This is a genomic window from Pseudomonas entomophila, assembly GCF_013523125.1.
GTDB classification, from domain to species: domain Bacteria; phylum Pseudomonadota; class Gammaproteobacteria; order Pseudomonadales; family Pseudomonadaceae; genus Aquipseudomonas; species Aquipseudomonas entomophila_B.
The window spans coordinates 1-57,487 of the sequence record NZ_JAAMQJ010000020.1; the positions used below are offsets into that span (position 1 = coordinate 1).

Annotated in this window: 50 protein-coding genes and 1 pseudogene (1 of these 51 cut by a window edge); 24 read left to right on the forward strand and 27 right to left on the reverse strand. The window is 65.7% G+C overall.

The genetic code is table 11. The annotated features are described in order from the left end of the window. Positions 1-177: 177 nt before the first annotated feature. From G7007_RS12245 to argE, 4 genes are read left to right on the forward strand one after another with little or no spacing between them, the layout of a single operon-like run. Complete coding sequence (locus tag G7007_RS12245) at positions 178-1,509, forward strand: flavin-containing monooxygenase (RefSeq protein ID WP_181102054.1); 1,332 nt, start codon at positions 178-180, stop codon at positions 1,507-1,509. A gap of 13 nt (positions 1,510-1,522) precedes the next feature. After that, complete coding sequence (locus G7007_RS12250) at positions 1,523-1,945, forward strand: RidA family protein (RefSeq protein WP_181102056.1); 423 nt, start codon at positions 1,523-1,525, stop codon at positions 1,943-1,945. 28 nt (positions 1,946-1,973) lie between these two features. Further along, the gene (locus G7007_RS12255) at positions 1,974-2,651 is read left to right on the forward strand and encodes a DUF1028 domain-containing protein (protein WP_181102058.1); all 678 of its coding nucleotides are present in this window, start codon (positions 1,974-1,976) and stop codon (positions 2,649-2,651) included. After that, complete coding sequence (gene argE / locus G7007_RS12260; protein ID WP_181102060.1) at positions 2,644-3,816, forward strand: acetylornithine deacetylase; 1,173 nt, start codon at positions 2,644-2,646, stop codon at positions 3,814-3,816. The genes G7007_RS12255 and argE overlap by 8 nt, the downstream gene beginning before the upstream one ends. Positions 3,817-3,856: 40 nt before the next feature. Here argE and G7007_RS12265 read toward each other — a convergent pair whose 3' ends face one another. Beyond that, on the reverse strand, positions 3,857-4,783 hold the full coding sequence (locus G7007_RS12265; RefSeq protein WP_181102062.1) for a LysR family transcriptional regulator: 927 nt from the start codon (positions 4,781-4,783) through the stop codon (positions 3,857-3,859). Positions 4,784-5,116: 333 nt separating this feature from the next. Here G7007_RS12265 and G7007_RS12270 point away from each other — a divergent pair, with 333 nt between their 5' ends. Continuing rightward, on the forward strand, positions 5,117-6,157 hold the full coding sequence (locus G7007_RS12270) for an ABC transporter substrate-binding protein (RefSeq protein WP_308852295.1): 1,041 nt from the start codon (positions 5,117-5,119) through the stop codon (positions 6,155-6,157). Positions 6,158-6,201: 44 nt separating this feature from the next. On the opposite strand, the gene G7007_RS12275 is transcribed toward G7007_RS12270, so the two are convergent. Together G7007_RS12275 and G7007_RS12280 are read right to left on the reverse strand one after the other, a co-directional pair. Next, complete coding sequence (locus tag G7007_RS12275) at positions 6,202-6,693, reverse strand: DUF1543 domain-containing protein (protein ID WP_181102066.1); 492 nt, start codon at positions 6,691-6,693, stop codon at positions 6,202-6,204. A 121-nt stretch (positions 6,694-6,814) separates the two neighbouring features. Next, positions 6,815-7,906 carry an SMP-30/gluconolactonase/LRE family protein gene (locus G7007_RS12280; protein ID WP_181102068.1) on the reverse strand — a complete coding sequence of 364 codons (1,092 nt, stop codon included), beginning with the start codon at positions 7,904-7,906 and terminating at the stop codon, positions 6,815-6,817. Positions 7,907-8,281: 375 nt separating this feature from the next. Between G7007_RS12280 and G7007_RS12285 the strand changes: the two genes are divergently transcribed. After that, complete coding sequence (locus tag G7007_RS12285) at positions 8,282-8,434, forward strand: hypothetical protein (RefSeq protein WP_181102070.1); 153 nt, start codon at positions 8,282-8,284, stop codon at positions 8,432-8,434. A gap of 169 nt (positions 8,435-8,603) precedes the next feature. Here the strand turns inward: G7007_RS12285 and ftrA are convergent, their stop codons facing one another. Further along, a complete protein-coding gene (gene ftrA, locus G7007_RS12290) occupies positions 8,604-9,560 on the reverse strand; it encodes a transcriptional regulator FtrA (RefSeq protein WP_181102072.1) in 957 nt (318 codons plus the stop codon). 98 nt (positions 9,561-9,658) lie between these two features. Here ftrA and G7007_RS12295 point away from each other — a divergent pair, with 98 nt between their 5' ends. Beyond that, positions 9,659-10,096 (forward strand): rhodanese-like domain-containing protein, encoded by a 438-nt coding sequence (locus G7007_RS12295; RefSeq protein ID WP_181102074.1) that lies wholly within the window; start codon positions 9,659-9,661, stop codon positions 10,094-10,096. 15 nt (positions 10,097-10,111) lie between these two features. On the opposite strand, the gene G7007_RS12300 is transcribed toward G7007_RS12295, so the two are convergent. Continuing rightward, the gene (locus G7007_RS12300) at positions 10,112-11,695 is read right to left on the reverse strand and encodes a rhodanese-related sulfurtransferase (protein WP_181102076.1); all 1,584 of its coding nucleotides are present in this window, start codon (positions 11,693-11,695) and stop codon (positions 10,112-10,114) included. Beyond that, positions 11,692-12,300, reverse strand: coding sequence for a cysteine dioxygenase family protein (locus G7007_RS12305; RefSeq protein ID WP_181102077.1), 609 nt, complete (start codon positions 12,298-12,300; stop codon positions 11,692-11,694). Before G7007_RS12305 ends, G7007_RS12300 begins: the two co-directional genes overlap by 4 nt. A gap of 273 nt (positions 12,301-12,573) precedes the next feature. Here G7007_RS12305 and G7007_RS12310 point away from each other — a divergent pair, with 273 nt between their 5' ends. Together G7007_RS12310 and G7007_RS12315 are read left to right on the forward strand one after the other, a co-directional pair. Continuing rightward, positions 12,574-13,524, forward strand: coding sequence for an ABC transporter substrate-binding protein (locus G7007_RS12310; protein ID WP_181102079.1), 951 nt, complete (start codon positions 12,574-12,576; stop codon positions 13,522-13,524). 31 nt (positions 13,525-13,555) lie between these two features. Next, positions 13,556-14,884 (forward strand): LLM class flavin-dependent oxidoreductase, encoded by a 1,329-nt coding sequence (locus G7007_RS12315; protein WP_181102081.1) that lies wholly within the window; start codon positions 13,556-13,558, stop codon positions 14,882-14,884. 383 nt (positions 14,885-15,267) lie between these two features. On the opposite strand, the gene G7007_RS12320 is transcribed toward G7007_RS12315, so the two are convergent. The 9 genes and pseudogenes from G7007_RS12320 to G7007_RS12360 form a co-directional block, all read right to left on the reverse strand. Next, positions 15,268-17,748, reverse strand: a complete 2,481-nt coding sequence (locus tag G7007_RS12320; protein ID WP_181102083.1) for a TonB-dependent receptor plug domain-containing protein — start codon at positions 17,746-17,748, stop codon at positions 15,268-15,270. 405 nt (positions 17,749-18,153) lie between these two features. After that, entirely contained in the window at positions 18,154-19,488 is a 1,335-nt protein-coding gene (locus G7007_RS12325) for an LLM class flavin-dependent oxidoreductase (RefSeq protein ID WP_181102182.1), read from the reverse strand. Between the two features lie 75 nt (positions 19,489-19,563). Next, positions 19,564-21,174 (reverse strand): annotated as a pseudogene (locus G7007_RS12330) (dipeptide ABC transporter ATP-binding protein); the annotation flags it as partial. After that, positions 21,171-22,085, reverse strand: a complete 915-nt coding sequence (locus G7007_RS12335) for an ABC transporter permease (RefSeq protein WP_181102085.1) — start codon at positions 22,083-22,085, stop codon at positions 21,171-21,173. The gene G7007_RS12335 and the pseudogene G7007_RS12330, both read right to left, overlap by 4 nt. Position 22,086: 1 nt before the next feature. After that, positions 22,087-23,037, reverse strand: a complete 951-nt coding sequence (locus tag G7007_RS12340) for an ABC transporter permease (protein WP_181102087.1) — start codon at positions 23,035-23,037, stop codon at positions 22,087-22,089. Continuing rightward, positions 23,034-24,653, reverse strand: coding sequence for an ABC transporter substrate-binding protein (locus tag G7007_RS12345; RefSeq protein WP_181102089.1), 1,620 nt, complete (start codon positions 24,651-24,653; stop codon positions 23,034-23,036). The genes G7007_RS12340 and G7007_RS12345 overlap by 4 nt, the downstream gene beginning before the upstream one ends. A gap of 260 nt (positions 24,654-24,913) precedes the next feature. Continuing rightward, complete coding sequence (locus G7007_RS12350; protein WP_181102184.1) at positions 24,914-25,708, reverse strand: class II aldolase/adducin family protein; 795 nt, start codon at positions 25,706-25,708, stop codon at positions 24,914-24,916. A gap of 131 nt (positions 25,709-25,839) precedes the next feature. After that, positions 25,840-26,973 carry an acyl-CoA dehydrogenase family protein gene (locus G7007_RS12355; protein ID WP_181102091.1) on the reverse strand — a complete coding sequence of 378 codons (1,134 nt, stop codon included), beginning with the start codon at positions 26,971-26,973 and terminating at the stop codon, positions 25,840-25,842. 201 nt (positions 26,974-27,174) lie between these two features. Continuing rightward, positions 27,175-28,062: a LysR family transcriptional regulator gene (locus G7007_RS12360; RefSeq protein ID WP_181102093.1), complete on the reverse strand. Its 888-nt coding sequence runs from the start codon at positions 28,060-28,062 to the stop codon at positions 27,175-27,177. Positions 28,063-28,242: 180 nt separating this feature from the next. Here G7007_RS12360 and G7007_RS12365 point away from each other — a divergent pair, with 180 nt between their 5' ends. Together G7007_RS12365 and G7007_RS12370 are read left to right on the forward strand one after the other, a co-directional pair. After that, positions 28,243-29,208: an ABC transporter substrate-binding protein gene (locus G7007_RS12365; RefSeq protein ID WP_181102095.1), complete on the forward strand. Its 966-nt coding sequence runs from the start codon at positions 28,243-28,245 to the stop codon at positions 29,206-29,208. Positions 29,209-29,224: 16 nt separating this feature from the next. Beyond that, positions 29,225-30,178, forward strand: a complete 954-nt coding sequence (locus tag G7007_RS12370; protein WP_181102097.1) for an aliphatic sulfonate ABC transporter substrate-binding protein — start codon at positions 29,225-29,227, stop codon at positions 30,176-30,178. An 8-nt stretch (positions 30,179-30,186) separates the two neighbouring features. Here G7007_RS12370 and G7007_RS12375 read toward each other — a convergent pair whose 3' ends face one another. From G7007_RS12375 to G7007_RS12390, 4 genes are all read right to left on the reverse strand, one after another. Continuing rightward, positions 30,187-30,492: an ArsR/SmtB family transcription factor gene (locus G7007_RS12375; protein WP_181102099.1), complete on the reverse strand. Its 306-nt coding sequence runs from the start codon at positions 30,490-30,492 to the stop codon at positions 30,187-30,189. Positions 30,493-30,599: 107 nt separating this feature from the next. Then, entirely contained in the window at positions 30,600-31,724 is a 1,125-nt protein-coding gene (locus G7007_RS12380) for an alkene reductase (RefSeq protein WP_181102101.1), read from the reverse strand. A gap of 233 nt (positions 31,725-31,957) precedes the next feature. Continuing rightward, positions 31,958-32,506 (reverse strand): cysteine hydrolase family protein, encoded by a 549-nt coding sequence (locus G7007_RS12385; protein WP_181102103.1) that lies wholly within the window; start codon positions 32,504-32,506, stop codon positions 31,958-31,960. Between the two features lie 238 nt (positions 32,507-32,744). Continuing rightward, positions 32,745-33,722 carry a GlxA family transcriptional regulator gene (locus G7007_RS12390; RefSeq protein WP_181102186.1) on the reverse strand — a complete coding sequence of 326 codons (978 nt, stop codon included), beginning with the start codon at positions 33,720-33,722 and terminating at the stop codon, positions 32,745-32,747. A 439-nt stretch (positions 33,723-34,161) separates the two neighbouring features. On the opposite strand from G7007_RS12390, the gene G7007_RS12395 reads away from it, so the two are divergent. Together G7007_RS12395 and gabP are read left to right on the forward strand one after the other, a co-directional pair. Further along, positions 34,162-35,064, forward strand: coding sequence for a DMT family transporter (locus G7007_RS12395; RefSeq protein ID WP_181102105.1), 903 nt, complete (start codon positions 34,162-34,164; stop codon positions 35,062-35,064). Positions 35,065-35,203: 139 nt separating this feature from the next. Further along, complete coding sequence (gene gabP / locus G7007_RS12400) at positions 35,204-36,604, forward strand: GABA permease (protein ID WP_181102107.1); 1,401 nt, start codon at positions 35,204-35,206, stop codon at positions 36,602-36,604. A 39-nt stretch (positions 36,605-36,643) separates the two neighbouring features. On the opposite strand, the gene G7007_RS12405 is transcribed toward gabP, so the two are convergent. From G7007_RS12405 to G7007_RS12425, 5 genes are all read right to left on the reverse strand, one after another. After that, positions 36,644-37,687, reverse strand: coding sequence for a GlxA family transcriptional regulator (locus tag G7007_RS12405; protein ID WP_181102110.1), 1,044 nt, complete (start codon positions 37,685-37,687; stop codon positions 36,644-36,646). 66 nt (positions 37,688-37,753) lie between these two features. Then, positions 37,754-38,605, reverse strand: coding sequence for an ABC transporter permease (locus G7007_RS12410; protein ID WP_181102112.1), 852 nt, complete (start codon positions 38,603-38,605; stop codon positions 37,754-37,756). Then, positions 38,592-39,449 (reverse strand): ABC transporter permease, encoded by an 858-nt coding sequence (locus G7007_RS12415; RefSeq protein WP_181102114.1) that lies wholly within the window; start codon positions 39,447-39,449, stop codon positions 38,592-38,594. Before G7007_RS12415 ends, G7007_RS12410 begins: the two co-directional genes overlap by 14 nt. Continuing rightward, positions 39,446-40,555: a quaternary amine ABC transporter ATP-binding protein gene (locus G7007_RS12420; RefSeq protein WP_181102116.1), complete on the reverse strand. Its 1,110-nt coding sequence runs from the start codon at positions 40,553-40,555 to the stop codon at positions 39,446-39,448. The genes G7007_RS12415 and G7007_RS12420 overlap by 4 nt, the downstream gene beginning before the upstream one ends. A gap of 73 nt (positions 40,556-40,628) precedes the next feature. Continuing rightward, positions 40,629-41,480, reverse strand: a complete 852-nt coding sequence (locus tag G7007_RS12425) for a glycine betaine ABC transporter substrate-binding protein (RefSeq protein ID WP_181102118.1) — start codon at positions 41,478-41,480, stop codon at positions 40,629-40,631. 403 nt (positions 41,481-41,883) lie between these two features. Between G7007_RS12425 and G7007_RS12430 the strand changes: the two genes are divergently transcribed. The 6 genes from G7007_RS12430 (at position 41,884) to G7007_RS12455 (ending at position 49,937) form a co-directional block, all read left to right on the forward strand. Beyond that, entirely contained in the window at positions 41,884-42,600 is a 717-nt protein-coding gene (locus G7007_RS12430; RefSeq protein ID WP_181102120.1) for a GntR family transcriptional regulator, read from the forward strand. 95 nt (positions 42,601-42,695) lie between these two features. After that, on the forward strand, positions 42,696-44,015 hold the full coding sequence (locus G7007_RS12435; protein WP_181102122.1) for an NAD(P)/FAD-dependent oxidoreductase: 1,320 nt from the start codon (positions 42,696-42,698) through the stop codon (positions 44,013-44,015). Positions 44,016-44,201: 186 nt separating this feature from the next. Next, positions 44,202-45,530, forward strand: a complete 1,329-nt coding sequence (locus G7007_RS12440) for an MFS transporter (RefSeq protein WP_181102123.1) — start codon at positions 44,202-44,204, stop codon at positions 45,528-45,530. A 65-nt stretch (positions 45,531-45,595) separates the two neighbouring features. Continuing rightward, complete coding sequence (locus G7007_RS12445) at positions 45,596-46,489, forward strand: dihydrodipicolinate synthase family protein (protein WP_181102125.1); 894 nt, start codon at positions 45,596-45,598, stop codon at positions 46,487-46,489. 12 nt (positions 46,490-46,501) lie between these two features. Beyond that, the gene (locus G7007_RS12450; RefSeq protein ID WP_181102127.1) at positions 46,502-47,992 is read left to right on the forward strand and encodes an aldehyde dehydrogenase; all 1,491 of its coding nucleotides are present in this window, start codon (positions 46,502-46,504) and stop codon (positions 47,990-47,992) included. A gap of 199 nt (positions 47,993-48,191) precedes the next feature. Next, positions 48,192-49,937: an MOSC domain-containing protein gene (locus G7007_RS12455; RefSeq protein ID WP_181102129.1), complete on the forward strand. Its 1,746-nt coding sequence runs from the start codon at positions 48,192-48,194 to the stop codon at positions 49,935-49,937. Here the strand turns inward: G7007_RS12455 and G7007_RS22530 are convergent. Genes G7007_RS22530 through G7007_RS12470 form a run of 3 tightly spaced genes read right to left on the reverse strand, consistent with a single transcriptional unit; the run spans position 49,890 to position 51,542 of the window. After that, complete coding sequence (locus G7007_RS22530; protein WP_375139493.1) at positions 49,890-50,189, reverse strand: UbiD family decarboxylase domain-containing protein; 300 nt, start codon at positions 50,187-50,189, stop codon at positions 49,890-49,892. The genes G7007_RS12455 and G7007_RS22530 overlap by 48 nt on opposite strands. 7 nt (positions 50,190-50,196) lie before the next feature. Continuing rightward, positions 50,197-50,838 carry a 3-oxoacid CoA-transferase subunit B gene (locus G7007_RS12465; RefSeq protein WP_181102133.1) on the reverse strand — a complete coding sequence of 214 codons (642 nt, stop codon included), beginning with the start codon at positions 50,836-50,838 and terminating at the stop codon, positions 50,197-50,199. 8 nt (positions 50,839-50,846) lie between these two features. After that, complete coding sequence (locus G7007_RS12470; RefSeq protein ID WP_181102135.1) at positions 50,847-51,542, reverse strand: 3-oxoacid CoA-transferase subunit A; 696 nt, start codon at positions 51,540-51,542, stop codon at positions 50,847-50,849. 253 nt (positions 51,543-51,795) lie between these two features. Between G7007_RS12470 and G7007_RS12475 the strand changes: the two genes are divergently transcribed. From G7007_RS12475 to G7007_RS12495, 5 genes are all read left to right on the forward strand, one after another. After that, complete coding sequence (locus tag G7007_RS12475) at positions 51,796-52,518, forward strand: response regulator transcription factor (protein ID WP_181102137.1); 723 nt, start codon at positions 51,796-51,798, stop codon at positions 52,516-52,518. Next, the gene (locus G7007_RS12480; RefSeq protein ID WP_181102139.1) at positions 52,515-53,852 is read left to right on the forward strand and encodes a sensor histidine kinase; all 1,338 of its coding nucleotides are present in this window, start codon (positions 52,515-52,517) and stop codon (positions 53,850-53,852) included. Before G7007_RS12475 ends, G7007_RS12480 begins: the two co-directional genes overlap by 4 nt. A gap of 138 nt (positions 53,853-53,990) precedes the next feature. Further along, the gene (locus G7007_RS12485) at positions 53,991-56,216 is read left to right on the forward strand and encodes a TonB-dependent siderophore receptor (RefSeq protein ID WP_181102141.1); all 2,226 of its coding nucleotides are present in this window, start codon (positions 53,991-53,993) and stop codon (positions 56,214-56,216) included. Positions 56,217-56,305: 89 nt separating this feature from the next. Continuing rightward, entirely contained in the window at positions 56,306-56,593 is a 288-nt protein-coding gene (locus tag G7007_RS12490; RefSeq protein ID WP_181102143.1) for a DUF3649 domain-containing protein, read from the forward strand. Next, positions 56,590-57,487 carry the 5' portion of a PepSY-associated TM helix domain-containing protein gene (locus G7007_RS12495; RefSeq protein WP_181102145.1) on the forward strand. 668 nt of this gene lie beyond the right edge of the window, so only the first 898 of its 1,566 coding nucleotides appear in the window; it begins with the start codon at positions 56,590-56,592; its stop codon lies beyond the right edge, outside the window. The genes G7007_RS12490 and G7007_RS12495 overlap by 4 nt, the downstream gene beginning before the upstream one ends.

Here is a 57,487-nt window from a genome sequence, read left to right on the forward strand (position 1 = left end):
GCCATCCTCCCCCCACCAACCGCCCCAGCAACATTTTCCTCGTCAACCACCACAAAAATCCTCGTTTCGCCCCAGCGCCTCACTGCACAGAATGGACTCCAGCCCCCGACCGAGGGCATACCCGACAGTGACGCCCCGGCCGACCTGTCCTCCATTCGACGCTCGAAGGATGCCGACATGCCCGAACTTCCCCCACACATCGACACGCTCGTCATCGGTGCAGGCCAGGCCGGCATCGCGGCGAGCGAGCACCTAAGCAGCCTGGGTGTGCCACACCTGATCCTGGAGCGTGCCCGCATCGCCGAGGCCTGGCGCACCGGGCGCTGGGATTCGCTGGTGGCCAACGGGCCGGCCTGGCACGACCGCTTCCCAGGCCTGGCCTTCGACCTGGACCCGGACGCCTTCGCCTCCAAGGACCAGGTCGCCGCCTACCTGGAAACCTACGCCAAGCAGTTCGAGGCGCCGATCCGCACCGGCGTGGAGGTGACCCGCGTGGTGCGCAACGTCGGGCGTCCCGGCTTCACCGTCGACACTTCAAACGGTACGCTGCAGGCCGACCGCGTGGTGGTTGCCACCGGGCCGTTCCAGACGCCGGTCATTCCCCCCATCGCGCCGAGTGGCACGGGCCTGCACCAGATCCACTCGGCCGCCTACCGCAACCCCGCGCAGCTGCCAGAAGGCGCAGTGCTGGTGGTGGGCGCGGGGTCTTCCGGCGTGCAGATCGCCGACGAGCTGCAGCGCGCCGGTCGCCAGGTCTACCTGTCGGTCGGCGCTCACGACCGGCCCCCGCGCGCCTACCGGGGGCGTGACTTCTGCTGGTGGCTGGGTGTGCTCGGCGAGTGGGACGCCGAAACCGTCAAGCAAGGTCGCGAGCACGTCACCATCGCCGTGAGCGGCGCACGCGGGGGCAACACCATCGATTTTCGCGAGCTGGCCCACCAGGGCATCATCCTGGTCGGGCTGACCCAGGCATTCGACGGCGATACCGTGACCTTCCAGCCGGACCTGGCCGCCAACCTCGCCGCCGGCGACGCCAGTTATTTCGCCTTGCTCGATGCCGCCGACGCCTATATCGAGCGCAATGGCCTGACGCTGCCCGAGGACCCGCAGGCGCGTGTCCGCCAGCCGGAACCGGCCTGCGTGCGTGACCCGATCCTGCGCCTGGACCTGGCCGAGGCCGGGGTCACGTCGATCATCTGGGCGACGGGCTACGCCGCCGACTACCGCTGGCTGCAGGTGGACGCCTTCCACGACAACGGCAAACCCCGGCACCAGCGCGGCGTGTCCAGCGAGCCGGGGGTGTATTTCCTCGGCCTGCCCTGGCTGTCGCGCCGTGGGTCGGCGTTCATCTGGGGCGTGTGGCATGACGCCAAGCACGTGGCCGGGCACATCGCCACCCAACGCACCTACCAGGCCTATCGGGCCGAAGGCACACGCCAGCGCGACGCGGCAGGCACCGGCGAGCCGTCGCCCCGCAGCGCCACCTCCCAGACTCCGGTCTTCCCCTGACAGGACGCAGCAGATGCCTACCCATACCCGCATCCGGATGTTCAACACCAAGGCAACCTACCCCAACCAGACCCTGGACAACGACCTGTGCCAGGCCGTGCGGGCCGGCAATACCGTGTACGTGCGCGGCCAGGTCGGCACCGACTTCGAAGGCCGCCTGGTCGGCCTGGGCGATCCTGCGGCACAGACCGAGCAGGCGATGAAGAACGTCAAACAACTGCTGGAAGAGGCGGGCAGCGACCTGTCCCACATCGTCAAGACCACCACCTACATCACCGACCCGCGCTACCGCGAACCGGTGTACCAGGTGGTGGGCAGATGGCTGCGGGGTGTGTTCCCGATCTCGACCGGGCTGGTGGTCTCGGGCCTGGCGCAGCCGCAGTGGCTGATGGAGATCGACGTGATCGCCGTCATTCCCGATGACCCACGGGCCTGACGATCTGCCCCCTTGACGAGGATTTTCCATGACCTTTTCCATCATCGGCCGTTGCGCCGACACCGGGCAGTTCGGCATCGCCATCAGCTCTTCCAGCATCGCTGTCGGCGCGCGCTGCCCATGGCTGCGGGCCGGAGTCGGTGCAGTGGCGACCCAGAACGTCACCTTGCCGGCGCTGGGGCCGCAGATTCTCGATCTGCTGGAACGGGGCGACCTCGATCCCGCGGCCGCGCTCGAGCAGGCCTTGCAGGCCACCGGCTGGCGCCAGTACCGCCAGGTCACGGTCATCGATGGCGACGGCCGCGTGGCGCTGTTCAGCGGTGACCAGGCCTTGGGCACGCACCACGCCGTGGCCGGCGAGCAGTGCGTGGCGGCGGGCAACCTGCTCGCCCATCCGGGCGTGATCGACGCCATGACCGAGGCGTTCGAAACCGCCGCCGGCCCGCTTGCCGACCGCCTGCTGACTGCCCTTCAGGCCGCCCTGGCCGTGGGCGGTGAGGCCGGGCCTGTGCATTCGGCAGCCTTGCAGGTGGTCGGCGATCTGGTCTGGCCCATCATCGACCTGCGGGTGGACTGGGCGGACGACGATCCGATCGGCCAGCTCGACACGCTGTGGCAGGCCTATCGACCCCAGATGCAGGACTACCTGACCCGCGCCCTGGACCCGACCGCCGCCCCGCGTTACGGGGTGCCGGGCGATGAATGAACCGAACTGGTCTGCCTCTTCCAGCCGCGAGCTGCTGGCGCATCTGGTCAGTTTCCCTACCGTCAGCCGCGACTCCAACCTCGCCCTGATCGCCTTCATCCGCACGTACCTGGGGCGCCACGGCGTGCCTTGTGAACTGATCTACGACGAGGCGCGCAGCAAGGCCAACCTGTTCGCCACCCTCGGCCCCGATCTGGGCGGCGGCGTGGTGCTTTCAGGGCACACCGACGTGGTCCCCGTCGACGGCCAGGCCTGGACCACGGACCCGTTCACCGTGTCGGAACGCCAGGGGCGCCTGTACGGCCGGGGCACCGCCGACATGAAGGGCTTCATCGCCTGCGTGCTGGCAGCGGTCCCGACGTTTCTGGCGCGTCCACTGCGGGTGCCGGTGCACCTGGCCTTTTCCTACGACGAAGAGGTGGGCTGCCTGGGCGTGCGCTCGATGCTCGACGCCCTGCAACGGCGCCCACACCGGCCCAGCCTGTGCCTGATCGGCGAGCCCACCGAACTCAAGCCCGTGCTGGGTCACAAGGGCAAGCTCGCCATGCGCTGCCAGGTCAAGGGCGCGGCCTGCCATTCGGCGTACGCCCCCCAGGGCGTCAATGCCATCGAGTACGCCGCCCGGCTGATCGGGCACCTGGGCGAACTGGGCCAGGCGCTGGCCCACCCGGCGCGGCACGATGCGCGGTTCGACCCGCCGTTTTCCACCGTGCAGACGGGCATGATCCAGGGTGGCCAGGCGCTGAACATCGTCCCGGCCGACTGCACCTTCGACTTCGAGATCCGCGCCTTGCCCGATTTCGACCCCCAACAGGTCGTCCAGCAGGTGCGCACCTACGCGACCACCGAGCTGCTGCCGCGCATGCACGCGGTGGATACCACCACCGCCATCGAGCTGCAGCCGTTGAGCGCCTACCCAGGCCTGATCACGCCACCGGACAGCGAAGCCGCCCGCCTGCTGGCGTACGTGTGCGGGTCGGAGGATTTCGGCACCGTGGCGTTCGGCACCGAAGGCGGGCTGTTCGCCCAGGCGGGGATCCCTGCGGTGGTGTGCGGCCCTGGCAGCATGGAGCAGGGGCACAAGCCGGACGAGTACATCACCTGCGAGCAACTGGATCGCTGCGACGCCTGGCTGCTGCGCCTGGCCGCGTACCTGAGCGGTTGAGCCGTCCGGGCCGCCACCGCGCAGGGCGTGGCTGCCGTTTTCAGGCGCTGACCCGTGCCTGGCTCAGGGCCGTCAGCCGCTCGCGGCAGAAGTCCACGAACAGCTGCGCCGGCTTGGTCAGCTGGCCCTTGCGCAGGCGCGCGCTGACCAGCCCGGAGCGTGTCACCGGCTCGGCGATCTCGAGCGTCACCACCCGCTTGCCGTCGTAGGTCACGCTCGAATGAGGCCGGGTGACCAGCAACGAAAAGCCGAACCCTTGCCCGACCATGCCCCGCACCATCTCGATCGACGGCGAGCCGAAGACGATGTTCGGGGTCAGGCCCAGTTCGTGGAACAGGCTGACGAAGTAGGTCCGGCTGGGCAGCACGTCGAGCAGGATCATCGGTTCTCTGGCCAGGTCGCGCAGCGACACCTGCGCCTGCCCGGCATAGCGATGGTCGGCCGGCAGCAGCACGTAGGGTTTCTGCGGCGGCATCAGCGGCTCGGTCTCGATGGTGCTGTCCAGCTCGTGTTCGTACAGGAACACCACATCGAATGCGCCTGCCGTCAGCCCCTGCACCAGCTCCTGCTGGTCGCCGTCGCGCAGGCGGATGTCGACGCCGGGGTAACGCACGCGGAACTCGGCGATCAGCTGCGGCAGGTACAGCGGGGCCACGGTCTCGAAACAGCCGATGTCGATCTGCCCGGCCACCATGTCGTTGTCGGCCAGGGCGTTCTGCTCGAACTCGCGGGACAGGCGCAGCAGGGCCTGGGCCTTGTGGTAGAAGCGCTTGCCGCTTGGCGTCAGCGAGACGCCCTGGGCGTGATGGCGGATGAACAGCTGGACGCCGAAGTTCTCTTCCAGGCTCTTGACCGCGCTGGAGATGGACGGCTGGGCGATGTACAGCTGCCGTGAGGCTTCCGCCACGCTGCCGGCCTCGACGGTGGTCACGAAGTACCGCAGTTGACGCAAGGTGTAGGACGCCACGAAGAAACCTCGCTCGCAGGGGCAGGGGGCATGCCTTGGCCTGGTCCAGTGGCCGGGCACGGAACCTGCACAGTACCGCAGCACGCCTTCAGGTGGCAGGCGCCTTGCCCAGCTTTTTCATAAGATCGAAGCACATTTTTAATCGTTTTCCTCGGGGCGGCACTGGCGCACCATCGCTCCAGGGCCATCGCGCTGGAGGCGCCCGCCCGTTCCACCGCGTCACGTCATCACAATAACAAAGCCGTCCCTGACCACCGCGAGGGTCAGGTGCTTCACACCTCTGGCTCCAACTGCCTCTACACCACCATAACCAGAATGAGTGAGGGAGTTCCCATGCGTACCATGACCACGTCGTTCAGTGCCGCGTTGCTTTGCGCCATCAGCCTGCCCGTGCTGAGCGACGAGCCACGCCTGACCGTCATCTCGTTCGGCGGCGCCACCAAGGCGGCCCAGCAGACCGCGTACTTCCACCCCTTCGAGCGTAGTGGCGCCGGCAAGGTGATCGCCGGCGAGTACAACGGCGAGCTGTCCAAGGTCAAGGCCATGGTCGATGTCGGCCACGTGTCCTGGGACGTGGTCGAGGTGGAAAGCCCCGAGCTGCTGCGTGGCTGCGAAGAAGGGCTGTTCGAGAAGATCGATCCAAACCTGCTGGGTGAGGCGTCCGGCTATCTGCCGGGCACCGTCAGCGAGTGTGGTGTGGCGAGCTACGTCTGGTCGATGGTGCTGGCCTACGACCCACAGAAACTCGCCACCGCGCCCACCTCCTGGCAGGACTTCTGGGACACCCAGCGCTTCCCCGGCAAACGCGGGTTGCGCAAGGGCGCCAAGTACACCCTGGAAGTGGCCCTGCTGGCCGACGGTGTTTCACGCGACGACCTCTACACCGTGCTGGGCACGCCTGAAGGCGTGGACCGTGCCTTCAAGAAGCTCGACCAGATCAAGTCCAGCATCCAGTGGTGGGAGGCCGGCGCCCAACCGCCGCAATGGCTGGTGGCCGGCGACGTGGTGATGTCGGCGGCTTACAACGGACGCATCGCTGCCGCCCAGCAGCAGGGTTCCACGTTGAGCATCGTCTGGCCCGGTAGCCTGTACGACCCTGATCACTGGGCCATCGTCCGCGGCACCCCGCACAAGGCCCTGGCCGAGCGCTTCATCGCCTTCGCCAGCCAGGCCGAGACGCAGCAGGCGTTCTCCAGCCAGATCCCCTATGGCCCGATTCGTCAGGACGCGCTCGCGCAACTGCCCACCCCGGTGCAGGCGCAACTGCCGACCGCGCCCGACAACCTGGCCCAGGCACGTCTGGTGGATGCCGAATTCTGGGTCGACCATGGCGAGGAGCTGGAGCAGCGTTTCAATGCCTGGGCGGCGCGCTGATCCGAAGACCAGCGGGCCCTTGGCAGGCGTCGGCGCTGTCGGGATCAGATCAGACGGTAGTCGCTGCGCTGCACGATGCCCTGGTGCGGGCCTTCGACCAGGTGCACGTAGCGTCCATCGACCGCGTCGATCGGCAGGCAGTCGTCGACGTCCAGCACTGCATCGGTGTGCGGCTTGAACCAGTTCGGCGCCATGCGCCGTTTGCCGAGCGTCTTGGCCGTGGCCTTGTCCGGGGCCACCAGCAGCAGGTAGCGGTGGGCTTCGCCGAAGGTGTGCGGCTCATAGCCACCCAGGTTGAGGAAGAACAGCCGGGGGGCGCCCGGCGGTGGCGCTGCCTGGCTGAACTCGACGCGATACCCATCGAGGCCGTCGACTTCCAGCCAGGAGTCGATGTGCAGGCCTTTGGGGCTGCCGAACCAGGCGTTGCGAAGGTCCGGATAGAGCTGTTCCAGGGTGGTGCCCTGGACGAAGACCACGTCGTGGACTTCGATGCTGGCGCGCGGATGGCGGCCGCCGAGCATGACGATGTAGAGCATGGAGAGGTCCTTTCGACGGCATCGGTCCAGGCCCGGCAAGGCCCGGATCGACGTCATGCACGTGGGGAGGCAAAGGGGCCAGACTACCTCAAACCTCACGCATCCCCTAAACGGCCCGAGGCTAGACCGCGGATGGGCTGGCGCCCCGGGTATTGACGTACAACGCATAGATCGAGCGCGAGCTGGCCATGAACAGGCGATTGCCCGACGCGCCGCCGAAGCACACGTTGGCGCAGCGTTCCGGCAAGTGAATGTGACCGATCGCCTGCCCCTTGGGGTTGAACACCCGCACGCCGTCCAGCTGCTCCGGGTTCGCTTCCTTGGCACCCGAGCTGCCCCAGCCACACCAGAGATTGCCGTCCAGATCGCACTTCAGACCATCGATGGCGCCGTAGCCGGTGCCCTCGATGTGGTTGCGGCGCTCGCCCAGGGTGCCGTCGGTCTTGACCGCGTAGGCCCAGACGATGCGGTTGGGCTTGGCCCGGGACTCCACCACGTACAGGGTGCTTTCGTCCGGCGAGAAACACAGGCCGTTCGGGCCGGCGAAGTCCTGGATCACCCGGGTGACCTTGAGGGTCTGACCGTCGATGCGGTAGACCGCATCCGGCAGCTCGGGGGTGAGCCTGTGGCCCTCGTAGTCGTTGCCCATCTGGAAGGGCGGGTCGGTGAACCAGATCGAGCCATCGCGCTTGACCACCACGTCGTTCGGCGAGTTGAAGCGCTTGCCTTCGAAGGTCTCGGCCAGGACGGTGAGGCTGCCATCGTGTTCGGTGCGGGTGAGGCGGCGGCCTTCGGTGTGGGTGGTCGAGCCCTCGCACACGATCAGCCGACCTTGCAGGTCACGGGTCAGACCGTTGGCGTAGTTGGCGTTCTGGCGGTAGACGCCCAGGGTCTCGCTGATCTCGTCCCAGCGCAGGATGCGGTTGTTGGGGATGTCGCTGACCAGCAGATAACGACCGTCACCGACCCACAACGGCCCCTCGGCCCAGCGCAGCCCCGTGGCCAGTCGCTCGACCCCGGCGTTGAAGAGGCGGTAGGCCGCGAAGCTGTCGTTGATGACCTCGATGAGCGGGTCGGGGTAGCGCTGGCTGATGGGGTCGGCCGCGGCGGTGAGGCGGGGCAGGCTGGTCGCGGCCGCCGCCAGTGATGCCAAGGTGAGGGATTGCTTGAGGAAGTGGCGGCGAGGGGCCGCGTGAGGGGCATGTGGGGGCATCGGAGCATCCTGATTATTGTTGTTGGCGGCACCCTGGCGTGTTTGAGGCAACGGCAGGGTGCCTGGCCATCTTCGGAAGTCCTGTGGGTTTAGTCAAATGATGTCTGACGACTTGGGTGCGTGCCGAGTGAACGGTGATAAGGCTGGGGCTCTTACAAGCAGGGCGGTATGGACGCAGGTGTGTCTGAAGTAGGGAGTGGCCGATTTCATGGGCCTTGCAGGCCCAATCGCGGCCAATCCGGCGCCCCGGCGGGGGCCGCCCCTACAGGTGACCGCGATAGCCTGCAACACTGCGGTGTGACTACGGGTATGGGAGCGGCCCCCGCCGGGGCCGGACCGGCCGCGATTGGGCCCGCAGGGCCCACAAAATTCCTCATGCACTGGAGCATCGATCAGGAAAGAAAACGACAGTTGTCCCACGCATTCGCACGCAGTCAAGCAGCAGAACTCATCGAGTACCTCGGCGCGGTGAGCCAGGTGACGGAAGCCGTGGACGCTGTGTTCGGAAAGCCGCAGAACCGGCAGTGACTGGCTCCTTGGTCGTCCGCGCCGAGGACGCCTGACGGCCAAGGCCTGGACGGTTGTACGATGACATGGCGTTCGAGCGTCTCTGGACACTCGCACTCAAGGCCTCATCTGGCCTGCCAGTGACGTGCTCAAGCGCGTCACCCGCACATCGTTGGGGACGAGGGCAGGCTCAGCGACCGAAACTGTCCCGATACACCGAAGGCGCCACACCGATCCCTTTTCGAAACGCCACTCTGAAGCTTTCGACCGAGGCGAATCCGCAGCGCTCGGCGATGCGCTCCAGGTTGAGCGGGCTGCTCTCGAGCAGCGCACGGGCCTGTGCCAGGCGTGCGTGCTGCAGCCAGCGCTTGGGCGTCATGCCGGTCGCTTCGTTGAAACGGCGCAGCAACGTGCGCTCGCTCATCAGGGCCTTGGCCGCCAGTTGGCGCAGGGTCAGTGGTTCGTGCAGGCGCTCGCGTGCCCAATCCAGCAGCGCCGCCAGGTCATGCCGTGGCATTCGGGCCACCGGCGCGGGAATGAACTGCGCCTGCCCACCGGCGCGCAGCGGCGCCATGACCAGGCGGCAGGCCACGGTGTTGGCGATCTGGGCACCGAAATCACGCTCGATCAGGTGCAGGCAGGCGTCGATGCCGGCCGCGCTGCCGGCCGAGGTGATGACCTGGCCGTCGTCCACGTAGAGCACGGCGGGGTCCACGGCAATGGCGGGGAAGCGTGCCGCCAGTTCCTCGCAGTAACGCCAGTGCGTGGTCGCGCGCTGGCCGTCGAGTAGCCCGGCAGCGGCCAGCACGAAGGCGCCGGAGCAGATGGACAGTAATCGGGCACCGCGTGCATGGGCGCGGCACAGGGCATCCAGCAGGGCCTGGGGTGGGCGCTCGGCACGGTTTCGCCACCCGGGGACGATGACGATCTGTGCCTCGTCCAGCGCCTCGAGGCCTGCATCCGTGGTGACGGTGAAACCGCCCATGGCACGCATCGGCCCAGGGTCGATTGCGACCACGCAATGCCGGTACCAAGCAACGTCGAACTCGGGCCGGGGCAGGGCGAAGAGTTCGATGGCGATGCCGAATTCGAAGGTACACAGGCCATCGTAGGCCAGGATGGCGACCAAGCCGGGCGTGTCGTGCATTTGGCGGGAAATCACCGGTGACTGTCGAGTTCGCCACTGTAGCGCACTCGACGGTCCGCCTACAGTGGCCCGACCCTCATCTTGCCAGGAGCGATGCCATGTCCAGCCTGATCACACACACGCCGCCAGCCTCCGCTGACGAGGCGTTCGCGCACTTCAGCGAACGCCTGCGCTTCGAGACCGATTGTTCGGACGTGTACCACAGCCAGCAGGCCGGTCAGGTCGACTTCGTGCTGCTCGATGTGCGCAACGCCGAGGCCTTTGCCGCCGGACACATTCCCGGCGCGCTGAACCTGCCGACCCGGACCCTGACGGTCGAGCGCCTGGCGGCATTTCCTGCCGGGACCGTGTTCGTCGTCTACTGCGCAGGGCCGCACTGCAATGGCGCCCACCGCGCCGCCGCACGCCTGGCCCAGCTCGGCCACGGAGTGAAGGAGATGCTTGGCGGCATCACGGGCTGGTGCGATGAAGGCTTCAGCCTGTCGACCGGACAGGCTGTGCCGCACGCGCCGACACCAGCGTCCTGCGCGTGCTGAACCTGAGGCCGCCTGTCACAACACCGTGAACCCATGAGTGCCATCGCGTTCCAGCTGGGCGACCAGGCCGAACTCCCAGTCCAGGTAGCCCTGCATCGCGTCGCGTGGATTGTCGGTCCCCTCGTAGGGGCGCCGGTAGCGGTCGCTGCGCGCCACCGCAAGGTAGCTTTCACCGCTCTGCACCGGGTGGCCTGCCGCAATCCAGGCAGCGGTGCCGCCGGTGAGGACGTGGACCGGTGTACGGGTCAGCGCCTGCAGGTCACAGGCGGCGAAGCGGGCCAGCAGGCTGCTGCCGCAGGTCAGCACGTAGCGTTCGGCCTGGGGCAGACGCTCCAGGGCCTCGCCCAGCTGGGCACGGATCACCCAGTAGGCGCCGGGGATATGGCGCTTGACGTAGTGGGCGCTGGTGGTGAAGTCCAGCACCACGGTGCCGGCCTCATGCTGCCAGCGGGCCAGTTGCTCGACGTCGATGCCATGGACCTCGGGCAGCGCAGGCAGGGGTGACTGCCAGTCGCCCTGCGCGCTGAAGTCCGCCGGGGTCAGGCCGTCGAGCACGGCGACCTGCCAGCCCATCTGCGCGAGCCATGAGGCGGTCATGTTGGCACGCACGCCGTCATCGTCCAGCAACACCAGACGCGCTCCACGCACGCTGGCGACGTGGTCGGTTTCCTGCACCAGCTGCCCGCCCGGTGTCGAGCGGCTGCCAGGCAAGTGGCCGGCGCTGTATTCCTCGGGGGTGCGGACATCGAACAGGTAAGTGGTACGGCCCGCTTCGGCCTGCCAGCGCGTCAGCCCGGCGCGGTCCAGGCGCAGGACACCGGCACGGTCGGCCACCGCACGGGCCTGCTGCGACGCCTGGGTGCGGGTGTGCGGGGTGACGTCGGCGAAGCGACGGTCCTGCCCATGGGCCAGTGCCTGGCCTGCCAGGGTCCAGCCGATGGTGCCGTTGCGCAGGGCCGCCACCGGGTTGGGAATGCCTGCGTTGACCAACGATTGGGCGCCGATGATGCTACGGGTGCGCCCGGCGCAGTTGACGATCACCTGGGTCGTCGGATTCGGTGCCAGTTCGGCCACGCGCAGCACCAGTTCGGCACCCGGCACGCTGATGCCGCCTGGGATGCTCATGGTCTGGTATTCGTCGAAGCGGCGGGCATCGAGCACCACCACGTCGGCCTTGTCGTCGAGCAGGGCCTGGACCTGTTCGGCCGCCAGGGACGGCGTATGGCGCACGCTTTCCACCAGCTCGCCGAAGGCTTTGCTCGGCACGTTGACGTCGCGGAACAGTTCGCCACCGGCGGCACGCCAGCCGTCCAGCCCGCCCTCGAGCACGGCGACATCGCTGTACCCCAGGGCGTGCAGGCGTTGCGTGGCGACGGTCGCGAGCCCCTCGCCGTCGTCGTAGACGGTGATGGCCGTGTCCCGCCGAGGGATGCGGGCATACGCCTCCAGATCCAGTCTCGACAACGGCAGGTTGGCGGCGAACAGGGGATGCGCCTGGGCGAACGGGTCTTCTTCACGCACGTCGATCAAGGCCAGTTCTTCCTGGGCCAGCAAGGCGCGGCGGATGTCGTGGTACTGCCGGGTAAGGGGAGCGGTCATGGGGCGAGGTTCTCGTTGGACAGGTCCCAGAGGTTGGGAAGGTGGGCGTTGGAGTAGCCGGAGATGAACGGTCTTTGACTGCCGTCGATGGCGTACACCGCACGCCGGACCGCGCCGATGTTGCCGCCGTAGACGTGGATGCTGATCGACACCTGGTCGGTGAAGGCATTGCTCACCTGATGGAGGTCGCCGATGCGCGGCGAGACCGCTTCGACCTGGCCGGGCAGCAGTCGTACCGCCGCGCCGTCGGGCACCAGTGCGCCCCGTTCATCACGCATGAAACCCTGCGACAGCTCCGCGCCGCGCAGCATGCCGATCAGCCCCCAGACCTGATGATCATGGATCGGCGTGCGCTGCCCGGGACCCCAGACGAAGCTCACCACCGAGAAACGCTGGCGCGAGTCGCAGTGCAGCAGGTACTGCCGGTAGCGCTCTGGATCGGGCAGGGCAAGGTCCTCGGGTAGCCAGTCATCATGGCCGACCAGGTTCGCCAGCAGGGCCTGGCCGCGGTCGAGCAGAACGGCTTCGTCGGGCTGCTCGTCGAGCAGGGTGGCCAGGTGATCGATGAAATGGCGCAAGCGCTGCAAGCGTGGAGGGTGGGTCATGGGGCGACTCGGCGTTCGAATGTGCCTGAACCGTAGCAAACTTCTTTCTATTCTATAAATGCAAAATAGCGCTAAGCTAATATGATTTTTACGCATTTAAGGAGAGGGCTGAAAAACGCATTAGCTTATGCTCAATGTGCATTTCACAGCCTCCCTTCAGGGCTTTAAATTATTAAAAGATCCTTGATGATTCTTTATCGCTATATGAACCCTCGATGAGACCGCACGCGCGGATCGTCCTCATGGCCCCCTGCAGGGCTTCAGGAGACGACCGTGCGCTACCTCAAACAGTTGGCCGCCACCGTGCTGGCCACCACCTTCAGCCTCGCCGCTGCCGGCCAGACCCTGGTCGTCGGTGATCAAAGCTACAACGCCCGCGCCGTGATGGAAGCGGCGGGGGTGCTCGATGATGTGCCGTACACCCTGGACTGGAAGCAATTCACCGCAGGTTCTCCCGTGGCCGAAGCGCTCAACGTCGGCAGCCTCGACATCGGCCTGCTGGGCGATGCGCCTCCATTGTTCCTGGGAGCGCTCGGCGCGCCGATCAAGGTGATCGCGGTGAGTCGCCAGAACCTCGGAGGGGTGGCCATCCTGGTGCGCAAGGACTCATCGATCCACAGCCTGCAAGACCTGCGCGGCAAGCGTGCGGCGATCTGGAAAGGTTCGTGGAGCCAGCAGCTGTTGTTCAGCGCCCTGGACAAGGCCGGTGTCCCGCGCGATGCCCTCGAGCTGCGCTACCTCAGCGCACTGGACGCTTCCCATGCCTTGGACGGTGGCTCGGTGGACGTGATCGCCATTTGGGAGCCCTACGTCACCCAACAGGAACGCCAGGGCGCCCGTGTACTGGCGACCGCCGAGGGCGTGATCCCGGCGCAGAGCTTCGTGGTGGCCAACCAGAAGGCCGTCGAGCAGAAACGCGCGCAGATCAGTGACTTTCTCCAGCGGCTGAAGAAGGCCCGCGACTGGACCCTGAGCGACCCAGCCCACACCGAGGCCTATGCCGATGCCTGGGCCAAGCGCACCCGTGCCGACCGCGACATCGCCCGCGCCTGGTTCGCCCGTGCGCGCACCGACCTGGCGCCGCTGACGCCTCAGGTGATCGTCGATGCGCAGAAGACCGTGGACTTCTTCGCCGGGCTCGGGCTGATCAAGGCCTACCCGGCAAAGACCCTGTTCGACACCTCCTTCGGCACGGCCCTCGGCCAAACCGACCGCCAACCCTGAGCCCACGACCTCGACGTCAAGGAGACCTTTGATGCGCACACGACAGATCAAACTCGGCGCCCTGACCATGGGCTGCGGCGGCCCCGGCCGGCACAACCTGTGGCTCGACCCCGCGCTGCCGGCCGACGCCAGCGTCAACATCGACTGGTACATCGACATCGCCCAGCAGGCCGAGCGGGCGCTGTTCGACCTGATGTTCATCGTCGACAGCCAGTTCATCACGCCGGGCTCGCCGTCGCATTACCTCAACCGCCTGGAGCCGCTGACCCTGCTCTCGGCCCTGGTCGTCAGCACTCGGCGCCTGGGCCTGGTCGGGACCCTCACCACCTCCTACAACGCACCGTTCAACGTCGCGCGCCGGCTGGCCTCGCTGGACCTGATCAGCAAGGGCCGCGCCGGCTGGAGCGTGGTCACCAGTGGCGACGCCGGTACCGCCGGCAACTACGGGCTGGACGAGCACTACGACTACGACACCCGTTACGCCCGTGCCGAGGAACACGTGAAGGTGGTGCAGGCGCTGTGGCACTCCTACGAGGACGACGCCTTCCCGCGCGACCGGGCCAGTGGCCGCTTCCTCGACCCGACCAAGCTCCACGCGTTGCACCACAAGGGCGAGCACTTCTCGGTGACCGGCCCGTTGAACATCCAGCGCTCGCCCCAGGGGCAGCCGGTGATCTTCCAGGCGGGTGATTCCGAGCAGGGCCGCGACCTCGGTGCGGCCACGGCCGACGTGGTGTTCACCCATGCGGCAAGCCTCGAACAGGGGCAGGCGTTCTACCGCGACATCAAGGGGCGTGCCGCGCGGCTGGGGCGCGACCCGGAGCAGTTGCTGGTGTTGCCGGGGGCGGAGATCTACGTCGGTGACGACGATGACCAGGCACGGGAGATCGAGCGCCACTACCATCAGGCCGACCACAGTTTCGAGCTGGCGTTGAAGGAGTTCGGGCGCAATTTCGGCTGGCATGATTTCAGCCAGTACGACCTGGATGCGCCGTTTCCGCAAGAAAGCCTCGAATCGGCACGCAGCAGCTTCTTCACCAATGCCAAGCGCATTGCCGACCAGGCCCGGGACAAGGGTTTCAGCCTGCGCCAGGCCGTCGAATTCGGGCGTCAGTTGCGACCCGGGGCGTTCGTCGGATCGGCTGACACCGTGGCGGCCAAGATGGCCGAGTGGTTCGAAGCGAGGGCCCTGGACGGGTTCAACATCTACATCGGTCACCCGGAGCAGTTCCGCCGCTTCACCGAGCAGGTGGTGCCGTTGCTGCAAGAGCGCGGGCTGTACCGTACGGCCTATGAAGGCACGACCTTGCGCGAAAGCCTGGGGTTGGCGATTCCGACGTTCCAGCGTGCTACCGTCTAAATTGTTTTGCAGGTCTGGCAGGCCGGCGCAACCTGTCGTAGGCGCGATTGCCCGCGATGCACGCGGTGCCGGATCGGACGCCATCGCGGGCAAGCCCGCTCCCACAGACTGCTTGCGCAGCCATGCATACACCGGCAGGCTGCAGAGATCTGAGTGTGGGAGCTGGCTTGCCAGCGATAGGGCCCTGTCAGGCGCCGTCTGCATCGCGGGCAAGCCTCCCACAGACTGCTTGCGCAGCCATGCATACACCGACAGGCTGCAGAGATCTGAGTGTGGGAGCTGGCTTGCCAGCGATAGGGCCCTGTCAGGCGCCGTCTGCATCGCGGGCAAGCCTACCTATCAGCCCATGAGACCGCCTCCTTCAGCCCAGTGACTCACACCGTTCAGAAGTCATACGCCAGTTTCGTGTACCAATACCCACCTCCTGGATGAAGCGGCGAGTTGCCATAGGCTGCCTGGTTGCCGTTGGGGTTGTACACGCCGTGCTTGTCCGGGCGCACGTCGAACAGGTTGGTCCCCCCCAGACTCACGGTCAGGCTGTCGAACAGCAGATAGGACAGGTCCAGATCGGTGATCCACTTGGCGCCGAAGCGGCGGTCCTGGGCCGGGTTCTGCTGCCAGGTCTCGACCTTGCCGTAGCGGGTCGCCTGCAAGGTGCCCGTGAAGTTGCCGAGCGTCCATTGCCCGCCCAGCACCCATTTGGTCTGGGGCAGGGCTGCCACCAGGTCGCCCTCTCGACCATGGCCCACCACCTGCAGACCGGCATCGGCCAACCCCTGGGGCGTGCTGCGTGTGCCACGCACGGTGGTCTTGTTCCAGTTGAAGCCCAGTATCCAGCGCACCTCGCCGAACGCACCGAACGTGCTGGTGTGGTCGCCTACCAGGTCGAGTCCGCGGGTGCGCGTGTCGAAGGCATTGGTGTAGTAGTTGATCCAGGTCGCGCGGGCCAGCCCCAACCCAGCGAGCACATCGCCCACCGCGCCGCTGCCCCCGCGTCGGTCATAGAGGTTCTCGGTCAGCAGGATACGATCATCGATGTCGATCACATAGGCGTCGAGGGTCACGCTGGTGCGCCGGGCCGGCTGCCAGGTCAGGCCCAGGCCGGCATTGCGCGATTTCTCCGGGTCCAGGGTATCGCCGCCGAACGCCTGCGCGGCGGCGCTGCCCGGGGCCACGGTGCGGCGCAGGGCCGGCACCACGTTGCCGTTGGCGTCCAGCGCGGTGCGGTTGTCGCTGACGGTATAACCGGTCTGGGTCAGCGACGGCGCGCGCAGGCCGCTGCCCAGCGTGCCGCGCACGGCGACGGTGTCGGTCAAGGCATAGCGTGAGTTGAGCTTGAAGCTGGCGGCGCGCCCGGTGTCGTCGCCGTAATGCTCCAATCGCGCGGCACCGCCCAGGTACCAGCGTGGCGTCAGGTCCAGGCCCAACCCGACATACGCGGCGTAGACGTTGCGCTGCACATCGGCTTCGTCTTCGGGGCGGATCGTCAAGGCTGCCTGGGCACCGACTGCGGTCTGGCCGTTGGCCAAGGCGTATAACGGGTTGGGACGGCCATCGGCCAGCGTCGCCGGGTAGGTGTAGGGGCCGATGCCATAGGCGATGGGGTCACCGGCAAAGGTGCGAAAACGCTCCCAGCGGTGCTCCAGGCCCGCCGAGACATGGGTCGGCACCGCCAGGCCGAACAGACCGTCGAAGGTGCGGCGCAGGTCGAGGTTGTTCACCCACTGGTCGAATTGCAAGGTGGCCAGGTCGTCGAACGAGGTCGGCGATGCCGGCCCGTAGGTGGGGTTGAGGGTCAGGTCACTGGACTGCTGGTTCTTGTTGCGTCCGTAGCTGGTGGACAGGTCCCAGTCCCAGCGATCGGCCGCCCCCCGGGCCCCGAGCAGCCATTGGTAATCGGTGTCCTTGAGGTTGTTGAGCGGATAGTAGCCGTCGGGGAACACCTCGGGGATCGAGGCGTTGCTGTTGGGCAGGCGGTAGTTGTTGTAGGCCTCGAGCTTTCGCTCGGCATAGGTGGCGAACGAGTACAGACTCAGGTCGTCGCTCAGCGGCAGTTCGGCGTTGTAGCCCAGGTTGAACGCTCGCAGGTCCGGGTCGCCGTTCTTGACTGCACGGTGGTCCCAGGCGGCCTGGCGATCGTCTTCGAAGTAGGCGCGATAGCCGGGGTCGGCCTTGTCGATCCAGTTCGCGGCGCCACGCTTGCGCGCCTCGCCCGAGAGGTGCAGGAAGCCGCCGTCGCCGAGGGCGAAGCCCTGGTCACCGGCCAGTTTCAGGGTCTCGCCCTGGCCGCTGTAGAGCTGGCCATAGCTGCTTTCGTAATGGCCGCCGGTGTCAGCGTCCTTGAGGATGACGTTGATCACCCCGGCCACGGCATCGGCACCGTACTGCGCAGCGGCGCTGTCCTTGAGCACCTCGATGTGCGAGACCGCACTGACCGGAATCATGTCGATGTCGACCGCGTTGGCGCCGCTGTTGTCGGTGGAGCCGCTGGCCGGCAGGGCGCTGTTGTGGCGACGCTTGCCGTTGACCAGCACCAGGGTGTAGGCCGGCCCCAGGCTGCGATTGCTCAGCGGCCGCACGCCGGACTGGAAACCGGCGATGTTGGTGCCGAAGTTGAACGACGGCAGCAGCTTGGCGATGGCCTCGGACAATTCGGCACGGCCGGCGCGCAGCAGTTGCTCGTTGCTGATCACGTCGATCGGGGTCGGGCTGTCGACCACCGTGCGTTGGCTGGCCCGTGCACCGGTGCTGCTGGAGGTCACCGTGATCGTTTCCAGGCGCGGTTCTGCAGGTAAGGGCGCCGCGTTGGCCATGGGGGGCAACAGGCAGGCCAGGGGCAGGGCGATGAAAGGGATTCTAGACATCATGTCCTCGAAGCGTACGTGCGCGTAGGGGCACCTGGCCGGGTAGGCCACGTGGTGGGGGTTCGAAAAAGTGTCGAAGATGGCCCAGGCATCATTCGCTTTGCCTGGGCACCCCTGTCCGCCCAGTACGCCGGGTCGTCGTTCAAGGGCTGCGATGCAGCCCATCGCGGGCAAACCCGCACAGGTGCCGAGGCTGCCTGTGCGGGCGCAGCATCGAAACCAATCCTTCAGAAAGGACAGGAACCTCTTCCCGCTTCAGCCCATGCCTTACCTCGCTCTTGCAGACGGGCATGGCCTGCTGTGGGAGAGCTAATCCATACCTCACCCCGGTGGTGCAGACGGCATGGCCCCCTGTGGGGGCTTGCCCGCGATAGCGCCCGTGCAGGCGCTCCAATGCGAAGGGCGTCAGGCCACCGCCGCCTGCTCGCGCCGCAGTGTGTTGCGGTTGGTCGGCACGCTCAGGCCGAAGCTGTCGCGCAGGGTCTGGCCGGTGTACTCGCTGCGCATCAAGCCGCGCGCCTGCAGCAAGGGGACCACCAGCTCCGTGAAGTACTGCAGCCCATCGGGCAGCAGCGAGTTGATGATGAAGCCATCGGCGGCCCCGTCCTCGAACCAGTCCTGCAGCGCATTGGCGACCTGCTCGGGCGTGCCGGTGAAGTCCCGGCGCGGGCGCGAGAAGCGCAGCGCCAGTTCGCGCAGGCTCAGGCCTTCGTCGCGGGCCAGTTGCTTGAGCTGATCGGACGTCCCCTTGTGGCTGTTGTCGCCCAGCGTGCCCAGGTCGGGGAACGGGGCATCCAGGTCGTGCTGGCTGAAGTCGTAGTCATTGAAAGGTCGGCCCAGGGCGACCAGGGCATCCTCGATGCTCACCAGCTCGACCGCCTGTTGATAGCGGCGCTCGACCTCGGCCTCGTCCCGGCCGACGATGGGACGGATGCCCGGCAGGATGAACAGCTGGTCCGGGTCCCGGCCATGGGCGGCGGCGCGCTGTTTCAGGTCGCGGTAGTAGGCACGGGCATCGCTGAACGACTCCGGGTTGACGAAGATCGCGTCAGCGTTCTGGGCCGCGAAGGTACGCCCGTCCTCCGACACGCCGGCCTGGAAGATCAGCGGCTGACCCTGGGGCGAGCGCTGGATGTTCAGCGGCCCCTTGACCTTGAAGAACTCGCCCTGGTGGCCCAGGGTGTGCAGCTTGGCCGGGTCGAAGAACTCGCCGGTCTGCTTGTCGCGGGTGAAGGCGTCGTCCTCCCACGAATCCCACAGGCCCTGGACCACCTCGACATGCTCGCGGGCGATGCGATAGCGCACGGCATGGGGCGGGTGCTCGGCCTTGCCGAAGTTGTCGGCCGTGCCCGAGAGCCAGGAGGTGACCACGTTCCAGCCGGCACGGCCGCCGCTGATCAGGTCCAGCGAGGCGAACTGGCGGGCGACCTGGAAGGGCTCGCTGTAGCTGACCGTGACCGTCGCCACCAGGCCGATGTGAGACGTGACCGCCGCCAGCGCCGACAGGATCGTCAACGGCTCGAAGCGATTGAGGTAGTGCGGGCTGGAACGCGCATGGATGTGCAGGCTGTCGGCGATGAAGGCGAAGTCGAACTTGGCCCCTTCGGCCAACAGTGCCTGCTGCTTGTAGAAGCCGAAGTTCACACTGGCATCGGCCAGCGCCTCTGGGTGACGCCATTCGCCCCAGCCGTGGCCGACTCCATGGATCATCGCGCCCAGGTGGATCTGTCGTTTACTCATGCTCGGTCTCTCCTGATGATGAGCGTGTCGGTGTGCGCCGCCGTGAAGGGCCGCGCGTCTTTCGTCAAATCGCCACGGCAGCACGCGCCGTGAATGCCCGGGTATCGCCGCGATCAGTTCGCGCGTGTAGGTGCTGTTCGGCTGACTGAGCACCTGCAGCGCCGGCCCTTGCTCGACCACCTGGCCACGGCGCAGCACCACCATCTGGTCGGCCATGCTCGCCACCACCGCCAGGTCGTGGGAGACCAGCACGTACGCCATGCCCAGGGTGTGTTGCAGGGTTTCCAGCAAGGCGAGGATCTGCGCCTGCACCGACACGTCCAGGGCACTGACCGGCTCGTCGAGCAGCAATACATCGGGCTCCAATGCCAGGGCCCGGGCGATCGCCACCCGCTGACGCTGGCCGCCCGACAACTCGTGCGGCAGTCGGTCGAGCAGGTGCACGGGCAGTTGCACCTGGGTAATCAGTGTCTGGGCCCGATGCACCAGGGCCTGGCCCTTGAGCAGGCCGAACGCGACCAGCGGCTCGACGATGCTGTCGAATACGGTGAAGCGCGGATCGAGCGCGGCGAACGGGTTCTGCTGGACCAGCTGGATGCGCCGGCGCAGGGGCTGCAACTGTCGCCAGCTGCGGGTGCCGACATCGACGCCGGCAAACGTCACCTGGCCCTGGCTGGGCGTCTCCAGGCCCAGGGCCAGACGCAGCGCCGTGCTCTTGCCTGACCCCGATTCACCGACGAGGGCCACGGTCTGCCCGGCGTGCACCACCAGACTCAGGTCATGCAGGGCCGTGAAGGGCTCGGCCCGGCCTGGCACGGCGAAGCGCTTGCCGACCGCCTGCAGATGCAGTAGCGGTGCTGCCTGGCCAGTCGGCGCGCCTGGCCGGCGGCGCGGCACGAAAGCCGGGGCTGCCGCGAGCAGGTCGCGTGTGTAAGGCTGCCGGCTGCCCCAGAGGATCTGCCGCGGCGTGGCCTGTTCGATCAGTTGGCCATGCCTCATCACCAGCAGGCGGTCAGCGCGGTCGCAGGCCATGCCCAGGTCATGGGTGATGATCAGCAGCGAGAGGCCGCGCTCGGCCACCAGCGCTTGCAGGTGATCGAGGACGCGCCGCTGTACGGTCACGTCCAGCGCGCTGGTGGGCTCGTCGGCGATCAGCACCTTGGGCTCGCCCGCCAAGGCGATGGCGATCAGCACGCGTTGGCGCATGCCGCCGGACAGCTCATGGGGGTACTGGCGTGCACGCAGTGCCGGGTCGTCGAGACCGACCTGGGCCAGCAACCCCTGCACCTCGACCTGGAGCCCGGCGAAGCGTCGGCCGCGGGCCAGCACCAGGGCCTCGGCGATCTGCTGACCGATACGCAGCGTCGGGTTGAGGCTGACCATCGGATCCTGCGGTACCAGGCCCAGGGTCCGTCCGCGCACCTGGCGGCGTGACCGTTCGGTGGCCTGAGCCATGTCGGTCCCTTCGACCCACAGCTCACCGTGGTCGATGCGGGCAGCGTCCGGCAACAGCCCGAGCAGGGCGTGCGCCAAGGTCGATTTGCCCGAGCCGGACTCGCCGACGATGGCCAGGGTCTCACCCCGCGCCAGGCTGAACGACAACCCGCGCACGGCTTGAGTGCGTGCCCCGGCGGCGGTGTAGCTGATGCTCAGGTCGCGCACGTCGATCACAGGGGAAGGGGTCATCGAGCAGGCTCCTCGGCGCTGCGCGCCAGGTGATTGAGGCTGAACACCACGGCCACCAGGAACAGCCCCGGCAACAGGGAGACCCACGGGGCCGTGATCAGGAAATGACGGCCGTTGGCGATCAGCGTGCCCCATTCCGCCGCAGGGGGTGCGGCGCCGAAGCCCAGGAAGCTCAGCCCGGCGGCAGCGAGGATGGCCGCGCCGACATCCAGGGTGGCGAGCACGGCCACCGGCCCCCAGGCGTTGGGCAGGACGTGGCGCAGCAGCGTGCGCGTCCAGCTGGCGCCGCCCAAGCGTGCGGCCTCGACGTAAGGCAGGGTCTTGACGCGCAGCACCTCGGCGCGGGTGGTGCGGGCAAAGCCTGGGATCAGGCCTATCCCCACGGCGACCGCCACCGGCCCCGTGCCAAAGCCGATCGCGGTGACGATGGCCAGGGCCAGCAGCAGGCCGGGCAGGGCCAGCAGCACGTCGACCAGGCGCATCAGCAGCGCGTCCACTCGGCCACCGGCAAAGCCGGCCAGCACCCCCAGGCTCAGGCCGCCGGCCAGGGCGATGGCCACGGCCAGCAGCGCGGCCAGCATCGACAGGCGCGCGCCGTAGACCACGCGGGTGTACAGGTCACGGCCCAGTTCGTCGGTGCCGAACCAGTGGGCCAGGCTCGGCGCGCTCAGCTTGTCGGCCGGCGAGGTGGCATAGGGGTCGAAGCCGGTCAGCAGCGACGGCGCCAGCGCCGCGAGCAGGGCGAACGCCAGGATCAGCAGCGCCAGGCTGAAACCCGGCCGGCGTAGCAACGGAACCAGCCGTTGCTGCCAGCGTTGCCGACGCGAGCGCGGCGTCCAGCCCGTGGCGGCGCGCGCCGGGTCATAGGTGGCCGAGGCACTGAGGGTAGGCAATGGCATATCGACGATCATCTCAGGTCACCTTGGTCATGTGGGTGATGCGGGGGTCGAGGCGGGGGTAGAGCAGGTCGACCAGCAGGTTCACCGCCACGAAGGCGGCGGCGGCGACCGCGACGATCGCCAGCACCACGGGAATGTCCTGGCGCAGCACGGCCTCCTGGGCCAGACGGCCGACGCCGTTGCGTGAGTAGATGGTCTCGACCAGCACGGCGCCGGATACCGTGTTGCCCACCTGCAAGCCGATCAGGGTCAACAGCGGCAGGGCAGCATTGCGCAGGCCGTGGCGCGCCTGCACCTGGGCCCGGCTCAGGCCCTTGGCGAAGGCGGTGGTGATGTAGGGCGCCTGCCAGACGTCCTGGAAACCCCGTTGCAGCACCTGGGCGTACAGCGCGGCACTCGGAATCGCGAGGGTGATTGCGGGCAGCACCAGGTTGTCGAGGCCCTGGCTGCCGGTGGCCGGGAACCAGCCCAAGGCGAAGGCGAAGACCTGGATCAACAGCAACCCGACCCAGAACACCGGCACGGAAAACCCCAGGGCCGGCAGGCGCGTCAGGGCGACCTTCAAGGGCCGCCACTGCACGTAGGCGATCAGGCAGGCCAGGCCGACCCCGGCCAGCAAGGACAGGACGATGGCGGCACCCGCCAGGGCCAGGGTCTGCGGCAGGCGCTCGGCCAACAGCGCGGTGACCGGTCGCCCCAGCGACAGCGATTGCCCCAGGTCACCGTGCAAGGCTCGCCAGAGCAGGTCGGCGTACTGCTCGAACAGCCCTTTGTCCAGCCCGTAGTAGGCCCGTGCCTTGGCCAGGTCTTCGGGCGACAGGCCGTCGGCTTCCAGGCCCGAGGCACTGAGCATGATCGCCAGGGTGTCGCCGGGCAGCAGGTAAAGGATGAAGTAGGTGATGGTGTAGGCCCCCCACAGCACCAGCAGGGCCTGACCGACGCGACCGGCCAAATAGCGCTTCATGGCTGCTCGACCTGGATGTCGCCGAGCAGGGCGAAGCCTTCGGCCGTCCAGCGGAAGTCCTTGACCCGTGGCGCGGTGGCGGCCTGCCAGACCCGCTCGTACAGCGGGAAGGCAGAGGCCTCGTCGATCAGCAGGTCCTGCAACTGGCTGTAGGCCTGGGCTCGCTGGGGGTCGGCGGTGGCGGTCAGGCCGTCGTCGAACAGCGCCTGAGCCTTGGGCAGCACATCAGGGGTGTAGGCATTGGTGGCCAGCGTGGCGCTGTTGGCCGCGCGCGGGTCGAGGATGGTCTGCAGGATGATCGGGTCGGCGCGGGTCATGTAGGTGGAGGTCAGGTCATAGTTGCCCGAGGCATTGCCGGCCACCCATTCGGCACGGGTCAGCACGTTGAGTTTGAGGTCGATGCCGACCTGGCGCAGTTGGTCCTGCACCAGCACGTCGCCGGCGCTTTCGGCCGGGGTCAGGTTGTAACGCAGGGTCAGACGCTGGCCGTTCTTGTGCCGATAGCCGTCTTCGCCCTTGTGCCAGCCGGCCGCCTCGAGCAGCTGCTCGGCACCCCGGGGGTCGTAGGCCAATCTGTCGCGCTGCGGCTTGAAGTAGGGCGTGGTGGTGTCGTACACGCCGCTGACCACCGGGAACTGGTCATTGAACACGGTGTGCGCATAGCTCGTGCGGTCGATGGCCTTTTGCAGCGCCAGGCGTACCTGACGGTCGGCCAACAGACGCTGGCCACGGGTGTTGGGGTAGAGGTTCAGGGCCGGGCCGGGCAGCGAACGGCTCTGCAGCGTCGCACCCTTGGATTGCAGGAGCTGCACATCGACCTCCGAGAACGGATTGCGCGGCCAGAGGATGTCGGCCTTGCCTTGCAGGAACAGACCATTGCGCACGCTTTCCTCGGGGATGTAGCGGATCTCCACGGCATCCAGGTGCGCCGCGCCACGGTTGTGCACGTTGGCCGACGGCCAGGCGTAGTCGTCACGCCTGACCAGGCGCGCACCGACTTCCGGGGTGTAGTGCTCGAGGACGAACGGCCCGGTGCCGATGATCCGGCCCAACGATCGCTCCTGGGCCGTCAATGCGTAGCTGGCCGGGGCGAGGATCGCCAGGTTGGTGGTGGAGGTGGCCTGCAGGAAGCCGGCATTGGGCGTGGCCAGGACCAGGCGCACGGTGAACGCATCGACCACGTCGGCATGGTCGTAGCCGGCCAGGTAGGTCGCGCCGAAGGTCGCGGGCAGCTGGGTGGCGAAGGCCTTGTTGCTGTCGAAGGCGGTCTTCACGGCCTGGGCATCGAAGCGTTCGCCATTGCTGAAGGTGACGTCCTGGCGCAGGTGGAAGGTGTAGCGCAAGCCATCGTCGCTGACCTCCCAGCGCGCTGCCAGCCAGGGGATGATGCGCCCGGTCTGCGGATCCTGGTCGGTGAGGGACTCGGCGACGTTGCGCAACAGCACGCGGTGCTCGAGCCAGTACACCTGGAACGGGTCGAGGCTGACCAGGGTGGTGTTGTCACCCCAGAAGGCGATGTTGAGCGTGTTGCTGGCCGCGTGGTCGTCGGCCGGCGAGCAGGCGGTCAGCGCCCAGGCCAGGGCCCCGAGCGCGAACAGGCGGTGCAGTGTGGGCATGTCAGTATCCTTCCAGAGCAATGAGCGTGAGTGCTGGCACCGATCGCTTCATCGGTAAGTCCGTCTTGGGGTGGCGGGGATGCAACGGTTCTTTGTGCTTCAGCTCGGCGGGCAGCGTCTTTTCGAGGGCTGCATGGCAGCCCATCGCGGGCAAGCCCCCCCACAAGTTGACCCCACGGCCGATGGGCCAGAAAACGCCGCCGCTCTGGTGTGGGAGCGGGCTTGCCCGCGAAGCGATCGCCCAGGCGGCTTTGGTGACGTCAGCCCTGGTAATCACGCCCTTCGCGGTCCAGCTGGCGGATCAGCGCCGCCCAGTGCCGCTGGATGCCTTCCCCCTTGCCATCGGAAAACCGCTTCGACTGTTCATGCACCTTGGCGATGGCGGCGGGCGAGGCGTGCAGCAGTTGATCGGTGCCGCCGGCCTGGGCCGCGATCTGGATGTTGCAGGCTCGTTCCAGGCCGTGCAGTTCACGAAAGGCATGCTCCACGCTGATGCCGCCGGCGAGTAGCCCGTGGTTGCGCAGAATCAGCAGGTTGCGCTGGCCCAGGTTGGCGACCAGCCGCTGCTGCTCGTCCAGGTCCAGGGCGACGCCTTCGTAGTCGTGGTAGGCCACTCGACTGTAGTAGGCCAGGGCATGCTGGGAGATCGGCAGCAGCCCCTGGCGCTGGGCAGAAACGGCCGCACCATCGCGGGTGTGGGTGTGCAGCACGGCTTCGAGGTCCGGGCGGGCGCGGTGGATGGCACTGTGGATCACGTAGCCGGCCTGGTTGATGCCCAGCCCCAGTGGGTCGTCGATGATCGTGCCATCGACGTCGACCTTGACCAGGTTCGACGCGGTGATCTCGTCGAACAGCAGGCCGAAGGCGTTGATCAGAAAGTGCTCGTGCGGCCCCGGCACTCGGGCCGAAAAGTGCGTGTAGATGTGGTCGGTCCAGCGAAACAGCGCGGCCAGGCGATAGGCAGCCGCCAGCTTGACCCGCACCGCCCATTCCTCAGGACTGACCCGGTCGCGAACGCTGGGGGACTCGGCAGTGACGGCAGACAATGAACTCATGGGGATACGCTCCAGGGATCGGTGGCTGCGCAGGTGATCGACCGGCAGGGTCGACGGCGTCCTTGCAGCCTGGAAATGAAAAGAAGAAAGGCCTGCGGCTTGCGCCTTGGCACCTGCGTCGAGTGTGGCGTTCATGCACCTGCCTCCTTGAAGGCCGCCTGCCCCACGTGAGCGAACACCACATCGTCCTGCGGCGTATGGATGCGGCTGCACAGCACGTCGCGGTAATGCCGCTCCAGGGGATTGCGCCGGGACAGCCCAGGGTTGCCCGCCGCTTCGACGGCCAGTTCCACGGCCTGGATGGCATGGGCGCTGACCAGGTGCTTGAGCTGCCCAGCGTGGGGCGACGCGACCTGCCCGGAGGCGGCGGCATCGAGCAAGGTCTGGTTGGCGAACAGCAAGGTATCGATGCGGCCGAGCACCGCTTGAAACCGCGGCAGGCTCGCCAGCGGTGCGCCCAGGTTGGACGGCGCGCGGCTCTTGAGAAAATGCACCAGCCAGTCGCGGGCAGCACGGGCCACGCCGTCGTACACCGTCGGCAGCAACACGGCCATCCACACCAGGCCTTCGGCGTCGAGTTCGGCTCGTGGCGCACTGGCAGGGCTGACGGTCACGGCGTGCTCGAGCGGAATCAGCACGTCGTCGAAGCGCACGTCGTGGCTGCAGGTGGCGCGCATGCCCAGGTGGTCCCAGTCCTCGACAATGGTGATGCCGGGGGTGTCGCGGTGCACCAGAAAGCCGCCGACCAATGGATCGGCGTCGTCGCTGCGGGCCCAGACCAGCAACCACGTCAGGCCATGGCTGCCAGTGGAGTAGAGCTTGCGACCGTCCAGGCGCCAGCCCTCGGCCGTGCGCCGTGCCACCGTGGCAGGCAGACCACCCCGCGTTGGCGTACCCAGGTCGGGTTCGACGCGCAGGGCATTGATCAGGGCGCCGTGCTGCACGGCGTCGCGGGCCACGCGGTGACGCAGGTGCTCGGGCCAGCGCGCTTCATCCAGCAGGCGAACGTGTTGCAGGTACTGCATCACCACGATCAGGGCCGTAGCCGGATCGCCCTTGGCGATCGCACCGATTACCCGCCGAGCACTGGCGAGGTCTGCGCCGCTCCCGCCCAGCGCGCGGGGCACGGTGAACGCGAGCAGACCGTGCTGATGCAACAGGTCGATGTTGTCCTGCGGGAAGCACGCCGTGCGATCGTAACGTTCGGCATTGGCGGCAAGGGCCTGCGTCAGCTCGGCAAGGGTGCTGTCGGCGGGGTGGCTCATGGGTTTCATCCCTGAATGACGGTGTCTTGCTAAGACCGTATTCGTATGGATGAAGCCTGTAAAAGTCTTTTTAGTTCTATGCTAATTATTTGTTTTGGGAATTTAAAAATTCAGTGGTTATGCGTAATCCGCATCTAACGTTCAGCGCTTCGAAACGTGCCGTACCCCGTTTGCCGGACGGCGCGACTGGCGATCGGCGGCTCATCCCGCCAGCTTGTGCCCGGCGATCTTGCCGAACAGCTCCACGGGCTCCTGCAGGTTGCCGAGGTAGCGCGGATGGAACAGCCACAGGTCCACCTGTGGCTTGAAGTCGCTGACATTGAGCACGTCCAGCGCCTCGCGGTGGCGGCTGGCCTGAAGCAAAGGTTCAGGCACCAGCCCCAACCCTTGTCCATTGGCCACCAACCCGAGCTGCAGCTCGGTGCCGAAGGTCTCCAGGTTGATCGACAGGCGTAGCCCTTGCTCGCTCAACGCCCGTTGCAAACCGGCCCGGAAGCCGCATCCATCGGGGTTGAGCACCCAGCCGCGGACGTAGCAGTCCTTGAGCGTCTGGGTACGCTTGGCGCTGCCTTTGGCAGCCACCACCTTCAGCGGCATCCGCCCCAGCGACTGGCTGGCGATGCCCTCGGGGAAGATCTTGCCCGCCGGGAACAGGGCCGCGGCGGCATCCAGTTCGCCGTTTTCCATGCGCGTGATGAGGCTGCTGCCCCAGCCACTGCTGACCTGGGTCCGCAGGGGCGGGTAGGCCTCGCGGATCTGCGCCAGGGCATCGAGCAGCACCACGTCGCCCAAGGTCTGGGGCACGCCCAGGCGCAGGGTGCCCGACGGCGCGCCTTCGTGGGCCACCAGCTCGCGCAGCGCGTCGATCTCGCGCAGGATGGCCTTGCATTGCTCGTACACCCGCAGCCCCATGGGGGTGGGTTTGAGCGGTTTGGTGTGGCGGTCGAGCAGGGTGGTGCCCAGGTCCTGCTCGAAGTTCTGCACCCGCCGGGTGATGGCCGGTTGCGTCAGTTGCAGGGCTTCGGCGGCCAGGTTGGTGGACTGGCAACGGATGACCGCCACGAAGGCGTCCATATCATCGATTTTCATCAGCGGTGCTCACAGGTCGGACGGGGACACGAGGCACGGGCCTCATCGCAGCCAGGAGTCTATCGGATAAAAACGCATATTAGGTTATTCCTAAAATCAATTTAATTTATCAGATAGATCCCGTTAGAGTCACTCGGCCAGGGCTGCATGACGCAGCCTGTCCAGACACCGAGGAACGCCATGTCCATCCGATCGACGCTGCTCACCCTGGCAGCGGCCGTGCTGCTGGCCAGCCAGGCCGCTGCTGCCGAGCGCCTGACCCTGCGCATCGGCGACCAGAAGGGCAACATGCGCGCCCAACTGGAAGCGGCCGACGCCTTGCGCGACCTGCCGTACGACATTCGCTGGGCCGAGTTTCCCGCCGCCGCGCCCCTGGCCGAAGCGCTCAACGCGGGCGCCATCGACGCCGGCATCATCGGCGATGCGCCGCTGCTGTTCGTGCTGGCCTCAGGCGCGCCGGTCAAGGCCATCGCCGTGGACACCTCCGACCCCTATGGCACGGCCGTGCTGGTACGCCCCGATGCGCCCCTGCACAGCGCGGCGGACCTCAAGGGCAAGCGTATCGCCACTGGCCGTGGCTCGATCGGCCATCACCTGGCGCTCAAGGCACTGGACCAGGCTGGGTTGAACGAGCAGGACGTGGCGTTCCGCTTCCTGGGGCCGGTGGATGCCAAGATCGCGCTGGCCAACGGCTCGGTGGACGCCTGGGCGACCTGGGAGCCGTACACCGCCCTGGCCGAGCTGAGTGGCCAGGGCAGGGTGCTGGTCAACGGGCGCGGCCTGTCCAGCGGTAACAGCTTCCTGGCCGCGACCGATGAGGCCCTGGGCGATACCGAGCGTCGCGCTGCCCTGCAGGACTACCTCACGCGCCTGGCAGGCGCACAGGTCTGGGCCAACCAGCACCTGGACAGCTATTCCAAGACTCTGGCCGCGATCATTGGCTTCCCCGAGGACGCCGCGCGTCTGCAGTTCGAACGGCGCCACCTGCGCTGGCAGGCGATCGACGCCAAGACCGTGGCCGAGCAACAGGCCACGGCCGATTTCTACCATGCCCATCGCCTGATGAACGCGCGTCTCGACGTGACGCCCACGTTCGCTCAAGGCTTCGTGGTGCCGAACGACCCGCAGCTGGCGACGCAACCCTGAACCTGGAGACCCTCCCATGACCCTTTCCCCCTTGCGTCGGCTCGGCCTGGCGCTGCTGGTCAGCGCCGTGCTGCCGGCCCTGGCCCACGCCGACCAGACCGTGCGCATCGGCTACCAGAAGTCCTCGACCTTGCTGACCCTGCTCAAGGCCCGCGGCAGCCTCGAACAGCGCCTGAGCGCCGAGGGCGTCCGCGTCTCCTGGCACGAGTTTCCCAGTGGGCTGCCGCTGCTGGAGGCGCTGAACCTGGGCAACGTCGACCTGTCGGCGGACGTGGCCGACACCGTGCCGGTGTTCACCCAGGCCGCCGGTGCGCAACTGACCTATTTCGCTCGGGAGACGCCCTCGCCGACGGCCCAGGCGATCCTGGTGCCGGCTGACTCGCCGCTCAAGAGCCTGGCCGACCTCAAGGGCAAGCGCGTGGCGGTGACCAAGGCGGCCGGCAGCCATTATCTGCTGATCCAGGCCCTGGCCAAGGCCGGCCTGACCTTCAAGGACATTATCCCGGCGTACCTGATCCCGGCCGATGGCCGCGCGGCCTTCGAGAACCACAAGGTCGATGCCTGGGTGACCTGGGACCCTTACGTGGCCAGTGCCCAGCGCCAGCAGCACGCGCGCATCCTGGCCGACGGTCGCGGCTTGGCCAGCTACCAGCGCTACTACCTGGCCCGCAGCGATTACGCCCAGGCGCACCCCGAGGTCGTGCAGCAGGTGTATGACGCATTGCGTGAAGTGGGGCGCTGGACCAAGGCCAATCCTGCCGCGGCGGCGCGGGTGCTCGGGCCCTTGTGGGGGAACCTGGACAGCGCCACGGTGCAACAGGCCAACGCCCGGCGCAGCTACGACGTGCAACCGGTGAGCGTGGAGAACCTGGCGGAGCAGCAGCGGATCGCCAACGCGTTCTTCAAGGCGCGGTTACTGCCCAAGGCGGTGGATGCGAAAGCGGTCAGCGTCTACACGCCGGCAGAGTAGGGTGCTCGTCAGATCATCGCCTGCAACTGGTCCAGAAGGCGGGCGATGTTCGCTTCGTGACGCTTGTAGTAGGTCCAGGGCCCGATCCGTTGCGAGGTCACCAGCTGGGCGCGTTGCAGCGAGGTCAGGTAGAGCGAGACCGTCGACTGCGACAAGCCCACGCGCTTCTGGATGATGCTCACGCACACACCCACCTGCTCCGGGTCCACCTCCTGCTCGGGGAAATGCGTGCGAGGGTCTTTGAGCCAGTTGAGAATGGTCAGGCGGGTGGGGTTGTCGAGGGCTTTCAGCGCTTCGCTGACGTCGATGCTCATGATCAGGGCCAAAACGGGTTTTCGCGATAGTACGACATTTCCACAGCGCACTCACGGCCTTCGATGGCACGGCCGCGCCCGGCAGGGCCCGGCGCGGCTATCCACGGTCAGCCTGGGTAGCGGGGGTAGTCGGTGTAGCCCACCTCGGTGCCGCCGTACATCGTGCTGGCATCCAGCGCGTTGAGCGGCCACTGGTGGGCAATGCGCGCGGGCAGGTCCGGGTTGGCGATGAAGGGCCGGCCAAAGGCGATCAAGTCACCCCAGCCTGCGCCGACCACACGCAGCCCACGCTCGACGGTGTAGCCACCGGCGTACAGGATCTTGCCACTGAAGGCCTGGCGCACGTCGCGACGAAAATCGTCCGGCAGCTCCGGTGCATCGTCCCAATCGGCTTCGGCCAACGACAGGTAGGCGATGCCGATTCGCTCGAGCACCTTGACCGCTTCCAGGTACGTCCCGTGCGGATCGTCTTCCACCAGTCCCAGGTAGACGCGCTCTTCGTCAGTGGAGGCGAACAACGGCGCGAAGCGCACCCCGACGCGATCACGACCGACCACATCAGCCACCGCTTCGGTCACCTCCCGCAGAAAGCGCAGGCGATTGTCCAAGGACCCGCCATATTCGTCGGTGCGCCGGTTGCTGTGCGCCGAGATGAACTGATTGACCAGGTAGCCATTGGCGCAGTGGATCTCCACGCCGTCGAAGCCGGCCTCCAGCGCGTTGCGGGCGGCCTGCGCATACAGCTGCACGATGTCCTTGACCTCGGCCGTGGACAGCGCCCGTGGCACGGACGGCTCGGCCAGTTCACCGGTGCCGGGGCCAGTCTCGACGAACACCTTCACGGCCGTCGCGGCGATGGCGGACGGCGCCACCGGCGCTTCGCCACCCGGTTGCAGCGACGTGTGGGAGACCCGGCCGACGTGCCACAGCTGGGCGAAGAGGATACCGCCCTGGGCATGCACGGCGTCGGTGACCGTGCGCCATCCCTCGATCTGTTGCTGGCTGTGGATGCCCGGCGTCCAGGCATACCCCTGGCCACGCGGCTCGATCTGCGTGCCTTCGGTGACCATGAAGCCGGCGCCGGTACGCTGGGCGTAATAGGTGGCCATCAGGTCGTTGGGAACGTTGCCGGGTTGCGAGCTGCGCGAGCGCGTCAGCGGCGGCAGGACGATGCGGTTCTTCAGGGTGTGGGTGCCCAGTTGCACGGGCTCGAACAGAGGGGAAACGTTCATTGTGATTCCAGATATCTAGATTTCTAGATGTTTAAGTTGACGACTTGGCGGAACGTCATATGAAAGGTGCGCAGCCTATTCTGTATATCGAAATATGTCAATATGATGTGATATGCCAAAGCGTGCCATCCAATACGACGGAGGTTGAGAGAGCGGCACTGTCGCTGGCCTGCGAGGGAGGCCAGCTCGCCTTCCTCGCAGGCATTCGCGAGGCAGGCGAAGCACGCGGTGCATCAGCTCGCCAGGTAATCGTCCACCGAGCGAACGGTGCCATAGCCAAACTCGAATGCCGCCATCATCGCCGCATGAACGTGCGAGGCCGGCACGTTGACGCCATCGAACGTGAGATCCAGAGTGGCGCAGGCGTCGTGGAGGATGGTGACGGTATACCCCATGTCCGCGGCGGCCCTGACGATGGCATCGATGCACATATGGCTCATGGCGCCGACCACCACCAGCTCTTGGATATGGTGAGCGTCCAGATGCTGCCTGAGGTCCGTTTCGCGAAAGGCATTGATATGGTGCTTGACGATCATCGCCTCACCCTTCAACGGGGTCACGGTTTCCTGGATACGGACACCGGCCGTGCCGGGCACGAAGATCGGGGCGTCACCTTGGGCAGATTCGTGGCGCACATGGAACACGGGCATTCCTTTGCCTCGAGCGTCCGCTATCACACGCGCTGCCTGGGCAGTCGCCGCTTCGATGCCTGTCAGGGGGAGTTTGCCGCTCGGCAAGTATTCGTTTTGCAAGTCGACGACGATCAGGCCGATGGGTTTCATGACGTTCGTTTCCTTTCAGCGGGAGAGGCGCCCAGGATCGCCGCCCTTGGCGCACCTGCACAGGGGCGCGAACGACAACCAGAGGGCTGATATCGACAAGCAAAACGGCCGTCATGGGTGTCCGCGAAAGTGTCCGATCCGTCACCGCCTGCATCGCAGACAAGGCTGCTCTCACCTACGGCTTGCCACTCATTTTCTTGAACATCGACGATGTCATGGGTCTTGTATGAGACGGGGCTTATCGCAAGCCTGCGCTGAAACGCCGTTTGTAGGCGCCCGGTGTCAACCCGACAATACGTGTGAACACCTTGCGAAACGCACCTGCATCGCTGTACCCCACCTCCCAGGCGACCCTGTCGATGGAGGCCGTCTCGAACTGCAGCATCTCGCGTGCACGCCCCACGCGAAGCCGTTGACCGTATTCGGTGGTCGTCATGCCCGTGGCTTTCTGGAAACGTCGCAGCAAGGTCCGTGGCTCGAGTTTGGCCTGGACGGCCAAGGTGGCCAGCGTCATGTCTTTTGCCTGGGTCGCCTGGAGCCAATGCTGCACGCTCAGCACGGCAGCGTCTCCGTGCGTCAGGACTGGAGAAAAGGCGCTGTAATAGCGTTGCTCGCGCCCAGGGGGATCGACCACCAGCGTGCGGGCGGTATCGAGCATGATGGAGGGCCCCAACAGCCGGTCGATCAGACGCAGTCCCAGATCGGTCCAGGCCATCAGCCCGCCAGCAGTCATGAGGTCGCCGTCGTCGATGATGAGCCGGTCGGCATCGACCCGCACATTCGGAAAACGCTGCTGCAACCGCTGCGCATAGCTCCAGTGCGTGGTCATGGGGCGGCCGTCCAGCAGTCCCGTGGCCGCGAGCATGAACGCCCCTGCGCACACCGAGCCGAGTACCACGCCTTGGGCATGTTGCTCGATCAGCCAGGTCAACAAGGCGCTTGGCGGCGTTGGATCCGGTTCCTGCAGGGTCGGCGGCAGAATCAGCACGGTCAGCCTCGAGCCGGCGTGCGGCTGGGTGTCGAACGTCCGCTCAGGCGCGCTGGACGCTGATGCTTGTTGCCAATGGGAGATGCGCAACGAAGGCTCCGGTGACTTCAAGAAACGGGAAGCCACGCTGTTTGCCACGCCGAACAGGTCGGTGAGCCCGAGGGTGGCTGCCTGTTGTGCCCCTGGATACTGGACGAGGCCGATTTCGAAGGCGGGTGTATTGTGCATCTGTCGGTCAGTCTTGAGCAGGTCGGGCGTGACGGTGCTCACCTTAGCACCGGATCCAAGCCAGCGCGCATCGTTCTCGTGTTCGGCTCACCCTTGGCGCTGGAGGCAGGACGCTCGTGGATCAACGCGATCCTCTTCTGTGTACAGCGTCTGTCCGCGGCTGTACCGCATGAAAGATGTCCCTTTCGAACAACGCCGCGTCGTCTTCAAGCGGTTGACGGCATGGGCCGGCCTCGATAATTCACGCGACCGTTCGCCTTGCGCCACAGGTGAACGGTCGCGGTTCTTCGAGTAAGCAGCCTCGTCTCACAATTCCAACGCTGCGGCGCCCTTCGCACCGGTCCTCCGGTAGCCCCCATAACGATAATTATCCTTTTCCACCAACGCCGCGCTCTGTCGCGCGGACCGCGTTCGCGCGCTCATTGAAGACTTGACTGCCATGATCGTTACTTCTGCCCCTAGTACCGGTGCGTCCACCGGTCATCGCAACGCCTTGCTCGCCGCACACGTCGCCGCCGTGCTGTTCGGCCTCACGGGTATCCTGGGCGCGCTGATCCTTGCCGATGCCAGCGTGATTACCTTCGGCCGCGCGGCGTTCGCCTTCATCGCCCTAGGCTTTGTCGCTGGTCTGAAAGGCACTCGTCTACTGGACGCCTTGAGCTGGCGTACCGTGCCTGTGATCGGCCTGACGGGGACCTTGCTGGCCGCCCATTGGGTGACCTTCTTCATCGCCGTGAAAGTGGGCGGTGTGGCGATGGCCACCCTGGGTTTCGCCAGCTTTCCGGCGTTCATCGCGCTGGTGGACCTGCTGATCTTCCGTAAGCGTATCGGCAAGACCGAAAGCATGCTGCTGATGATGGTGACGGCAGGGCTGGTCCTGGTCGTGCCGTCGTTCGACCTGCACGACCAGGGTACGGTCGGCCTGCTCTGGGGGCTGGCCTCAGGCTTGTCCTTCGCGCTGCTGGCCGTGGCCAACCGGCGTCGAACGGCCGGCATGAACGCCATGCAGGTCGCGTTCTGGCAGAACGTGGTGGTGGCAATGCTGATGGTGCCGTTCGCCTTCAGTCATCTGGCCAGTGCCGGTCTGCGGACCGACGACTGGGTGGCGCTGGCGTTGCTAGGGGTGTTCTGCACCGGGCTGTCACAGTTTCTGTTCGTCAGGAGCCTCGGTGGGCTGCAGGCACGCACGGCGGGCATGATCATCGCCCTGGAGCCGGTGTATGCCATCGCCTGCGCGTGGTGGCTGTTCGACGAGCAACCCTCGCTCCGGATGGGCGCAGGGGCGGCGCTGGTGGTGCTGGCCACTCTGCTCGGCGGGCGTCGCAAGACCTCGGCCCACTGACGTTCGGCGATGGCGGACGATGTCCGTCTGAGCCCATTCGATGACCGGATCCGTCGATTGAACCCTGTTCGCGCTTTCTAGGGTGAAACGGTGCGGCACCTCACCCATAACAAAAGCAAAAGCAGGGATCAGAATGACGATGACGACGTCTGGAAAGGCCGACGGTCAGTTGGCGCAAGGATTCAAACCTCGACACGTGACCATGTTGTCGATCGCCGGTGTGATCGGCGCAGGGTTGTTCGTGGGATCAGGGCAGGCGATCGCGGCGGCAGGACCTGCCGCCATCGTGGCCTATGCGTTGGCCGGCGCCCTGGTAGTGCTGGTCATGCGCATGCTCGGCGAGATGGCGGTGGCCAGCCCCGACACAGGGTCCTTCTCGACCTACGCTGATCGCGCCATCGGTCGATGGGCAGGTTTTACCATCGGTTGGCTGTACTGGTGGTTCTGGGTACTGGTCATACCGATCGAGGCAATCGCCGCCGGTGTCGTGTTGAACCACTGGTTCCCCGCGGTGCAACCCTGGTGCTTCGCACTGTCGATGACCGTGCTGCTCACGGTCACGAACCTGTTCAGCGTGGCCAAGTACGGTGAGTTCGAGTTCTGGTTCGCCATGCTCAAGGTGATCGCCATCGTCGCCTTCATCGCCTTGGGCGGTGTGGCGCTGGCAGGCGGCTTTCCCGCGCGCGAGGTCAGTGGCCTGACACAGTTGATGAGCGCCCATGGCGGCTTCATGCCCAATGGCTGGACAGCCATCATCGGTGCCTTGCTCACCACCATGTTCAGCTACTTGGGGACCGAGGCGGTCACCATCGCGGCCTCCGAATCGGCCGACCCTGCACGCAACATCGCCAAGGCCACCCGCTCGGTGATCTGGCGGATCAGCGTGTTCTATCTGTTGTCGATCTTCATCATCATCTCGGTGGTGCCGTGGAACGATCCCTTGTTGCCCGCGCACGGGTCCTACCAGCGTGCACTGGAGCTCATGGACATTCCTTACGCCAAGCTCATGGTCGACCTGGTAGTGCTGGTCGCGGTGGCGAGCTGCCTGAACTCGTCGATCTACATCGCGTCGCGCATGGTGTTTTCGCTGGCCAAGCGCGGTGACGCGCCCGGCGTAATGGGCCGTACGTCGTCAGCGGGCGTACCGCGTGCGGCCGTGGTCGGCAGTACGCTGATCGGCATGGCCACCACGGTCGTGAACTATTTCGCGCCGTCCGAGGTGTTCGGCTTTCTGCTGGCCAGTTCAGGTTCGATCGCACTGCTGGTCTACCTGGCCATCGCGTTCTCGCAACTGCGCATGCGCGCGACGCTGGAGCGACAACACCAGGTCATCGCCTTCAGGATGTGGCTCTACCCCTGGCTCACCTATGCCGTGATCGGCTTCATCGTCTTCGCCCTGGGCGTGATGTTCGTCATGCCAGAACATCGGCTGGAGGTGTCGTTGACCCTAGGTCTGGCAGGGCTGATCATGCTGGTGGGGGTCATCACCAGCCGACGTCACGAACGGGCATCGCTGATGGCGAAGGTCGAGACCGTCTAGCAGGGCAGCGTCCGTACGCCGTCAAGAGGTGAACGGACGCTACCGACCTGGCTCACGTTGCCGGCTTTTGACGCAACCGAAGCGCTTTTCCTTCGAAGGGCTGTGACCGAAGAACGCGGTATAGCACTTGCTGAAATGGCTGGCGGAGACGAAGCCGCAGGCCACGGCCACCCCCAGCAGCGGCAGGTCGGAGTGCTGCAGCATGCGCCGGCTTTCGGTGATGCGCAGCTCCATGTAGTAGCGCACCGGCGTCGTACCCAGCTGATGCTGGAACAGACGACCGATCTGCCGCTTCGAGCGGCCGACGTAGGTAGCGATCTGGTCCTGGCTCAGGGGCTCTTCGAGATTGGCATTCATCAGGTGGATCGCTTCACGCAAGGGTTCGCTGATGTTGGCCTGAGGAGCCGGCAGTGTACGCCGGTAACGCGAGGACTCGAACGCCAGGATGGCCGTGATGCCCTCGGTCAAGGCCGTGCCTCTTCGTTGGCTCAGCCACTCCAGCACCATCGTGAACGCACCGCCCGGGCTGGCGGCACTCAGGCGGTCACGGTCCACCACGAAACTGTCGGTGCTGACATGGCTGTGGCGGGCAATTTCCGCCACGGCGCCGCGGTGCTCGGGGTGCACGGCGCAGCGGTAGCCGTCCAGCAATCCGGCTTGCCCCAGGAACCAGGCGCCATTCCAGAGCCCGGCCAGGGCTACGCCTTTGCGCGCCAGCCCTTGCAGGCACGCGTTCAGGTCGGGGGAGGCCACCAGCGCGGTGCGCAGGCCGCCGCAGATCACCAACAGGTCCAAGGGCACCTTGAGGCTGGTATCCAGCGATGCACCGGGCGTGATGACGATGCCCAGGTCGCTGGTGACAGGCTGGCCGTTCAGGCTGAAGGTCGTGCTGACGCAGGCGTGCGGCTGGATCAGGTTGGCCGTGACCAAGGTGTCCAGCGCTTGGGTGAACGCCAGCAGAGAAAAGTGCTCCAGCAGCAGAAAACCCACGCACGTCTGCGGACGGGTGGGCAACTCTGCCGCGGGGGTAAAGCGTACGTTGTGCCCATTGAGGGCGGTACTGAAGCTACGAGTCGGACGCAACGGGTGTTTCTCTTCGTTCAGACAATGGAAAAGGCAGGCCGGAACGACCTGCCGTATGGAGAGGATTTACACGCGCAGCGGACTCGCTCGGCGGCTGAGCAGGCCGCGCGACAGCCGGTCGAGCAGCAGCGCCACCGCCACGATCGCCAACCCTGCACGCAGCCCGAGGCCCATCTCCATCCGGGTGAGGCCGCGCGTCACTTCGGCGCCGAGCCCGCCGGCTCCAACCAGTCCGGCCAACACCACCATGGCCAGCGACATCAGGATGCACTGGTTCAAGCCCACCAGCAGGGTGGGCATGGCGCTGGGCAGTTCGATCTTGAACAGGATGGTGCCGGGCTTGGCACCGGTGGCCTGCCCGAGTTCCAGCAGGTCCTTGGGCACCTGGCGAAAACCCAGGGTGGTCAGGCGCAGCATGGGCGGAATGCCATAGATGAGGGTGGCCATGATCGCCGGGACCTTGCCCAGGCTGAAGATGATCACGGCCGGGATCAGGTACACCCAGGGCGGTACGGTCTGCATGACGTTCAGCACGGGGCCGAGCGCGTTGTCGATGCGCTTCACGCGAGCGGCCAGCACGCCCAAGGGAAAGGCCACGCCCACGGCGATGATCACCGCCACCGACACCAGGGCGATGGTCTGCATGGACGCGGTCCAGAAGCCGCTGAGCCAGCAGAAGCCCAGCAGCACGCCGGCCAGTACGGCACTGCGCAGGTTGATGAACAGCGCCGTCAACAGGCACACCCCGGCGATCATCGCGTAGAACGGCGGCAGCAGGAGCAGCGCCTCGATCCCGCCGAGCATCGTCTCGACGAAACGGCCGATGGCCGCGAACAGCCCGTGCAGGTGGGTGTTCAGCCAGTCGAACAGCGGCGCCAGGTAGGCGCCAGGGGACAGGTTCAGTTCAGTGAGCGCCATGACCAGCCTCCTCGGTGTCGCGGTGACGGCCCTGGGCCAGACGGTCGAGAACCAGGGTGAGGACCACGATGGCGATGGCAGCGTTGATCGAGCGGGCGATGTCCAGGGTACGGATGGCGCTGTAGATCACCTCGCCCAGCCCACCTGAGCCGACGATACCCGCAATCACCACCATGCCGAAGGCCATCATCAGGCTCTGGTTGATGCCTGTCCTGATACTGGGCAGCGCAAACGGCAGGCGAATCTTGACGAACTGCTGCCAGCCGGTGGTGCCGCTGGCGTTACCCAGTTCGAGAAAGGCCTGAGGGGTCATGCGCACGCCCAGTGCGGTAAGGCGCAACACCGGGGGCACGGCGACGATGACCGTCGCCACCAGGGCCGTGCCGGTGCCGTAACCGAGCAGGGCGATGGCAGGCAGCAGGTAGATGTAGGGTGGCAAGGTCTGCACCAGGTCCAGGGCCGGCTCGCAGACGCGGTTGACGGCAGGGGACAGCCCGGCGATCACGCCGCAGGGCACGCCGATGAGCAAGGCCAGGCAGGTGGCGGTGAGGACCAGGGCGAGGGTGCTCATGGTCTGCGGCCACAAGCCCATCATCGCGCACAGCGTCAGGGCGAGGAGGGTGCCCAAGGCGAAGCGCCAACCGGCCAGGCGCCAGGCCAGCACGGCGAACAGCAGCGCCACGACATAGAACGGCGGCCACTCGAACACGGTGTAGACCGCCTGGTAGACGGCCTTGAGCACGTCGTTGAACAGGTCGAACAGGTCTGCAGCATTGTCGGACAGCCATATCAGGCCGTTGTCGACGGTCTCGTCGAACGCAGAGGCGAAGTCTGTGAGGTTCATGCCAGACCTCCCACGGACAGATGTGGCTGCACGGCGGCCTGGTCGGGAGGCACGCCCTGCACGGCACGCAGCAGGTCACGCTGACTGATCACGCCCACCAGCGCACCGTGCGCGCGCACGCCTACGGCGTCGTGCCCCGAGCGGATCAACAGGTCGATCAGGCTGTGCAAGTCGCTGTCCGGGCTGGCACATTCCAGTTGCTCGGGATCCTGGTGCGGATACCGGGCACGGTGGTCGGCCAGCGGCTGCATGATCGAGTGGGCCTTGACCAGATGCAGCCGCGAGATACCGGCGACGAATTCGGCCACATAGTCGTCGGCCGGATTGAGGACGATCTCTTCGGCAGTGCCTTCCTGGATGATGACACCGTCCTTCATGATGGCGATGCGGTCGCCGATGCGGATGGCCTCTTCCAGGTCATGGGTGATGAAGACGGCCGATTTGCCCAGGGACTTGGTCAGTTGCCGGAATTCGTCCTGCAGCTGCCGACGGATCAGCGGATCGAGCGCGCTGAACGGCTCGTCCATCAGGATCACTTCCGGGTCCGAGGCGATCGCCCGGGCCAGGCCGACGCGCTGCTGCATGCCGCCGGACAGCTCGCTGGGGTAGCGGTTGGCCCAGTCGCTCAGCCCGACCTTGGCCAGGGCATTGCCGGCCACCTCATGGCGCTTGCCCTTGGCCACGCCTTGCACTTCCAGGCCGAATGCCGCGTTTTCCAGCACCGTGCGGTGTGGCAGCAGGGCGACGCTCTGGAACACCATGCCGATGTGCTTGGCCCGTACCTCGCGCAGCGACGCTGCGTCCAGCCGGGCGATGTCGCGGCCCCTGACCAGAATCTCGCCACTGGTGGGGCTGATGAGACGATTGAGCAGACGGATCAGCGTGGACTTGCCACTGCCGGACAGCCCCATGATGCAGAAGATCTCCCCGCGACGGACCTGCAGGTCGACGTCCGAGACCCCCACGACACAGCCGTACTCCTGAAGGATCTGGGTCTTGCTCAAGCCGCGTTCGCGATAGGCCTGCATGGCGGCTGGTGCGCGATCCCCGAAAATCTTCCAGACACCGCGGCAATCGACCAGTGTTTCGACATTGCTAGTATTCATGTGTGCACCCGAACCAGAGTCTTCTGGTGTGTTCTTGTGTCAAGTTCGGCAGTGGCAAGGTGAAGCGCTGCTGTCAGTATTTTTTGATGTTTTCCCAGCGCTTGATCAGGTCGGCGTGACCGTCGGTCCAGTCCTTGATGGCCTGGTCCATGGTCTTGCCATCGTTGACGGCACTGTTGATGGCACTGATATCGGCCAGGGGCACGTAGACGCTGGCGAGGACTTCACGCGCCTGCGGGTTCTCGGCCGAGAAGCCTTTCTGGCCGATCCAGTAATAGCCTTGGGGCGGTGCGAACACGCCTTTGGGGTCCTTGAGGAACTTGGTGTCGTACTTGAGGGCCATCCAGGTCGGTTCCCAGAGGGTCACCGCGACCCATTCCTTGCGGTCGACCGCCGACTTCAGCGCAGCGGTCATGGCCGCGGTGCTGCCCTCGAGCAGGTTGAGCTTAAGGCCATAGGTCTGGACGGCCTTGGCCGCGTCGCTCATCAGGCCCGAACCCGGCTCGATGCCCACGATCTTATTGCCGAACTTGTCGGCGTTTTCGTTGAGCTGTTCGATCGAGTCGATCGGCACGTACTTGGGCACGGCGATCGCCTGGTACAGCCCGTGGGACACCGGCGAGATCTTTTCCAGGCGGTTCTTGTTACGGTTCCAGAAGTCCTGCGCCACATAGTCGATCTGCGAGGCGAGGATCTGCACATCACCCTTGCTCAGCGCCGCGTAGGCGATGCCCCATTCCGAGAACGAGGTCACCTTGACGGTGTAGCCCGCGTCTTCCAGCACTTTCTTGGTGATGCCGGTGATCGGCGTGAGGTCTTCCCAGGACAACGTGCCCATGTGGATGACCTTCTCTTCGGCATGGGCCTGACACAAGCCCAGACCGACCATTGCGATCGCGCACAACGCCTTGCGGATACGATTCATGTGGAGCTCCTGCAGTAGGGCGGGCATGAATGCCCTGTTGTTGTTGAAATTCACCGACGTACTTGCATGGCCAAGCAATGCGCGGCCTGTGGAACCTGTCCTTGCGTGAGGGAGACTGGCATGGGCGGAAAAGGCCGTCAATGCAATTGTATTCTTTATGTATACCGAGAGAATTCTATAGGAATACGCCAAGACTCAATGCTCATCAGGGTTTTAGCGTCATCTCGCCAACAGCCGGTTGTCGTAGAAGGACATGTTATTGTCGCAGGCAGAAATGTGACGTCCGTGATGAAGTGCCCACCCTACGCACACCCTCGAAAAAGCAGTAGACACATTGTCTAACCGCTCCTATATTCATTATACAAATTGTAGACACAACACTATGACAACCAAGAAAGCCGCCATGAAAGTCATTGCCGACGCCGCCTCAGTCGATGCACCGCTGGACCGCAAGGCCGTACTGGCCGATGCACTGCGGCGCCGCATCCTGAGCATGGAGCTGGCACCTGGCGCCGTGGTCGATGAACTGGCGTTGTGCGAAGAATTCGGTCTGTCCCGACCACCCGTGCGTGAGCTGCTTCGGCAAATCGCCGCAGAGGGCTACATCGAACTGGAAGCCAACCGGGCACCACGTGTGGCGGCGATGAACCACGATTCCCTGCGCAGCTTCTTTCTGGCTGCACCGTTGATCTACGTGGCCACCACCCAGTTGGCTGCCAGCCATGCCACGGCTCGGGAGATCGAAGGGCTCAAGGCGATTCAAGAACGCTTTCGCCAGGCCATCGAGCAACGGGACGTGGAGAACCGCGTGCTCCACAACGACGCCTTCCATCTGGAGATCGGCCGGATGGCGCACAACGAATACTTGCTACCCAGCCTGCGTCGGCTGCTGATCGACCACGCGCGGCTGGGCAAGATCTTCTATCGACACCCGACCACCGATGACATGCAGCGCGATCTCGAGCTCGCCTGCCAGCAGCACGATCAGATGATCGAGGCCATCGAGCGGCGCGATCCTGAAACGGCCGGGCGACTGGCCAGGGAGCACATGGAACTGTCGCGTCGGCGCATGGCCGAGTACGCGGCACCCCAAGGCATGGATGTGGCATTGACGTTATGAAGTAAGGCTCACCGCCGCGCCATCACCCGGCAGCATGTCGAGTGGGGCGGGGCGCGATGAGGAACAGACGCTAACAACAATATCTGGTTCCTGAAATGACAAAGATCACCTCGTTGCCCGCCGACGACGCGTCGTGTGGCTGGTATCACCTCAGCAAAGGGCGGCCCATCAAGGCACCCCACAGCGGGCACACCGCTGCACGCTGGGTCATCGTCGGCGCCGGTTTCACCGGACTGGCCGCCGCCCGCCAGCTGGCGCTGCACTTCCCGGACGATCAGATCGTGCTGATCGAAGCCCAGGAAGTCGGCTACGGCTCCTCAGGCCGCAACGCCGGTTTCGCCATCGACTTGCCCCACGACATCGGTGCCGAGGATTACATTGGCGACATTGGCATCGCCAAGACGACGCTCAAGCTCAACCTCAGCGGTCAGTCGTACCTCAAGGACCTGGTCGAGCGTTACCAGATCGATTGCCAGATGAAGCACTGCGGCAAGTACCAGGCGGCTGTCGAGCCACGGGGTATCGCCGTGCTCGAGGCCTACCGACGTGGCCTGGACAAGCTCGACCAACCCTACGAGATGATCGACGCCGATGCCTTGCCGGCGCACATCGGCACCTCGTTCTACCGTAAGGCCCTGTTCACGCCAGGCACGTCACTCGTTCAGCCTGCGGCCTTGGTAAAGGGGCTGGCCGACAGCCTGCCGGCGAACGTCACCCTGTACGAACGCACCCCCATCACCGGGATCGTGCACGGCGCCAAGACGCTGCTCAAGCATGCCAATGGCTCGATCACGGCCGACAAGCTCATCCTCACCACCAATGCCTTCGGGATGAGTTTCGGGTTCCTCAAGGGGCGCATGCTGCCGGTGTTCACCTACGCCAGCCTGACCCGGCCCATGAACGAAGAGGAACAGGCGCGATTGGGTGGCAAACCCTATTGGGGCGTGATCCCCGCAGACCCGTTCGGCACCACCGTGCGCCGAACGCCGGACAACCGGTTGCTGATCCGCAACAGTTTCAGTTTCAACCCGGACGGGCGCGCCAACCCGAAGTACCTCACGCGCTTCGTCGCCCGTCACCGTGACGCCTTCGAGCGCCGCTTCCCCATGCTGTCCAATATGCCGTTCGAGTACACCTGGGGTGGGGCATTGGCCATGTCTCGCAACCACATGGGTTACTTCGGCGAGTTGGCCCCCACCATATACGGCGCCTTGTGCTGCAATGGCCTGGGCGTTACACGAGGCACGGCCACCGGCAAGTTGCTGGGTGACTGGCTGGCCGGTGAAAAGAACGAACTGATCGACTTCGTGCGACAGACCCCAGGGCCCAGTGCGAACCCACCGGCACCCTTGGTCTCGCTGGGTTTGAACATGAACTTGAAGTGGGGGCAATACCGCGCGGGCAAGGAAAGTTGAATCCCTGAACGACGCGTGATCGCGTTGATGTTTGCCAGGCCCTGATACGCCTGGCCTGCAGTATCTATTGCGTGCTGTTGACGGTCGGGGCCTTCCCTCGGCACGACGGAACTGAACGACGTATTCAGTTTCGCGGACGCGCTCGTTCGTCAATCGGCTGTTCTTTGGTCATGGCAGGAGAGAATAATGACAATGTCCACTGTATCCATCGAAGATGTACCTATTAATCGTTTCCATCAATTGTTGACCGTCCGCTCCGGCGGCGGGTCCTTCGTCGATGGTTATGTACTGAGTATCGTGGGCGTGGCCATGGCCCAGATGTCCGTCGGGCTCGGGCTGACCAGTTTCTGGCAAGGCATGATCGCCGCATCGGCCCTGATCGGCATTTTCTTCGGCGGCTTCTTCGGCGGCTGGCTGACCGATCGGTTCGGCCGCAAACGCGTGTTCTTCGTCGGGCCGGCCCTGTTCATCCTGTCCTCCATCGCGCAGTTCTGGGTCGAGTCGGCACTGGCCCTGTTCTTGTTGCGGTTCGCCATCGGCATCGCGGTCGGTATCGAGTACCCCGTGGCCACCTCGCTGCTGGTGGAGTTTCTGCCGAAGAAGAACCGCGGCCCGCGCCTGGCCACCTTGACCGTGCTGTGGTTTGCCGGTGCGGCATTGGCCTACATGGTCGGCGAGGCCATCCTCCATCATGGCGGCGACGAGGCCTGGCGCCTGGTGCTGGCCAGCGCCGCCGTGATCGGTGGCGTGTTGTTCGCCCTGCGCCTGGGCACGCCAGAGTCGCCGCGCTGGCTGATCAGCAAAGGCCGCGAGGCCGAGGCCGAGCAGGTGATCAAGCGCGTGTATGGCAACGATTTCTCCCTGCGCAACCTGCCGGAAGAGCCGAAGACGCGCGCCCTGTCGTTCCTCAGCCTGCTGCACTCCGGCTATGGCAAGCGCATGTTGTTCGTCACCATGTTCTGGACGTGTTCGGTGATCCCGGTCTTCGCCGTCTACGCGTTCGCCCCGAAAGTGCTCGGCGCGCTCAACCTCAAAGGGGACTGGGCCTCGATCGGTTCGGTCGCCATCACCTGCCTGTTCGTCGTGGGCTGCATCATCGCCACCCGCCTGCTCAACGGGCTGGGACGGCGGACCACGCTGCTGCACAGCTTCTTCTGGTCGGGGTTGGCCTTGCTGGGCCTGGGCGCCTTCAGCAACGGCTCCGAGATGCTGATCCTGGCGCTGTTCGGTGCTTACGCACTGTTCATCGGCGGTGCCCAGGTGCTGCAACTGGTCTACCCCAACGAACTGTTCCCCACCGAGATCCGTGCCGGCGCCGTGGGCGTGGGCACGTCGATGTCGAGGATCGGGGCCGCCGTCGGCACCTGGCTGGTGCCCATGGCCCTGGATAGCTACGGCATCAGCGCCACCATGTACGCCGCCGCTGCGGTCACCTTCGTCGGCCTGGCCTTCTCGCTGGCCTTGGCCCCGGAAACCCGCTCGATGAACCTGCAACAGGCCGCCTCGCTCGCCTGAAGCCCGTACCCCGTCGCGGCGCCCGGCGTCGCGGTCTTCAACACCCTGAACAGGAAGCACCTACCGTGACATTCGAAGGCATCTACACCCCGGCAATCACCCCGCTGGCTGCGGACGGCTCGATCGACAAGGCCGCATTCGCCAACGTGCTCGAGTACCTGGTCGAGTCGAAGATCCATGGCGTGATCATCGGTGGCTCCACCGGCGAGTACTACGCCCACACCACCCAAGAGCGCCTCGACCTGGCCGCCCAGGCCAAGGACGTGCTCAACGGCCGTCTGCCGCTGATCGTCGGCACCGGTGGCATTCGCACCGAAGACGCCGTGACCTTCGCCCAGCATGCCAGGGAGATCAAGGCCGACGCACTGCTGGTCGGCACCCCGCCGTACGCGCTGCCGACCCAGCAGGAAATCGCCGATCACGTCAAAGCCATCGACGCGGCTGCCGGCCTGCCGATCATGCTCTACAACTACCCGGGCCGCATGAGCGTGAGCATGGGCGAGGCATTCTTCGACGCCATCGCCGAGGTCAAGAACGTCGTCGCCATCAAGGAAAGCTCCGGTGACATGGCGCAACTGCACCGCCTGGCCATCCACCGCCCGAACATCCAGCTGTCCTGCGGCTGGGACGACCAGGCCCTGGAATTCTTCGCCTGGGGCGCCAAGAGCTGGGTCTGCGCCGGTTCCAACTTCATCCCACGCGAGCACGTGGCCCTGTACGAGGCCTGCGTGATCGAGAAGAACTTCGACAAGGGCCGCAAGATCATGGCCGCGATGATGCCGCTGATGGACTTCCTCGAAGGCGGCAAGTTCGTCCAGGCCATCAAGAACGGTGTCGCCCTCAACGGCCTGAGCACCGGCGGCGTGCGCAAGCCGTTGTCCGACCTGGACGCTGCCGAGAAGCAGGAACTCCAGCGCGTGGTCACCGAACTCAAGGCCACCATCGCCCAGATCCACTAAGGAGCCCTGAACATGACTGAATTGCTGAGCAAAGAAGGCTACGCGGCGATCGCCGCCGACCTGCAACTGCGCACCCAGGCGTTCATCGACGGCCAGTTCCGCGATGCCCAGTCGGGCCGCACCTTCGTCACCACCAACCCGGCCACCGGCCAGCAGCTGGTCGAAGTCGCCGCCTGCGACGTCAACGACGTGAACGTCGCCGTGGCCGCGGCCAAGCGCGTGTTCGAGGCAGGCACCTGGTCGAAGATGCAGCCGAACGACCGCAAGCACGTGCTGCAGAAGTTCGCCCAGCTGCTCGAAGACAACGCCCATGAACTGGCGGTGCTCGAGTCCCTGGACAGCGGCAAGCCGGTCAGCGAATGCCAGACCGTGGACGTGCCGGAAACCATCCATACGATCCGCTGGCACGCCGAGCTGATCGACAAGATCTACGACGCCACGGCCCCGACCGGCCACGCTGCCGTGACCATGGTCGTGCGCGAGGCCATCGGCGTGGTCGGCCTGGTGTTGCCATGGAACTTCCCGCTGTTGATGCTGGCCTGGAAGATCGCCCCGTCGCTGGCGGCTGGCTGCTCGATCGTGGTCAAGCCGGCCAAGGAAACCACCCTCAGCGCCCTGCGTGTGGCCGAACTGGCCCATGAGGCCGGCATTCCGGCAGGTGTATTCAACCTGGTACCAGGCGGTGGCCGTGAAGTGGGCGAGGCCATCGGTCGCCACATGGACATTCCGATGGTGAGCTTCACCGGCTCCACCGACACCGGCCGGCTGTTCCTCAAGTACGCGGCCGAGTCCAACCTCAAGCGCATCGTCCTGGAGCTGGGTGGCAAGAACCCGGCCGTGGTCATGAACGACTGCGAAGACCTGGACGAAGTGGCCCAGTTCGTCACCGCCGGTGCCTTCTGGAACATGGGCGAGAACTGCTCGGCATCCTCGCGCCTGATCGTGCACAAGGACGTCAAGGACGAGTTGCTGGGCCTGATGGCCAAGCACCTGAAGGACTGGAAACTGGGCGACCCGCTCGACCCGGACAACCGCCTGGGCGCGATGGTCAGCGCGTCGCACTTCGAGAAGGTCAAGTCGTACCTGGACTACGCTGTCGAGCAGAAACTCAGCATCGTTCAGGGCGGCGAGACCGAAGAGGGTGTGTTCGTGCAGCCGACCATCGTCGACAACGTGGGCCGCGACAGCAAGCTGTTCGTCGAAGAGATCTTCGGTCCGGTGCTGAGCGTGACCAGCTTCGAGACCTTCGACGAAGCCATCGAGCTGGCCAACGACACCGTGTACGGCCTGGCCGCCTCGGCCTACACCGGCAGCCTGCGCAACGCACTGCGCCTGTCGCGTGAAATCCGCGCGGGCGTGGTGACGGTCAACTGCTTCGGCGAGGGGGATGTGAGCACGCCGTTCGGTGGCTACAAGGAGTCTGGCTTTGGTGGACGTGACAAGTCCATCTGGGCCCATGACCAGTACACGGAGCTCAAGACCATCTGGATCAACGCTTCGTGACGGGTAGGGCGCATGCGGCCTTGTCGCATGCGCCCGCACACGCTGCGCTGTTCTGACGGAGTTCGGCGCGCAACTGGCCACTGCCCCCCTAGGCAGTGGCTTCTTCGCATCTGGAGGGTCGTGAGCGTGATCGCCGCCATCGCAAGGCGCCAGCGCACCAGGGCTCGCTCAGGTGGTTACCGTGAGGAGGGCATGACTGATGGCACATGTCGTTTCGCTGTTCCGTTACCCCATAAAAGGCTTCGAAGGTGAATCCCTCGACCGCGTTTCGCTCGTCTGCGGCCAAGGTATCCCCGGTGATCGTGTCGTAGGCATCACTCGAAGTGGAGCGCCCGCAGGCGCGGCTCCGTTCCAGCAACTGACGACCAACCCGGGGCTGGTCCACTTCGTACCCGGACGTCGCGCGGGTGCGGCGACGCTCCACGAGCGACGGGCTGCCGGGGCTGGCGATCTGCTGAGCAACCCCGAGGGCCTGATCGAACGCTTCGGTGCGCACACCCAGGTCGTCCAACGCAAGGACGGCCTCGGACACTGGGATTTCGACGACTCGGCACTGTCGATCATCAATGTCCGCACGGTAAAGGCTTTGTCCACGCTGCTGGGCATGTCGCTGGACCCCATGCGCTTTCGGGCCAACCTCTACATCGAGGCCGAACCCTTTTCGGAGTTCGACTGGCTGGGAAGGGGGGTCGATATCGGCCAGGCCCAACTGTCGATCGTCCGTCCTACCAAGCGCTGCAGCGCCACATCGGTGAACCCGCAGACAGGCGAGCTGGATATGAACCTGCCGGCGCAGCTCAATCGGCACTTCGGTCACCTGTACTGCGGTGTGTATGCGCGCGTCGAGCGCGCAGGGGATCTGGCGCCTGGTGACGCGGTCAGTCCTACACAGCACCACTATCCAGCCCCGTTGGCCATCGCGACACGGGTGCCGAAGGTGCCTGCCCTGGTCTCGTGGCCACGGCCCGTCGAGGTCGTCGACATCGTCGAAGAGGCGCAGGGCATTCGCTCGGTCTGGCTGCAGGACCGTCTCGCCGGGCTGGGCTCGCTGGCCGATTTCGTGGCGGGGCAGCATGTCGCGCTGCATCGGCTGACGGTGGAGGGCGCCTGGCGGCGCTATACCGTTTCAGGCATCGACGGTGATCGGGTGCGCCTGACCGTGAAGCAGGGCGAGGGTGTCGGCTCCAAGGCCATCCATGCCCTGCAGGTCGGTCAGTCCCTGCAGTTGAGCGGGCCCTTCGGGCCGCCCAGTATCGACCTGCAGACCCCTGCGAATCTCTTCCTGACGGCAGGCATCGGCATCACGCCGACGATCACCAAGCTGCAAGCGCTCGTCGACGCCGGCTACGACCGGCCCGTGCAGGTCGTGCACAGTGTGCGCGCCGGTAATGAGCTGGCGCTGTGGGAGGAGGTGACCGCGCTGCTGACGCGGCTCAAGGCCGGTATTGCCACGCTGCACGTGACCCAGGGCGCTGAGGGTATCGAAGGCGCGGTGGCGGGCCGTCCGTCCCTCGATGCGTTGATCGCCGACGCGGCTGCCCGTGGCGCGGCCATCCATGTCTGCGGGCCCGAGGGTTTCCAAGCCCAGGTCCTGGCCTGCGCAGAGCGCGTCGAGAGCGTCGACCGCTTGCACATGGACAGTTTCGCGACGCCAGACACCGTGGTCGAGATGCGACCCATCCCCCAGTCGGGCCCCTTCACCGTGACCTTTGGCCGCTCGGGGTTCTCTGCCGTCTGGCATCCGGCGGACGGCACGCTCTTGAACTTTGCCGAAGCCAAAGGCCTCGTGAGACCGGCCCATTGCCGTGCCGGGTTGTGCCAGACCTGTGCGTGCACGCTGCTGGAGGGCGAGGTGTTCACGTTGACCGGTACAGCCAGCGTCAAGTCGGGGCAAGCGCTAATGTGCGCCGTTGTCCCTGCCAGCGATCTTCGTCTCGACTGCTGAGATCGTCGCAGAGCCATCGCTTGGGGTGAGCGCCGATTCCGCACGGCCAGGGAGGACAGTGCGGGCTTGGACGGGTGTCAGGATGTCTGCGCCGGCCAGTTCCCCAGCCAGTGCATCGACGAAGTCGGCTTCGTCCACCTCCGCAGGCAGCGGCATGCCGGGCAGGCACGAGATCGCCGGTGCCGGTCCCTGTACCAGTGCATAGGGCATCGGCTTGCCCAGCGCGACCCATTCGCCCCAGATCTGCCCGATGGCACCGTTACTCCATCAGCGGCACACCACTGAGTGCCTGCAACGCCTCGAACGTCACGTCCGCGCAGATCTCGACCACTTTCAGCCCTTCAGGGATCACGTCCAGCACGGCCAGGTCGGTGTAGATACGGCTCACGCAGCCCATGCCGGTCAAGGGGTAGGTACATTCCGCGACCAGCTTGCTCTCGCCGGTCTTGGTCAGGTGGTCCATCATCACGAACACCTGGCGCGCTCCGGTGGCCAGATCCATGGCGCCGCCCACGGCCGGGATCGCGCCTTCTGCCCCGGTGTGCCAGTTGGCCAGGTCCCCCCTGACCGAGACCTGGAAGGCGCCCAGCACGGCGATGTCCAGGTGGCCGCCGCGCATCATCGAGAACGAGTCGGCATGGTGGAAATAGGCGCCGCCAGGCAACAGCGTCACGTGCTGCTTGCCGGCGTTGATCAGGTCGTCGTCTTCCTCGCCAAGCGCCGGGCTGGGGCCCATGCCCAGCAGGCCGTTCTCGCTGTGCAGGAACACGTCCTTGTCGCCCAGGTAGTTGGCCACCAGGGTCGGCGCGCCGATGCCCAGGTTCACGTAGGCACCTTCCTGGATGTCGGCGGCCACGCGCTGGGCCATGTCGGTACGGGAGCGCTTTCGGGTGATGGTCATGGCAGGCCTCAGGATGCATGGGCGAGGGAAGCGGCGGCAACGCCAGGCGCGGCCACCACGCGTTGGACGAAGATGCCGGGGGTGACGATGTGTTCCGGGTCCAGTTCGCCCAGCTCGACGATCCAGTCGACCTGGACGATGGCGGTCTTGGCGGCCATGGCCATGATCGGGCCGAAGTTGCGCGCCGCCTTGCGGTAGGTCAGGTTGCCCCAGCGGTCCCCATGGTGCGCCTTGATCAGCGCGAAGTCGGCGTGCAGCGGCATCTCCAGCACGTACTGGCGGCCGTCGATCTCGCGGGTTTCCTTGCCTTCGGCGAGCAGGGTGCCGTAGCCGGTCGGCGAATAGAACGCGCCGATGCCCGAGCCTGCGGCGCGGATGCGTTCGGCCAGGTTGCCTTGCGGCACCACCTCCAGCTCGATCTTGCCGGCGCGGTACAGGGCATCGAACACGTAGGAGTCGGACTGGCGCGGGAACGAGCAAATGACCTTGCGCACGCAGCCGGCCTGGAGCAGCGCGGCCAGGCCGGTGTCGCCGTTGCCGGCGTTGTTGCTGATGATGGTCAGGTCGCGGGGGGCGAGGGCGATCAGGCCGTCGATGAGCGCCGAAGGCATGCCGGCAGTGCCAAAACCGCCGACCATCAGGGTCGAGCCATCAGTGATGCCGGCGACGGCGCTGGCGATGGAGGGGTGGGTCTTGTCGATCACGGCAGGGCTCCGGGTAATGAGGCGAGGGGCAGGGCGCGCGAAGATCGTTTCGGGCGTTTTGGGTAGCTTGCCGCACATGGAGGGAGGAATAGAGAGGAGGGCACTGTAACCGTGCGGTTACCGAACGGTTCTTGGGCCTGGGAGGCGGTTCATGTTCAGCACTGATGTCCCCCTGTGATCAAGGTGTTGCCGGCCGACGTGCACTCAGCACACAATACTTATTAAGAATTGTTTTCACTCGCAAGGTTTTCCCATGCAGTCGGCCATCACCCTCCCTCGTACCGTTCGTGTTCTCGCCATTGAAGATGACCCCGTACTGTCGGCCCACATCGACAGCCATCTGGCTGAGCGGGGCTTTGCCGTAACCCTGCGCCATAGCGCTGACGGGGTGCCGGCATTGTTGAGCGAGGGCGGTTACGATCTGGTGTTGATGGACATCATGCTGCCGGACAGCAACGGGCTCGAGACGCTCGTCGAGCTACGGCGCAAACAGCGTGTGCCGGTCATCCTGATGTCCGCACTGGGGGCCGAGCAGGACCGCATCGTCGGTTTCAGCCAAGGGGCCGACGACTATCTGCCCAAGCCTTTCAGCATAGCGGAGCTGGACGTGCGCATCGAAGCCATTCTGCGGCGGGTGGCCTACGAGCGAGAGGCACCGGCACACCTTGCGCTGCCCCATGACTCGGGCCTGTCGTTCGACACGTTGCACGGCGATGTCAGCCACGACAACCGCTGGGCCGGGTTCACCAGCAGCGAGTACCGCATTCTCGAGACCTTGTTGCAGGCCCAGGGCGAGGTGCTGAGCAAGACTTTCCTCTACCAGCAAGCCTTGAACCGTGCCTATTCGATTCACGACCGCAGCCTGGACATGCACGTCAGCCATATTCGTCGCAAGCTGCAGGACATCGGCTACAGCGCAGGCCGGGTCGAAACGGTACGAGGCGCGGGCTATGTCTTCAAGCGCGTGCTGCCATGACGCTGCCTGACCGCCACTCACTGTTCTGGACGCTGCTGGGTGGAATCGCACTGTTGAGTCTGCTGGTGATAAGCCTGCATGTGGACGTCAGCCGGCGCCTCGAAATGGCTACCTCGACCCTTGGCGAGCCGGCTCGACACGTGCTGTCCGGTTATGCCGAGGAGGCCGAACGTGCCTGGGAAGCGGGCGGCACCCCGGACGTCGATACGTTCCTCGCCCGTTTGAAGGCACAGGAGGGCGTCTGGGCTGCGGTGGTCGGGCTGAACGATCAGTCGCTGTCATCGCAACCCTTGCGCGACCGCGAGCGCAAACGGCTGCATTTCATGCGATCGCTCGAATGGTCGGTTGGTCGCCCAGGTGGCACACCCACATTCTACGTGCCGTTCCAGCGCAGCGAAGCCCGACTGGTGATGGACTTGCCAGCACGGCTCGACCCTCGCAAGTACAACCACCTCTGGCGCTTGCTGCTGGAGCGGCTGTTGCCCGCCTGCCTGGCCTTCGGTCTGGGTGTGCTGCTGTATCGCAAGGTGATCGCGCCCCTGGCCATTTTGCGCAGGCAGGCCATGGCCCTCAGTGCCGGCGACCTGTCGGCCAGGGTCGGTAGCCAGCTGGCCGCTCGCCGTGACGAACTCGGTGAGTTGGCGCGGGCCTTCGATCATATGGCCGGCCGACTGGAAAACACGGTGGGCTTTCAGCGCCAGCTATTGCGCGACCTGTCCCACGAACTGCGCACTCCACTCAGCCGCCTTCGGGTCACCGGTGAGCGCGAGCAGGATCCCGTCGCGCTGCGCCAGCGTCTGGAGCGGGAAGTACAGGGCATGGAGCAGTTGATCAACGGCATTCTGGAACTGGTCTGGCTGGACACCGAGCGACCGACGCTACCGCTCGCGCCTGTGGACATTGGGCGCCTGTGGGACGTGCTGTGCGAAGACGCCTGCTACGAAAGCGGCTGGTCGCCAGAGCGTTTGCGCAACGCGCTACCCGACGACTGCGTGGTGCTGGGGCACCTGAACAGCCTGGCCCAGGCCATGGAAAACGTGCTGCGCAATGCCATACGCCATTCACCGCCCGACGGTGTGGTGACGTTGGGCGGCCACCGGCAAGGCGATGACTGGCATCTGTGGATCGAGGATCAAGGCCCGGGCATTGCGCCCGACAAGCTCGAATCGATCTTCCAGCCCTTCACCCGGCTCAACGCCGCGCGCCCAGGTGGAGAGGGCTTCGGCCTCGGCCTGTCGATCGCTCGTAGCGTGAGCCGATTGCAGGGTGGCGCTGTATGGGCGCAAAACCGCACCCCAGGTCTGCGCATCACGCTGCGCATGCCAAGTGTATAGAATGTAAAAAAGATTTACTCTCAATTGCGAACCTATAGCATTCGCCCTCGTTCCGGGCAGGTCCGGAGCGAGCCGAATGCGCTGCCAACCGAAGCCGTACGCTCCTGCCTGCATTAATTCATAGCAAGGAGTGTTTCGATGCAGCCCCGATTCAAGCTCAACCATCTCTGCCTGGCCTTGCTGGCCGCGTCCCCGTCGGCCCTGCTGGCCGCCACCGATGAGCAGGCTGACAACGCCCAGAGCCAGGCAATCGAGCTGCACGAAACCCAGGTGGTGGCCAGTGCCGAAGAAGAGCTGAAGCAGGCCTCGGGCGTATCGATCATCACCGACGAAGACCTCAAGAAGCGCCCACCGGTCAACGACCTGTCGGAAATCATCCGCAAGATGCCCGGCGTGAACCTGACCGGCAACAGCGCCAGCGGCTCTCGGGGCAACAACCGGCAGATCGACCTGCGTGGCATGGGGCCGGAAAACACCCTGATCCTCATCGACGGCAAGCCGGTCACCTCGCGCAACTCGGTGCGCTATACCCGTGCCGGCGAGCGCGACACCCGTGGCGACAGCAACTGGGTACCGGCCGATCAGGTCGAAAGCATCGAGGTGCTGCGCGGCCCGGCAGCGGCCCGCTACGGTTCCGGTTCGATGGGGGGTGTGGTGAACATCGTCACCAAACGCCCGACCCAGCACATGACCGGCAGCATCACGGCGTTCACCAACCTGCCCGAAGACGACGCCGAGGGCGTGACCAAGCGCACCACCTTCAGCCTGGCTGGCCCACTGACCGACTCGCTGACCTTCCGCGTGTACGGCAACCTGAACAAGACCGACGCCGACGACGCCGACATCAACCAGGACCATACCGCGCAGGGCGCGTCCCTGGCTGCGGGCCGTGAAGGTGTGCGCAACAAAGACATCAAGGCCTTGCTGAGCTGGGCGCTGGACGATCAGCAGACCCTTGACGTCGAGACCGGTTTCAGCCGCCAAGGCAATATCTACGCCGGTGACGTCGGTACGGGCGGGACGACGTCGCTCACGCCAGGCAATGTCATCAACCAGTGGGTAGGTCGCGAGACCAACACCTTGTACCGCCAGGACTTTTCCGTGACCCACCGTGGCGATTGGGACTGGGGCTCTTCACGGGTGGTAGCGCAGTACGAGAACACCCGCAACAACCGCCTGCAGGAAGGGATGACCGGCAGCGTGGATGGCGACATCAACAGTGACGAGAAGACCACCAGTACCTACGACAGCTATCTGCTGCAAGGCCAGGTCGACGTGCCGCTGGAGTTCCTGCGTCCGCAAACCCTCACCCTGGGCGCCGAGTGGAACTACCAGGAACTGGACGACCCAGGCACCCTGGACCGCGCCGTCGGCAGCACGCTGCCCAATTCCGCCGCCGGTACCCGCCCGACCGACATGGACGCGACCATGATGGCACTGTTCGTCGAGGACAATATCGAGCTGACCCCGGACTGGTACCTGACCCCCGGCCTGCGCCTGGACCACCACGATCAGTTCGGCGCCAACTGGAGCCCGAGCCTGAACAGCTCGTACAAGCTCACCCCGGACGTCACCCTCAAGGCCGGCATCGCCCGCGCGTTCAAAGCGCCGAACCTGTACCAGTCCAACCCCAACTACCTGTACCGCAGCAACGGCAACGGTTGTGCACCAAGCCTGGCCTCCAATGGTTGCTATGTGTTGGGTAACAAGGACCTCGATCCTGAAATCAGCATCAACAAAGAGCTGGGTATCGCCTTTGCCCGCGAAGGCTGGACCGCTGGCCTGACCTACTTCCGCAACGACTATGACAACAAGATCACCTCGTCCAACGATCTGGTCGGCCGCACGTCTACCAACGAAGCCATCCTGCGCTGGGACAACGCCAAGGACGCCGTGGTCAAGGGCTGGGAAGGCTACGTCGGCGTACCCTTGCTGGGCGAAGCCGGTGAGACCCTGAGCTGGAATACCAACTTCACCTACATGGACGCCAACGAAGACAACGACGGCAACCCCTTGAGCGTGGTCCCGGAATACACCGTCAACACCATGCTCGACTGGCAGGTGACCCAGGCCCTGTCCCTGAGCCTGACCGGCACCTACTACGGCAAGCAGGAGCCCCGCAGATTCAACCCGACCCGCGACGTCAGCGTGATCAATGCAAACGAGCTCGAAACCCTCGACCCGTACCACGTCTGGGGTATGGGCGGCACCTACGAGGTGAACAAGAATCTGTCGTTCGGCGCTGGCATCAACAACCTGTTCGACAAGCGCGTGTACCGCGAAGGCGCGGGTACCAGCGCCGGTGCAGCCACCTACAACGAACCGGGACGAGCGTTCTACGCATCGATCACCACCTCGTTCTGACAGTCACTGCAGCCTGGCCACCGCGGTGGCCTCGGACCCAGCCCTGAGCGGGCTGGGTCTTGCCGTGTTCGCCACTGATGAAAACGCAGATGAAAACACCACGTTTCTCCTGGGACATGCTCTCACGGATCATTGCCGCCATCGCCGGTGGCTATGGCTTCACCTACGCCTTCACCGCGGCCCTGGCGCGTGTGCTACCGATCGACGAGGTGGATGCGTTGATCAGCGTGACGTTGTCGTCGTTCGCCGTGTACACCGGCGCGGTGCTTTGGGCATTCGCCTGCCGCAGTGCCCGACGTGCCTGGGCTGGCCTGGCACTGGCGCTGCCCCTGGCGGTGGTCGGCTTCTGGCCGCAGCTGATGGAGAGCGTGAAATGAAACGCAAGACCATCACTCAGTCGCTGTCGTGGATGCACACCTGGTGCGGTTTGATTTTCGGTTGGATCCTGTTCGCCATTTTCCTCACCGGCACCCTGGCAGTGTTCGACAAGGAAATCGACGGCTGGATGCGCCCTGAAATTCCCCAGTCTGGTTTGAGTCAGGCCCAGGCGGTGCAAACCGCACTGGGCTACCTCCACGCCAACCATCCAGGCGCCAGTGCCTGGAACATCGGCCTGCCGACCGAGCGTTCTCCCACGCTGAGCGTCTCGACAGGCGAGCAACGCCGCGGCGGCGGCACTGCGCTGGACCCTGGGACCGGCGAGCCATTGGAGGTGCGCGAGACCGCAGGCGGTGGTTTCTTCTTCCGCTTCCATTTCACCCTCAACCTGCCACGCGCCCTCGGTATCTGGGTGGTCGGCCTGGCGGCCATGGCGATGCTGGCCGCTTTGACCAGTGGTATCGTCATCCACAAGAAGTTCTTCAAGGAGTTCTTCACCTTCCGCCCGGCCAAAGGACAACGCTCCTGGCTCGATGCGCACAACGCCACGGCAGTGCTGGTGCTGCCATTCCACCTGATGATCACCTATACCGGGCTGGTGATCTTCTACCTGATCTACATGCCGGCCGCCTCCGATGCCTTGTTCGATGGCAACCGTGAGGCCCTGAACCGGGCCCTGCGCGGCCTGCCTGCCGAACAGCCTGCCAGTGCCCGGCCTGGCGGGCAGGGGGGACGTGACCAGGCCGTCAAGGCGCAAGGCGAGCCGGCGCCACTGACGTCCCTTGGCCCGGTGTTGGCCGAAGCAGAGCGGCGCATGGGGACGGTATCGAGTGTTTCGATCCACAACCCCGGGCGCAGCGATGCGCGGATCGAAGTGCGCCCGGTACTGGGCA

Coding starts and splice junctions, on each gene's coding strand:
- G7007_RS12245 (WP_181102054.1), top strand. CDS start 178: ATGCCCGAACTTCCCCCACACATCGACACGCTCGTCATCGGTGCAGGC.
- G7007_RS12325 (WP_181102182.1), bottom strand. CDS start 19,488: ATGAGTAAACGACAGATCCACCTGGGCGCGATGATCCATGGAGTCGGC.
- G7007_RS12465 (WP_181102133.1), bottom strand. CDS start 50,838: ATGACCATCACCCGAAAGCGCTCCCGTACCGACATGGCCCAGCGCGTG.
- G7007_RS12350 (WP_181102184.1), bottom strand. CDS start 25,708: ATGAGTTCATTGTCTGCCGTCACTGCCGAGTCCCCCAGCGTTCGCGAC.
- G7007_RS12420 (WP_181102116.1), bottom strand. CDS start 40,555: ATGAATACTAGCAATGTCGAAACACTGGTCGATTGCCGCGGTGTCTGG.
- G7007_RS12440 (WP_181102123.1), top strand. CDS start 44,202: ATGACAATGTCCACTGTATCCATCGAAGATGTACCTATTAATCGTTTC.
- G7007_RS12430 (WP_181102120.1), top strand. CDS start 41,884: ATGAAAGTCATTGCCGACGCCGCCTCAGTCGATGCACCGCTGGACCGC.
- G7007_RS12345 (WP_181102089.1), bottom strand. CDS start 24,653: ATGCCCACACTGCACCGCCTGTTCGCGCTCGGGGCCCTGGCCTGGGCG.
- G7007_RS12395 (WP_181102105.1), top strand. CDS start 34,162: ATGATCGTTACTTCTGCCCCTAGTACCGGTGCGTCCACCGGTCATCGC.
- G7007_RS12475 (WP_181102137.1), top strand. CDS start 51,796: ATGCAGTCGGCCATCACCCTCCCTCGTACCGTTCGTGTTCTCGCCATT.
- G7007_RS12415 (WP_181102114.1), bottom strand. CDS start 39,449: ATGAACCTCACAGACTTCGCCTCTGCGTTCGACGAGACCGTCGACAAC.
- G7007_RS12480 (WP_181102139.1), top strand. CDS start 52,515: ATGACGCTGCCTGACCGCCACTCACTGTTCTGGACGCTGCTGGGTGGA.
- G7007_RS12450 (WP_181102127.1), top strand. CDS start 46,502: ATGACTGAATTGCTGAGCAAAGAAGGCTACGCGGCGATCGCCGCCGAC.
- G7007_RS12315 (WP_181102081.1), top strand. CDS start 13,556: ATGCGCACACGACAGATCAAACTCGGCGCCCTGACCATGGGCTGCGGC.
- G7007_RS12410 (WP_181102112.1), bottom strand. CDS start 38,605: ATGGCGCTCACTGAACTGAACCTGTCCCCTGGCGCCTACCTGGCGCCG.
- G7007_RS12305 (WP_181102077.1), bottom strand. CDS start 12,300: ATGACCCACCCTCCACGCTTGCAGCGCTTGCGCCATTTCATCGATCAC.
- G7007_RS12365 (WP_181102095.1), top strand. CDS start 28,243: ATGTCCATCCGATCGACGCTGCTCACCCTGGCAGCGGCCGTGCTGCTG.
- G7007_RS12370 (WP_181102097.1), top strand. CDS start 29,225: ATGACCCTTTCCCCCTTGCGTCGGCTCGGCCTGGCGCTGCTGGTCAGC.
- G7007_RS12490 (WP_181102143.1), top strand. CDS start 56,306: ATGAAAACACCACGTTTCTCCTGGGACATGCTCTCACGGATCATTGCC.
- G7007_RS12270 (WP_308852295.1), top strand. CDS start 5,117: ATGCGTACCATGACCACGTCGTTCAGTGCCGCGTTGCTTTGCGCCATC.
- G7007_RS12275 (WP_181102066.1), bottom strand. CDS start 6,693: ATGCTCTACATCGTCATGCTCGGCGGCCGCCATCCGCGCGCCAGCATC.
- G7007_RS12355 (WP_181102091.1), bottom strand. CDS start 26,973: ATGAGCCACCCCGCCGACAGCACCCTTGCCGAGCTGACGCAGGCCCTT.
- G7007_RS12380 (WP_181102101.1), bottom strand. CDS start 31,724: ATGAACGTTTCCCCTCTGTTCGAGCCCGTGCAACTGGGCACCCACACC.
- G7007_RS12485 (WP_181102141.1), top strand. CDS start 53,991: ATGCAGCCCCGATTCAAGCTCAACCATCTCTGCCTGGCCTTGCTGGCC.
- G7007_RS12390 (WP_181102186.1), bottom strand. CDS start 33,722: ATGCACAATACACCCGCCTTCGAAATCGGCCTCGTCCAGTATCCAGGG.
- argE (WP_181102060.1), top strand. CDS start 2,644: ATGAATGAACCGAACTGGTCTGCCTCTTCCAGCCGCGAGCTGCTGGCG.
- G7007_RS12425 (WP_181102118.1), bottom strand. CDS start 41,480: ATGAATCGTATCCGCAAGGCGTTGTGCGCGATCGCAATGGTCGGTCTG.
- G7007_RS12295 (WP_181102074.1), top strand. CDS start 9,659: ATGTCCAGCCTGATCACACACACGCCGCCAGCCTCCGCTGACGAGGCG.
- ftrA (WP_181102072.1), bottom strand. CDS start 9,560: ATGCACGACACGCCCGGCTTGGTCGCCATCCTGGCCTACGATGGCCTG.
- G7007_RS12360 (WP_181102093.1), bottom strand. CDS start 28,062: ATGAAAATCGATGATATGGACGCCTTCGTGGCGGTCATCCGTTGCCAG.
- G7007_RS12385 (WP_181102103.1), bottom strand. CDS start 32,506: ATGAAACCCATCGGCCTGATCGTCGTCGACTTGCAAAACGAATACTTG.
- G7007_RS12250 (WP_181102056.1), top strand. CDS start 1,523: ATGCCTACCCATACCCGCATCCGGATGTTCAACACCAAGGCAACCTAC.
- G7007_RS12335 (WP_181102085.1), bottom strand. CDS start 22,085: ATGATCGTCGATATGCCATTGCCTACCCTCAGTGCCTCGGCCACCTAT.
- G7007_RS12300 (WP_181102076.1), bottom strand. CDS start 11,695: ATGACCGCTCCCCTTACCCGGCAGTACCACGACATCCGCCGCGCCTTG.
- G7007_RS12280 (WP_181102068.1), bottom strand. CDS start 7,906: ATGCCCCCACATGCCCCTCACGCGGCCCCTCGCCGCCACTTCCTCAAG.
- G7007_RS12255 (WP_181102058.1), top strand. CDS start 1,974: ATGACCTTTTCCATCATCGGCCGTTGCGCCGACACCGGGCAGTTCGGC.
- G7007_RS12285 (WP_181102070.1), top strand. CDS start 8,282: ATGCACTGGAGCATCGATCAGGAAAGAAAACGACAGTTGTCCCACGCA.
- G7007_RS12340 (WP_181102087.1), bottom strand. CDS start 23,037: ATGAAGCGCTATTTGGCCGGTCGCGTCGGTCAGGCCCTGCTGGTGCTG.
- gabP (WP_181102107.1), top strand. CDS start 35,204: ATGACGACGTCTGGAAAGGCCGACGGTCAGTTGGCGCAAGGATTCAAA.
- G7007_RS12320 (WP_181102083.1), bottom strand. CDS start 17,748: ATGTCTAGAATCCCTTTCATCGCCCTGCCCCTGGCCTGCCTGTTGCCC.
- G7007_RS12435 (WP_181102122.1), top strand. CDS start 42,696: ATGACAAAGATCACCTCGTTGCCCGCCGACGACGCGTCGTGTGGCTGG.
- G7007_RS12455 (WP_181102129.1), top strand. CDS start 48,192: ATGGCACATGTCGTTTCGCTGTTCCGTTACCCCATAAAAGGCTTCGAA.
- G7007_RS12375 (WP_181102099.1), bottom strand. CDS start 30,492: ATGAGCATCGACGTCAGCGAAGCGCTGAAAGCCCTCGACAACCCCACC.